Annotated in this window: 55 protein-coding genes and 2 tRNA genes (2 of these 57 cut by a window edge); 50 read left to right on the plus strand and 7 right to left on the minus strand. The window is 41.1% G+C overall.

The window, feature by feature from the left end; all coding sequences use genetic code 11:
* The 4 genes from lldP to dld form a co-directional block, all read left to right on the plus strand.
* Window positions 1–290, plus strand: the final stretch of a protein-coding gene (lldP, locus tag MN869_RS14055) for an L-lactate permease (protein ID WP_243308291.1). Its footprint begins 1378 nt before the window's first position; the window shows 290 of its 1668 coding nt (coding positions 1379–1668); its start codon lies off the left edge, out of view; its stop codon occupies window positions 288–290.
* Window positions 291–309: 19 nt separating this feature from the next.
* The gene (lldR, locus tag MN869_RS14060; protein ID WP_279324152.1) at window positions 310–1062 is read left to right on the plus strand and encodes a transcriptional regulator LldR; all 753 of its coding nucleotides are present in this window, start codon (window positions 310–312) and stop codon (window positions 1060–1062) included.
* On the plus strand, window positions 1059–2210 hold the full coding sequence (gene lldD / locus MN869_RS14065; RefSeq protein ID WP_243308293.1) for an FMN-dependent L-lactate dehydrogenase LldD: 1152 nt from the start codon (window positions 1059–1061) through the stop codon (window positions 2208–2210). Before lldR ends, lldD begins: the two co-directional genes overlap by 4 nt.
* Window positions 2211–2515: 305 nt before the next feature.
* Window positions 2516–4222: a D-lactate dehydrogenase gene (dld, locus tag MN869_RS14070; RefSeq protein ID WP_243308295.1), complete on the plus strand. Its 1707-nt coding sequence runs from the start codon at window positions 2516–2518 to the stop codon at window positions 4220–4222.
* 58 nt (window positions 4223–4280) lie between these two features.
* On the opposite strand, the gene MN869_RS14075 is transcribed toward dld, so the two are convergent.
* Entirely contained in the window at window positions 4281–5495 is a 1215-nt protein-coding gene (locus MN869_RS14075; RefSeq protein WP_243308297.1) for an amino acid aminotransferase, read from the minus strand.
* 453 nt (window positions 5496–5948) lie between these two features.
* On the opposite strand from MN869_RS14075, the gene MN869_RS14080 reads away from it, so the two are divergent.
* The 30 genes from MN869_RS14080 to MN869_RS14225 all read left to right on the plus strand — a co-directional run bounded on the left by MN869_RS14080 (window position 5949) and on the right by MN869_RS14225 (window position 35678).
* Window positions 5949–6659, plus strand: coding sequence for a GntR family transcriptional regulator (locus MN869_RS14080; protein ID WP_005209855.1), 711 nt, complete (start codon window positions 5949–5951; stop codon window positions 6657–6659).
* Window positions 6652–7536: a methylisocitrate lyase gene (gene prpB / locus MN869_RS14085; RefSeq protein ID WP_004801838.1), complete on the plus strand. Its 885-nt coding sequence runs from the start codon at window positions 6652–6654 to the stop codon at window positions 7534–7536. The genes MN869_RS14080 and prpB overlap by 8 nt, the downstream gene beginning before the upstream one ends.
* A 118-nt stretch (window positions 7537–7654) precedes the next feature.
* Entirely contained in the window at window positions 7655–8812 is a 1158-nt protein-coding gene (prpC, locus tag MN869_RS14090) for a 2-methylcitrate synthase (RefSeq protein ID WP_004656677.1), read from the plus strand.
* On the plus strand, window positions 8812–11430 hold the full coding sequence (gene acnD, locus MN869_RS14095; protein WP_243308299.1) for a Fe/S-dependent 2-methylisocitrate dehydratase AcnD: 2619 nt from the start codon (window positions 8812–8814) through the stop codon (window positions 11428–11430). The genes prpC and acnD overlap by 1 nt, the downstream gene beginning before the upstream one ends.
* 230 nt (window positions 11431–11660) lie before the next feature.
* A complete protein-coding gene (vapB, locus tag MN869_RS14100; RefSeq protein ID WP_171552354.1) occupies window positions 11661–11891 on the plus strand; it encodes a type II toxin-antitoxin system VapB family antitoxin in 231 nt (76 codons plus the stop codon).
* On the plus strand, window positions 11891–12310 hold the full coding sequence (locus MN869_RS14105; RefSeq protein WP_243308301.1) for a type II toxin-antitoxin system VapC family toxin: 420 nt from the start codon (window positions 11891–11893) through the stop codon (window positions 12308–12310). The genes vapB and MN869_RS14105 overlap by 1 nt, the downstream gene beginning before the upstream one ends.
* A gap of 130 nt (window positions 12311–12440) precedes the next feature.
* The gene (locus MN869_RS14110; protein WP_004637424.1) at window positions 12441–12584 is read left to right on the plus strand and encodes a zinc ribbon-containing protein; all 144 of its coding nucleotides are present in this window, start codon (window positions 12441–12443) and stop codon (window positions 12582–12584) included.
* Between the two features lie 127 nt (window positions 12585–12711).
* Entirely contained in the window at window positions 12712–13287 is a 576-nt protein-coding gene (locus MN869_RS14115) for a DUF4126 domain-containing protein (protein WP_243308483.1), read from the plus strand.
* Between the two features lie 76 nt (window positions 13288–13363).
* Window positions 13364–13873, plus strand: a complete 510-nt coding sequence (locus tag MN869_RS14120) for a GNAT family N-acetyltransferase (RefSeq protein ID WP_243308302.1) — start codon at window positions 13364–13366, stop codon at window positions 13871–13873.
* 72 nt (window positions 13874–13945) lie between these two features.
* Window positions 13946–14644, plus strand: a complete 699-nt coding sequence (locus MN869_RS14125; protein ID WP_243308305.1) for a hypothetical protein — start codon at window positions 13946–13948, stop codon at window positions 14642–14644.
* Window positions 14645–14767: 123 nt separating this feature from the next.
* Window positions 14768–15469, plus strand: a complete 702-nt coding sequence (locus tag MN869_RS14130) for a hypothetical protein (RefSeq protein WP_243308307.1) — start codon at window positions 14768–14770, stop codon at window positions 15467–15469.
* 72 nt (window positions 15470–15541) lie between these two features.
* Window positions 15542–16429 (plus strand): EamA family transporter, encoded by an 888-nt coding sequence (locus MN869_RS14135; RefSeq protein WP_171552360.1) that lies wholly within the window; start codon window positions 15542–15544, stop codon window positions 16427–16429.
* A 570-nt stretch (window positions 16430–16999) separates the two neighbouring features.
* Window positions 17000–17452: a hypothetical protein gene (locus tag MN869_RS14140; protein WP_171548609.1), complete on the plus strand. Its 453-nt coding sequence runs from the start codon at window positions 17000–17002 to the stop codon at window positions 17450–17452.
* Between the two features lie 96 nt (window positions 17453–17548).
* The gene (locus MN869_RS14145; RefSeq protein WP_243308308.1) at window positions 17549–18214 is read left to right on the plus strand and encodes a pseudouridine synthase; all 666 of its coding nucleotides are present in this window, start codon (window positions 17549–17551) and stop codon (window positions 18212–18214) included.
* 24 nt (window positions 18215–18238) lie between these two features.
* Complete coding sequence (locus tag MN869_RS14150; RefSeq protein ID WP_243308315.1) at window positions 18239–18712, plus strand: GNAT family N-acetyltransferase; 474 nt, start codon at window positions 18239–18241, stop codon at window positions 18710–18712.
* 136 nt (window positions 18713–18848) lie between these two features.
* Complete coding sequence (locus MN869_RS14155; protein ID WP_004801857.1) at window positions 18849–19214, plus strand: ribonuclease E inhibitor RraB; 366 nt, start codon at window positions 18849–18851, stop codon at window positions 19212–19214.
* A 302-nt stretch (window positions 19215–19516) separates the two neighbouring features.
* Window positions 19517–20338 (plus strand): ABC transporter permease, encoded by an 822-nt coding sequence (locus MN869_RS14160; RefSeq protein WP_243308317.1) that lies wholly within the window; start codon window positions 19517–19519, stop codon window positions 20336–20338.
* Complete coding sequence (locus tag MN869_RS14165; RefSeq protein WP_243308319.1) at window positions 20335–21003, plus strand: ABC transporter ATP-binding protein; 669 nt, start codon at window positions 20335–20337, stop codon at window positions 21001–21003. The genes MN869_RS14160 and MN869_RS14165 overlap by 4 nt, the downstream gene beginning before the upstream one ends.
* Window positions 20984–22090 (plus strand): capsule biosynthesis protein, encoded by a 1107-nt coding sequence (locus tag MN869_RS14170; RefSeq protein ID WP_243308321.1) that lies wholly within the window; start codon window positions 20984–20986, stop codon window positions 22088–22090. The genes MN869_RS14165 and MN869_RS14170 overlap by 20 nt, the downstream gene beginning before the upstream one ends.
* A gap of 5 nt (window positions 22091–22095) precedes the next feature.
* Window positions 22096–23772, plus strand: a complete 1677-nt coding sequence (locus MN869_RS14175; protein ID WP_243308325.1) for a polysaccharide biosynthesis/export family protein — start codon at window positions 22096–22098, stop codon at window positions 23770–23772.
* A gap of 163 nt (window positions 23773–23935) precedes the next feature.
* Window positions 23936–27118: a beta-3-deoxy-D-manno-oct-2-ulosonic acid transferase gene (locus MN869_RS14180; protein ID WP_243308327.1), complete on the plus strand. Its 3183-nt coding sequence runs from the start codon at window positions 23936–23938 to the stop codon at window positions 27116–27118.
* Between the two features lie 17 nt (window positions 27119–27135).
* On the plus strand, window positions 27136–28116 hold the full coding sequence (locus MN869_RS14185) for an NAD-dependent 4,6-dehydratase LegB (RefSeq protein WP_005200854.1): 981 nt from the start codon (window positions 27136–27138) through the stop codon (window positions 28114–28116).
* Window positions 28109–29266, plus strand: coding sequence for a LegC family aminotransferase (locus tag MN869_RS14190; RefSeq protein ID WP_243308329.1), 1158 nt, complete (start codon window positions 28109–28111; stop codon window positions 29264–29266). The genes MN869_RS14185 and MN869_RS14190 overlap by 8 nt, the downstream gene beginning before the upstream one ends.
* Before the next feature lie 21 nt (window positions 29267–29287).
* Window positions 29288–29926, plus strand: coding sequence for an acetyltransferase (locus tag MN869_RS14195; RefSeq protein WP_243308344.1), 639 nt, complete (start codon window positions 29288–29290; stop codon window positions 29924–29926).
* Window positions 29913–30926, plus strand: a complete 1014-nt coding sequence (neuB, locus tag MN869_RS14200; RefSeq protein WP_243308346.1) for an N-acetylneuraminate synthase — start codon at window positions 29913–29915, stop codon at window positions 30924–30926. Before MN869_RS14195 ends, neuB begins: the two co-directional genes overlap by 14 nt.
* Window positions 30920–32086, plus strand: coding sequence for a UDP-N-acetylglucosamine 2-epimerase (neuC, locus tag MN869_RS14205; RefSeq protein ID WP_243308347.1), 1167 nt, complete (start codon window positions 30920–30922; stop codon window positions 32084–32086). Before neuB ends, neuC begins: the two co-directional genes overlap by 7 nt.
* A 27-nt stretch (window positions 32087–32113) precedes the next feature.
* A complete protein-coding gene (locus MN869_RS14210; RefSeq protein ID WP_243308348.1) occupies window positions 32114–33157 on the plus strand; it encodes a nucleotidyltransferase family protein in 1044 nt (347 codons plus the stop codon).
* 20 nt (window positions 33158–33177) lie between these two features.
* Window positions 33178–33882: an acylneuraminate cytidylyltransferase family protein gene (locus MN869_RS14215; RefSeq protein ID WP_243308349.1), complete on the plus strand. Its 705-nt coding sequence runs from the start codon at window positions 33178–33180 to the stop codon at window positions 33880–33882.
* A 1-nt stretch (window position 33883) separates the two neighbouring features.
* Window positions 33884–34879 (plus strand): N-acetylneuraminate synthase family protein, encoded by a 996-nt coding sequence (locus tag MN869_RS14220; RefSeq protein WP_243308356.1) that lies wholly within the window; start codon window positions 33884–33886, stop codon window positions 34877–34879.
* A 4-nt stretch (window positions 34880–34883) separates the two neighbouring features.
* On the plus strand, window positions 34884–35678 hold the full coding sequence (locus MN869_RS14225) for a hypothetical protein (RefSeq protein WP_243308362.1): 795 nt from the start codon (window positions 34884–34886) through the stop codon (window positions 35676–35678).
* A gap of 23 nt (window positions 35679–35701) precedes the next feature.
* Here the strand turns inward: MN869_RS14225 and MN869_RS14230 are convergent, their stop codons facing one another.
* Both MN869_RS14230 and MN869_RS14235 read right to left on the minus strand, forming a co-directional pair.
* Window positions 35702–37396: a hypothetical protein gene (locus MN869_RS14230; RefSeq protein ID WP_243308363.1), complete on the minus strand. Its 1695-nt coding sequence runs from the start codon at window positions 37394–37396 to the stop codon at window positions 35702–35704.
* Window positions 37397–37402: 6 nt separating this feature from the next.
* Window positions 37403–38104: a hypothetical protein gene (locus tag MN869_RS14235; protein ID WP_243308368.1), complete on the minus strand. Its 702-nt coding sequence runs from the start codon at window positions 38102–38104 to the stop codon at window positions 37403–37405.
* Between the two features lie 162 nt (window positions 38105–38266).
* On the opposite strand from MN869_RS14235, the gene MN869_RS14240 reads away from it, so the two are divergent.
* Both MN869_RS14240 and MN869_RS14245 read left to right on the plus strand, forming a co-directional pair.
* The gene (locus MN869_RS14240; protein WP_243308370.1) at window positions 38267–40294 is read left to right on the plus strand and encodes a capsular polysaccharide biosynthesis protein; all 2028 of its coding nucleotides are present in this window, start codon (window positions 38267–38269) and stop codon (window positions 40292–40294) included.
* A 9-nt stretch (window positions 40295–40303) separates the two neighbouring features.
* Entirely contained in the window at window positions 40304–41491 is a 1188-nt protein-coding gene (locus MN869_RS14245; RefSeq protein ID WP_243308372.1) for a capsular biosynthesis protein, read from the plus strand.
* Window positions 41492–41537: 46 nt separating this feature from the next.
* On the opposite strand, the gene MN869_RS14250 is transcribed toward MN869_RS14245, so the two are convergent.
* On the minus strand, window positions 41538–42005 hold the full coding sequence (locus tag MN869_RS14250; RefSeq protein ID WP_171552377.1) for an Lrp/AsnC ligand binding domain-containing protein: 468 nt from the start codon (window positions 42003–42005) through the stop codon (window positions 41538–41540).
* 139 nt (window positions 42006–42144) lie between these two features.
* On the opposite strand from MN869_RS14250, the gene MN869_RS14255 reads away from it, so the two are divergent.
* From MN869_RS14255 to MN869_RS14270, 4 genes are read left to right on the plus strand one after another with little or no spacing between them, the layout of a single operon-like run.
* On the plus strand, window positions 42145–43401 hold the full coding sequence (locus tag MN869_RS14255; protein WP_016542536.1) for a D-amino acid dehydrogenase: 1257 nt from the start codon (window positions 42145–42147) through the stop codon (window positions 43399–43401).
* A 24-nt stretch (window positions 43402–43425) separates the two neighbouring features.
* Window positions 43426–44529 (plus strand): alanine racemase, encoded by a 1104-nt coding sequence (gene alr, locus MN869_RS14260; RefSeq protein ID WP_243308373.1) that lies wholly within the window; start codon window positions 43426–43428, stop codon window positions 44527–44529.
* Window positions 44530–44538: 9 nt separating this feature from the next.
* Window positions 44539–44901, plus strand: coding sequence for a RidA family protein (locus MN869_RS14265; protein ID WP_243308375.1), 363 nt, complete (start codon window positions 44539–44541; stop codon window positions 44899–44901).
* Window positions 44902–44958: 57 nt separating this feature from the next.
* Window positions 44959–46395 carry an amino acid permease gene (locus tag MN869_RS14270; RefSeq protein WP_243308381.1) on the plus strand — a complete coding sequence of 479 codons (1437 nt, stop codon included), beginning with the start codon at window positions 44959–44961 and terminating at the stop codon, window positions 46393–46395.
* A 64-nt stretch (window positions 46396–46459) separates the two neighbouring features.
* On the opposite strand, the gene MN869_RS14275 is transcribed toward MN869_RS14270, so the two are convergent.
* The gene (locus MN869_RS14275) at window positions 46460–47341 is read right to left on the minus strand and encodes a LysR family transcriptional regulator (protein ID WP_243308382.1); all 882 of its coding nucleotides are present in this window, start codon (window positions 47339–47341) and stop codon (window positions 46460–46462) included.
* 165 nt (window positions 47342–47506) lie between these two features.
* Here MN869_RS14275 and MN869_RS14280 point away from each other — a divergent pair, with 165 nt between their 5' ends.
* From MN869_RS14280 to MN869_RS14315, 8 genes are all read left to right on the plus strand, one after another.
* Window positions 47507–49024 (plus strand): CoA-acylating methylmalonate-semialdehyde dehydrogenase, encoded by a 1518-nt coding sequence (locus MN869_RS14280; RefSeq protein WP_243308384.1) that lies wholly within the window; start codon window positions 47507–47509, stop codon window positions 49022–49024.
* Window positions 49025–49035: 11 nt separating this feature from the next.
* Window positions 49036–49926, plus strand: a complete 891-nt coding sequence (gene mmsB / locus MN869_RS14285; RefSeq protein ID WP_243308394.1) for a 3-hydroxyisobutyrate dehydrogenase — start codon at window positions 49036–49038, stop codon at window positions 49924–49926.
* Between the two features lie 80 nt (window positions 49927–50006).
* Complete coding sequence (locus tag MN869_RS14290) at window positions 50007–51656, plus strand: AMP-binding protein (protein ID WP_243308396.1); 1650 nt, start codon at window positions 50007–50009, stop codon at window positions 51654–51656.
* A gap of 10 nt (window positions 51657–51666) precedes the next feature.
* The gene (locus MN869_RS14295; RefSeq protein ID WP_243308484.1) at window positions 51667–52794 is read left to right on the plus strand and encodes an acyl-CoA dehydrogenase family protein; all 1128 of its coding nucleotides are present in this window, start codon (window positions 51667–51669) and stop codon (window positions 52792–52794) included.
* A 21-nt stretch (window positions 52795–52815) separates the two neighbouring features.
* A complete protein-coding gene (locus MN869_RS14300; protein ID WP_016542545.1) occupies window positions 52816–53589 on the plus strand; it encodes an enoyl-CoA hydratase in 774 nt (257 codons plus the stop codon).
* A 12-nt stretch (window positions 53590–53601) separates the two neighbouring features.
* Window positions 53602–54627, plus strand: a complete 1026-nt coding sequence (locus tag MN869_RS14305; protein ID WP_243308398.1) for an enoyl-CoA hydratase/isomerase family protein — start codon at window positions 53602–53604, stop codon at window positions 54625–54627.
* Between the two features lie 117 nt (window positions 54628–54744).
* Window positions 54745–56103 (plus strand): MFS transporter, encoded by a 1359-nt coding sequence (locus tag MN869_RS14310; RefSeq protein WP_243308400.1) that lies wholly within the window; start codon window positions 54745–54747, stop codon window positions 56101–56103.
* A gap of 214 nt (window positions 56104–56317) precedes the next feature.
* Complete coding sequence (locus MN869_RS14315) at window positions 56318–56689, plus strand: rhodanese-like domain-containing protein (RefSeq protein WP_243308402.1); 372 nt, start codon at window positions 56318–56320, stop codon at window positions 56687–56689.
* Window positions 56690–56752: 63 nt separating this feature from the next.
* Here the strand turns inward: MN869_RS14315 and MN869_RS14320 are convergent.
* Window positions 56753–56828, minus strand: a tRNA-Gly gene (locus MN869_RS14320).
* A 41-nt stretch (window positions 56829–56869) separates the two neighbouring features.
* Window positions 56870–56942 (minus strand) — tRNA-Gly (locus MN869_RS14325).
* A gap of 190 nt (window positions 56943–57132) precedes the next feature.
* Here MN869_RS14325 and MN869_RS14330 point away from each other — a divergent pair.
* Both MN869_RS14330 and MN869_RS14335 read left to right on the plus strand, forming a co-directional pair.
* Window positions 57133–57441, plus strand: coding sequence for a BolA family protein (locus tag MN869_RS14330; RefSeq protein WP_171552389.1), 309 nt, complete (start codon window positions 57133–57135; stop codon window positions 57439–57441).
* A 9-nt stretch (window positions 57442–57450) separates the two neighbouring features.
* A protein-coding gene (locus tag MN869_RS14335) for a SirB2 family protein (protein WP_243308403.1) crosses the window boundary here: on the plus strand, window positions 57451–57671 show its 5' portion. 169 nt of this gene lie beyond the right edge of the window; 221 of the gene's 390 nt are visible here — the first part of the coding sequence; the start codon lies at window positions 57451–57453; the stop codon falls past the right edge of the window.

The following is a 57671-nucleotide window of genomic DNA, read 5'->3' on the forward strand; positions in this document are numbered from 1 at the left end:
TGACGGGTTCTGATACCTCATCCAATGCACTGTTCTCGGCTTTGCAAGCCACCACAGCGCAGCAAATCGGTATTCCAGAAGTGTTACTGGTGGCTGCCAATACCAGTGGAGGCGTAACGGGCAAGATGATTTCACCGCAATCGATTGCGATTGCCTGTGCCGCGGTGGGTTTGGTTGGAAAAGAATCGGACTTGTTTCGTTTCACGGTAAAACATAGCATCATATTTACTGTCTTTGTCGGCATCATCGTCACGGTTCAGGCCTATCTGGTGCCGTGGATGATTCCATAACGCTAATCAAGGAAATGTGATGAGAATCTCCGATCAAGTGGTCATGAAATTACAGGCACTCATTGAGCAACGCCAGATGAAACAAGGGGATCGCTTACCTGCCGAGCGTCAACTGGCGACCAGCTTAGGCGTATCTCGTCCGTCCTTACGTGAAGCGATCCAGCAGTTGAACAGTCAGGGCGTGCTCAGTAGCCGCCGTGGCGATGGGACTTATATTCAACAGTTGCCTGAGCAATGGCCGCAACAGCTCATCGTCAATCCGATCAGTCATTTGATTGAAGAAGATCCGTTGTACCGTTTTGATGTACAAGAAGCGCGTTTGTTGCTTGAAGGCGGCACGGCATGGTACGCCGCATTGCGTTCAACACCTGAAGATCGGACCAAAATTCATCATTGTTTTGATGAGATCAGTCGTTATCAAAATGCAGGCGATTCAGCTCGGGCGGCAGTGGCCGATGCAGAATTTCATTTAGCGATTGCGGAGGCCTCACACAATATTGTGCTGATCCAAATGATGCGTAGTCTGTTTGATTTGCTGCAATACAACGTCTTGCTCGGGCGTAACAAAGTTTATAACCATCCTGTCAATGGTGACTTGCTCAGTGAGCAGCATTTTCAGGTGATGGATGCGATTGATCGTCAAGATCCTGAAGCTGCACGCCAAGCGGTGTGTGGGCATATTGAATTTGTGATTAATCATGTACGTGCTCTGGGCGAAGATGAAGCTCGCCAGAAACGTGCAACACGTTTAACGAGAGTGGACTCAAAATGATTATTTCTTCTGGCAATGATTATCGTGCTGCAGCACAGCGTCGTTTACCGCCATTTTTATTTCATTACATTGATGGCGGTGCCTATTCGGAACATACCTTAAAACGCAATGTACAGGACCTTTCTGACATCGCTTTGCGTCAACGGGTGCTGAACGATATGTCTGCACTCAGTTTGGAAACCAAACTGTTTAATGAAACCTTGTCGATGCCTGTGGCATTGGCACCCGTGGGTTTAACCGGTATGTACGCACGTCGCGGTGAAGTACAAGCTGCCATGGCAGCCGATCAAAAAGGGATTCCATTTACCTTATCGACGGTCTCAGTCTGTCCAATTGAAGAAGTGGCACCTGCAATTCAGCGTCCAATGTGGTTCCAGCTGTATGTGTTGCGTGATCGTGGCTTTATGCGCAATGCCTTGGAACGTGCCAAAGCGGCAGGTTGTTCGACACTAGTGTTTACCGTGGATATGCCAGTGCCGGGTGCGCGCTATCGCGATGCGCATTCAGGGATGAGTGGGCCAAATGCAGCCATGCGTCGTTATCTACAATCCATGTTGCATCCACATTGGGCATGGAATGTCGGGATGTGTGGTCGTCCACATGATTTGGGCAATATCTCGAAATACTTAGGTAAACCAACAGGGCTTGAGGATTATATCGGCTGGCTGGGCTCCAACTTTGATCCATCCATTTCTTGGAAAGATCTGGAGTGGATCCGAGAGTTTTGGGATGGCCCGATGGTGATTAAGGGCATTCTGGATCCTGAAGATGCCAAAGATGCAGTCCGTTTTGGTGCGGATGGCATCGTGGTATCCAATCATGGTGGGCGTCAGTTGGATGGTGTGCTGTCTTCTGCGCGTGCTTTGCCTGCGATTGCTGACGCGGTGAAGGGTGATCTGGCGATTCTGGCTGATTCAGGTATTCGTAATGGTCTGGATGTGGTGCGGATGTTGGCCTTGGGTGCGGATACGGTGTTATTGGGCCGTGCCTTTGTTTATGCCTTGGCGGCAGCAGGTGGGCAAGGGGTATCGAATTTGCTGGATTTGATTGATAAGGAAATGCGTGTGGCGATGACCTTAACAGGGGCTAAGTCGATTCAGGAGATTAATGCGGATTGTTTGGTACAGGCAAGTAAATTGGGTGTTTAAACGACAGAACAGGTGCAGCATAAGCGAGATAAAGTGGTTGTCGCTTTTTGTCGAATTGTCAGTCATTTAGTACTAGGCACAGCCGCAAAGTCTGGTGACATGCTTATGTCTGAGGTAGAGACATTTGTCACTTTTGAAGGATCAAAAGTAACCAAAAATCCTCTATTCCGATGACGGTACTTCCCTGCTACCGCATCGGAACAGGCGGCATCCTTGCCGCCAACCGCGATAGCAAAATGAGATGTTCTCAATTAGAAAAAGAGCGACCTAAGCTCTTGATAGTAAATTATGCCAAAGGAGCCATCATGCAAACATTTTCTCCCAAAGCGGTGATTGATCGTTTACAGCAGATTGTTGGGCGGCGACATGTGCTGAGTGATGATCAAAGTACCCGCCAGTATCGTCAAGGTCGTCGTTTTGGTGAGGGCAAAGTGTTTGCAGTGGTGATCCCTGGCACCTTGCTTGAACAATGGCAGGTGTTGCAAGCCGCGATTGAAGCGGACTGTATCGTCATCATGCAAGCGGCTAATACGGGACTGACCGGTGGTTCAACACCGTATGGCGATGATTATGACCGTCCTGTGTTGGTGATGAGTACGCGCAGGTTGAAAGGCATTCAAGTCATTCATGAGGGTCAGCAGGTGATTTGTTTACCAGGGGCGACTTTGGACAATCTGGAACAAGTCCTGAAAGGCTATGATCGTGAGCCACATTCGGTGATTGGGTCTTCCTGTATTGGTGCTTCGGTATTGGGCGGGGTGTGTAATAACTCAGGTGGCGCCTTGGTCCGTCGTGGGCCTGCTTATACCGAACTGGCGCTGTATGCACAGGTCAATACCCAAGGTCAGTTGGAATTGGTCAATCATCTAGGTGTGAACTTAGGTTCGAGTCCTGAAGAAATCCTGACCCGTTTAGAGCAGCAGCGCTATCAAGCCACAGATATTTTAGATGATGTTGAAAAGCAGGCATCCGATCAACGTTATGCGCAAGATGTCACACAAATTGATGCCGATAGTCCTGCTCGTTTTAATGCTGATCCATCACGTTTGTTTGAAGCCTCAGGTTCGGCAGGAAAAGTCTGTGTGTTTGCAGTGCGTCTGGATACTTATGAGAAGGTGGAGAGCAGTGTCTTTTATATTGGTACAAATGATGCCGATGATCTGACTGCGATTCGTCGCTATTTACTGAGCTCACTGCCAAGCCTGCCGATTGCAGGGGAATACATTCATCGTGATGCGTATCATATTGGTGAAAAATACGGTAAGGATACCTTTCTGTTTATTGAGAAATTTGGCACCGCTAATGTGCCGAAAGCTTTTGCATTAAAAGACAAGGTCGATGGCTTTTTAGAAAAATTTAAAATCAAAGGACTCACCGATCATATTTTACAAGCGGTCACTTCGTTGTTACCGAGTCATTTACCCAAACGGATGACCGAATATCGTGATCGCTATGAACATCATCTGATGTTACGCGTTGAAAATAATTGCAAAGTTCAGACTGAGCAATTTTTACAAGACTATTTTGCGGTGCATGCCTCAGGCAATTTCTTTGTCTGTGATGCGGATGAAGGGCGTAAAGCCTTTTTGCATCGTTTTGCCGTGGCAGGTGCCGCAATTCGTTATCGTGATACCCATCGAGATGAGGTAGAAGATATTGTGGCGTTGGACATTGCGTTACGTCGCAATGACCGTGAGTGGGTCGAGCAATTGCCTGCGGAGATGGAACAGCAGATCATACATAGGCTCTATTATGGGCACTTTTTCTGTCATGTGTTTCATCAGGATTACATTCTTAAAAAGGGCAATGATCCTTTAGCGATGGAACATCAAATGTGGCATTTGCTGGATGCGCGCCGTGCGGAATATCCTGCCGAGCATAATGTCGGTCATTTGTATATTGCCAAGCCTGCATTGGCCAATTTCTACCAGAAACTTGATCCGAATAATTGTTTTAATGTCGGGATTGGACACACTTCTAAATTGAAGTATTGGGGCAAGGCCAAGTCCTAAATCCAAAAAAACAGGCAATAAAAAAGGCGCTTCAAGCGCCTTTTTTATGCGTGATAACTTAAGCGGTTGCAGCAGATTTTGCTAAAACTTCAGCCACTGCTTTGGCAACTTTGTACACGTTATTCATGTTTAGACCTGCAACACAGATACGACCACTGCGTACCAAGTAGATTGCATATTCTTCACGGAGAATGTCCACTTGCTCAGCCGTTAAACCGGTGTAGCTAAACATCCCTTTTTGATTCACAAGATAGCTAAAGTCACGCTCAGGCAGTGCTTTAGTCAACTCATCTTTCAAGATGCTACGCATTTTGATAATACGCTCACGCATCTCTTTGACTTCGCCTTGCCATTGTTGATTGAGATCAGCGTCATTTAACACTTGATCAACCAACCAAGCACCTGTTGTAGGTGGGCTAGAGTAGATACGACGTACTGTTGCTTTCAACTGACCGAATGTGCATTTTGCTGCTTCAGCATCGTCACATACGAAAGTCAAACCGCCAACACGCTCACCGTAAAGTGAGAAGATTTTAGAGAACGAGTTGCTGACAATAAAGTTTAGACCTGCTTGGTCTAATGCACGAATGGCATAGGCATCTTGTTCCATGTCATCGCCAAAACCTTGGTAGGCGATGTCGAGGAATGGGATCAGGTTACGTTCTTTTAATACCACAATCACTTGATCCCATTGTGCTGGATTCAAGTCTGCGCCTGTTGGGTTATGGCAGCATGGGTGCAATAACACAATGCTTTGTTCTGGCAATGTTTTTAACGTAGACAACATCCCATCAAAATCAACGCCACGTGTTACAGCATCGAAGTATGGGTAGAAGTTACTCTTGATGCCTGCGCCATTGAAGATGGCAACGTGGTTATCCCAAGTTGGCTGGCTCACCCAAACTTCTGAATTTGGGAAATAAGTTTTTAAGAAGTCTGCACCGACTTTTAATGCGCCAGAACCGCCCAATGTTTGAATTGTAGCAACACGACCTTGTTGAATTGCAGGGCTGTTTGCACCAAACAATAAAGCTTGAATCGCATCACGGTAAGGTTTGAAACCTTCCATTGGTAAATAAAGCTTGGTTTGCGTGTTTTTAGGTGCAATACGTTTTTGCGCTTCGATAATGGTATCAAGCTGAGGAACGATACTGTCTTCGTTATAGTACAAACCAATACTGAGGTTTACCTTTTCAGCACGTGGATCAGCATTGAACTGTTCCATCAATGAAAGGATTGGATCGCCTGCATAAGGTGGGATATGTTGAAACATTAACAATGTCCTTTTCTTCAACAAAGTGCATAGATGTCTGGGGAGGTTGACGCTTCAGAAGCGGAACCTTCGATGCCCAATAATGTATCAATAAAGACTGCATGAAGCACGCTGTTATTTACATTTTGGCGCAGTATTTACTTACAAAATTTGTCGTTACAAGCTGATTATAAAGATTGTCTACAATCAAGCTGTCATACCATGGTCGTAGCATGAACAGTCTAAGCCTGCTCAGTCGATCAAAGCTCAGGGTTGAGTGATGAGTGATAATATTATTAAGCTATTGTTTTATCTATTTTTATATAAGATTTTTGACAGTGTGTTGATCAGCCACTGAGTGATCACAATCACGTCGGATTGAAAGCACCAGTCTAATTTATTGTCGACAATCCTATTGCATTTTTTCTTTTATCTGGTTATAAAATCATAAAAATTGTAGAGATTGTCGACAATATGCAAGATACCCTTGTTCCTCAAGCCCTCAGCACCAGTCAGGGAATGACCCTGACGGAACACGTATTTAAGCAAATTCAGTCGGCGATTGTATTGGGACATATTCCTGCGGGCAGCAAGATTTCAGAACCTGAACTGGCACGGATGTATGGCATCAGTCGAGGGCCTTTACGTGAAGCGATTCACCGTCTGGAAGGGCAGAAACTGGTAGAGCGAACTGCGCATGTCGGTGCCCGTGTGGTGTCACTGTCGCTACAGCAGTTTCAAGAGCTGTATCAAATTCGTGCCTCTTTAGAAGGCTTGGCCTGCAAACTGGCTGCCCAGCATATTGATAAAAAACAGATTCTGGCCTTGCGTGATGTATTGCGTATGCATGCCGAGGATGAAAACTTTAAAGCAGGTAAGGGTTACTATTTGCAAGAAGGCCAAGACGATTTCCATTACTGCATTATCAAAAGCAGTGGCAATAAAACCTTAGAAAAAATGTTATGCGATGAGCTGTATCACCTCATCCGTATGTATCGAATCCAGTTTTCAAATACCCCAGATCGCCCAAGTAAAGCTTGGGATGAACATATCCGTATATTAGATGCGATTGCTGAAGGTGACGGTGAACTCGCCGAAATGCTAATGCACCGTCATATCAATGCATCTTACAAAATTGTTGAGCAAACATTGCTACAAAATCAAGGAGAACAACAACATGGCTAAACAGTCTGCTGGTCAGCTATTCCGCGACGCGGTCGCAAATGAAAAACCATTACAAGTGGTCGGTGCGATCAATGCCAACCATGCGTTATTGGCAAAACGTGCAGGCTACAAAGCGATCTACTTGTCTGGTGGTGGTGTGGCTGCTGGTTCTTTGGGCTTACCTGATTTAGGTATCAGTAACCTTGATGATGTATTGACTGATGTACGCCGTATTACTGATGTCTGTGATCTGCCGTTATTGGTCGATGTGGATACAGGTTTTGGTGCTTCCGCGTTTAATATCGCACGTACCACCAAGTCGATGATCAAGTTCGGTGCTGCTGCAATGCATATCGAAGACCAAGTCGGTGCTAAACGTTGTGGTCACCGTCCGAATAAAGCCATCGTAACCCAACAAGAAATGGTCGATCGTATTAAAGCCGCGGTCGATGCACGTACCGATGACAGCTTTGTGATCATGGCACGTACCGATGCGCTCGCGGTTGAAGGTTTACAAGCTGCGATTGACCGTGCAGGGGCGTATATCGAAGCAGGTGCAGACATGCTGTTCCCAGAAGCGATCACTGAATTGGCCATGTATAAGCAATTTGCAGATCTGACCAAAGTACCCGTTTTAGCCAATATCACTGAGTTTGGTTCAACCCCATTATTTACTACGGAAGAATTGGCTTCTGCCGATGTCAGCATTGCGCTCTATCCACTGTCTGCATTCCGTGCCATGAACAAGGCCGCAGAAAATGTTTATGAGACTTTGCGTAAAGAAGGCACGCAAAAGAATGTGGTCGACACCATGCAAACCCGCCAAGAATTGTATGAACGTATTAACTACCACGCGTTTGAACAATATCTTGATGCATCGTTTGAAAAAGCAAAATAAGAAATCCCCCTAAATCCCCCTTTGAAAAAGGGGGACTTCCCTCCCTTTGGAAAGGGAGGGCTAGGGAGGGATTTTAGAACTCATAATTCACATAGAAAGAACAGAAAAGGACAATCTTATGAGCAGTAATGAAACGCCAACAGGCTTCAAACCAAAAAAATCAGTTGCACTCAGCGGACAAGTTGCAGGCAACACCGCACTCTGTACCGTAGGCCGCAGCGGCAACGACTTACACTACCGTGGTTATGACATTCTTGACCTTGCCGTCGGCAGCCAGTTTGAAGAAGTGGCACACCTTCTTGTACACGGCAAACTCCCAAACAAAGCCGAACTCAAAGCCTATAAAGCAAAATTAAAAGCACTCCGTGGTTTACCCGCAGCATTGAAAACCGCACTAGAGCAACTGCCACCATCTGCACACCCAATGGATGTGATGCGTACGGGTGTATCTGTATTGGGTTGCTTAACCCCAGAACACGAAGACCACAACGAAGCCGGCGCAAAAGACATCGCTGATAAATTAATGGCAAGCCTAGGCTCAATGTTGTTGTACTGGTATCACTTCAGCAACAACGGTCGTCGTATCGAAGTTGAAACCAATGATGACTCGATTGCTGCACATTTCTTGCATCTCCTTCATGGCGAAGCGCCATCGGAAGAATGGATTCAAGCCATGCACACCTCTTTGATTCTATATGCAGAGCATGAGTTTAACGCATCTACATTTACCTCTCGTGTAGTCGCAGGGACAGGTTCAGACATGTACTCGGCAATCACAGGCGGTATCGGTGCGCTGCGTGGACCTAAACACGGTGGTGCGAACGAAGTGGCGTTTGTGATTCAGCAACGTTATGACAATGCAGACGAAGCAGAAGCTGACATTCGTAGCCGTGTTGAGAAAAAAGAAGTGGTGATCGGTTTTGGTCACCCAGTTTATACCGTTTCTGATCCACGTAATGAAGTGATCAAGCAAGTGGCGCGTGAACTTGCTGAAGCACAAGAAAATACCAAGATGTATGTGATCGCTGAACGTTTAGAAGCGGTGATGAAAGAAGTGAAGAACATGTTCCCGAATCTCGACTGGTTCAGTGCGGTGAGCTATCACTTGATGGGCGTTCCAACGGCAATGTTTACCCCATTATTTGTGATTGCACGTACTGCGGGTTGGTCTGCACACGTGATTGAGCAACGTCAAGACGGTAAAATCATTCGTCCAAGCGCGAACTATACAGGCCCTGAAAATCTTGAATTCAAACCATTGGCGGAGCGTGGTTAATGAACACAAAATATCGTAAACCGCTGGCAGGTACCCAGCTCGAATATTATGACGTGCGTCAAGCCGTTGAAGATATTCAGCCAGGCGCATACGAAAAGCTGCCATACACCTCGAAAGTGCTCGCTGAACAGCTGGTGCGTAAAGCGGATGCCGAGAATTTAACAGCCTATTTAACCCAGTTGATCGAACGTCGTCAGGATCTTGATTTTCCATGGTATCCAGCGCGTGTGGTCTGTCACGACATTTTAGGCCAAACCGCATTGGTTGATCTTGCAGGTCTGCGTGATGCGATTGCGGATAAAGGCGGTGATCCTTCCAAAGTCAATCCTGTGGTACCAACTCAGTTGATCGTGGATCACTCTTTGGCAGTGGAGTTCGGTGGCTTTGACCCTGACGCGTTTGAGAAAAACCGTGCAATTGAAGATCGTCGTAACGAAGACCGTTTCCACTTTATTGAGTGGACTAAAACTGCTTTTAAAAATGTTGATGTGATCCCTGCGGGTAACGGCATCATGCATCAGATCAACTTGGAGAAAATGTCTCCAGTGATTCAAAACCGTGATGGCTTGGCATTCCCAGATACTTGTGTCGGTACAGATTCACATACCCCACATACTGATGCGCTTGGGGTGATTTCAGTCGGTGTCGGTGGTTTAGAAGCTGAGAACGTCATGCTTGGGCGCGCATCTTGGATGCGTCTGCCAGACATTATCGGGGTTGAGTTTGTCGGTCAGCGTCAAGCTGGCATTACTGCAACCGATATCGTGTTGGCATTGACTGAGTTCTTACGTAAAGAACGTGTTGTCGGTGCATATCTAGAGTTCTTCGGTGAAGGTGCTGACAGCATGTCAGTAGGCGATCGTGCCACCATCTCAAATATGACCCCAGAATATGGCGCAACTGCGGCAATGTTCTATATCGACCAGAACACCATCGACTATTTACGCTTGACGGGCCGTGAAGATGCGCAAGTGGCTTTGGTTGAGCAGTATGCCAAAGAAATCGGTCTTTGGGCATCAGATATGACCCAAGCTGAGTACCCACGTGTACTTCGTTTTGATCTTTCAACAGTGACTCGTAACATTGCAGGGCCATCAAACCCGCATGCACGTGTCTCTACGGCTGATTTGAAAGCAAAAGGCATTGCAGGGAATTTGGATCTTGCCAAGGCACAAGAAGCAGAAGGTTTAATTCCTGATGGTGCCGTGATTATTGCTGCAATTACCTCATGTACCAATACCTCTAACCCACGTAACACGGTTGCCGCAGGTCTATTGGCACGTAAAGCCAATGAACTCGGCTTGGTACGTAAACCTTGGGTGAAATCATCATTTGCACCGGGTTCTAAGGCAGCTGCGCTGTATTTAGAAGAAGCAGGCGTGTTGGGTGATCTTGAGAAACTTGGTTTTGGTATCGTCGCCTATGCATGTACTACGTGTAATGGGATGTCAGGCGCACTTGATCCGGTGATTCAACAAGAAATCATTGAGCGTGACTTATATGCGACTGCGGTACTTTCGGGTAACCGTAACTTCGATGGCCGTATCCATCCATACGCAAAACAAGCGTTCTTGGCATCTCCGCCGTTGGTTGTAGCCTATGCGATTGCAGGAACCATTCGTTTTGACATCGAAACAGATTCGCTTGGAAATGACAAAGACGGTAATCCAATTTACCTGAAAGATATCTGGCCTTCGGATGATGAAATTGATGCGCTCGTCAAAGAAGCAGTGAAGCCTGAGCAGTTCCGTAAAATCTACATTCCGATGTTTGATTTGGGTGTCAATGAAGAAGCTGCAAGCCCATTGTATGATTGGCGTCCAATGAGTACCTATATTCGCCGTCCACCATATTGGGAAGGGGCGTTGGCTGCACCACGTACTTTAGCCAATATGCGTCCGCTTGCGATCTTGGGTGACAACATCACCACCGATCACTTGTCTCCATCAAATGCGATTGTGTTAGACAGTGCTTCTGGTGAATATTTGGCGAAAATGGGTGTGCCTGAGGAAGACTTTAACTCCTATGCAACGCACCGTGGTGATCACTTAACCACACAACGTGCAACCTTTGCGAATCCGAAACTGTTTAATGAAATGGTGGTTCGTTCAGACGGCACCATTAAGCAAGGTTCAAAAGCACGTGTTGAGCCAGAAGGCGAAGTGATGCGGATGTGGGAAGCGATTGAAACCTACATGAACCGTAAGCAACCGTTGATCATTGTGGCGGGTGCGGATTATGGTCAGGGTTCAAGTCGTGACTGGGCAGCCAAAGGTGTTCGTCTTGCAGGTGTTGAAGCGATTGTTGCCGAAGGTTTTGAGCGTATTCACCGTACTAACTTAGTGGGTATGGGTGTTTTACCGCTTGAGTTTAAGCCGGGTGTGAACCGTAAGACCTTAAAACTAGATGGTACTGAGCTGTATAGCGTAATTGGTAATATTGCACCGCGTTCAACTTTAACTTTAGTGATTGAGCGTGCCACAGCGGATGGTAAGGAAGAGATTGTTGAAGTGCCTGTGACTTGCCGCCTAGATACAGAAGAAGAAGTGTCTGTGTATGAAGCGGGTGGGGTATTACAGCGTTTTGCTCAAGACTTTTTAGAAGGTCAAGTGGCTTGATGCCTTAGCTAAAAGCGATCAATAGTGTGATTAAAAGACTCTACTTCGTGTAGGGTCTTTTATTTTTATATATAAAAGAAATCTGGCTTAATCTTTTTTTAATTTTGAAGATGAATGACGTTAAGTATTTAGCTGTATTTGGCTTTATCTATTTTGATAAAATGTTGTTGCTAAAGTGATCAATTAGTATCTATCATAAGGTATGTATCAGAACGGTTGGAGTAGCAACAATGTCTACCGCAAAAGTTTTTATGACCGGCCGCAGTCAAGCGATTCGTTTACCTAAAGAATTTCGATTTGAAGGCGCAGAAGTTGAAATATTTCGCCGTGGTGATGAAGTGATCCTACGTGAAAAGCCAATTACCGCGGAACGCTTATTCAATGTATTGGCACAAATGCCAGATGATTTTTATGCAGAAGAAAGAGTGGATCAACCACCACAAGAACGAGAAGAATTCTAATGCAGACACAATATTTATTGGATACCAATATTTGTATCTATATCAGCAAACATCAGCCTGAAAGTGTCCGTCAGCATTTTGAAAAACATCTTCCCAATCGGAATATTTTAATCTCGGTGATTAGCTTGGGCGAACTACGTTTTGGCGCTGAAAAAAGTCAAAGCAAAGAAAAAGCATTAAAAGTCATTGATGAGTTTACCTCAATGATTCAAGTCGCCGAATTAGATGAAGATGTTGCGGATCATTATGCACAAATACGTCAAGCGCTTTCTTCTAAAGGTCAGATTATTGGATCTAATGATTTATGGCTTGCGGCGCACGCCAGAGCAAATAATTGGGTAATGGTCACCAATAATGAAAAAGAGTTTTTACGTGTTGATGGATTGCGTGTGGAGAATTGGGTATCGAATCCCTTATAACTCGTTTAAATTTTAATTAAGCATCATTCTTCACCTTTCCGACAGCACCACTTGTCGGAAAGGTCAATAAATAATCAAAACTATCACGCTATAGTATATGTACCATTTCTAAAATCTATGGAGAGCAAAGATGGTCACTGCTGGCGAAAAACCTGGAACAGGCTTCTATTTTTGTGTTCAATGCGGACACCGCACCTATTTAGAAATTGGTACTGATCGTTTACCTCCGTGTACCAAATGCCTTGGCAATCAATTCAACAGTAAGAATGCCTAAGCCGCAAAATACCAAACAGTTACCCACTGTTTGAATAAAAGCCCTATCCCTTGATAGGGCTTTTTGTTACCTTAAAAATAAGATGTAAATAACAAGACCTGTCATAGGCATAGAAAGGTAATCCATGATGGAAACAATTTTAGGACTCTGTATTGGCGTTGGGCTCAGCGCAGCCTGTGGTTTTCGTGTCTTTGTGCCGCTATTGGCCATGAGTATTGCGACCTTATTAGGTTGGTATGAACCTGCCAAAGGCTTTGAATGGTTAGCCATCCCATCAGTATGTATGGCACTGGGTTTTGCCACAATTTGTGAAATTGCAGCTTACTATGTTCCATGGGTGGATAACTTATTAGATACCATTGCCACACCTGCGGCTGTGGTGGCAGGAACGGTCACAACGATGGCGGTGAGTAGTGGAGAAATGTCCCAGTTTGCCACTTGGGCAGCGGCACTGATTGTCGGTGGCGGAACTGCAGGTGTGGTGCAAATGAGCACAGTTGCAGCACGTGGAGTTTCGACGGCAACCACAGGTGGGCTAGGGAATTTCGTGATTTCGACAGGTGAGTTGATTGGCTCGATCGTATTATCAATTTTGGCCTTTATCATGCCTGTGGTGATTACGGTCTTGGTGATTATTTTTATTATCATTGCTGCACGATGGATTCGTTCAAAACGCCAAGAGCAAGTCACTCATTCACTATAAGCTTATATTTTCAAATCTATCATTTTTATATTGTGAATACAGATAATAAAAACGCTTCTTTAGGAGTAATGAGTAGATGTCACTTCGTTTGGTAAAACCTCACGCAAGGTTTAAACAGAGTTATAACGACTATATTAATGAACTTGCTGATGAAGAACGTTATCCACTAACACTAGACTTTGATCACACAGATTTTGACAAGTTTTTGCATAAATTAGAACAATATGAAAAAGGGCAGTCTTTACAAGAGGGACATGTTGCCAATATGACCTATTGGTTAGTAGACGATAATGAAGTTATCGGGGTATCTAATTTACGACCTCAGCTCAATGCAGAAATTGAATATTGTGGTGGACATATTGGTTTAGGGATTCGTCCTTCTAGACGCAGACAAAACTTTGGCGCTAAGTTGCTGGAACTTACTATTCAGGAAGCATGGGGACTGGGCTTAACGCAATTGCATATACATTGCTATAAAGCCAATTTGGCTTCTGCAAAAGTGATTCAAGCAAATAGCGGTTATCTGCATTCTGAAATTACTTTAGATCAAGTGATTCAAAGATATGTCTTAAATAAAACAATATAGGAAATCTTAGTTTGATTATTTGGAAGCGGATATTGGATTTCAATATCATTCCATATCAAAAATGGTGGACTTATGAAAGCTCAAGTGATTGCCGCATTATTCGTATTATCTGGCTTATCGATACTGCCACAACTCAGCTTTGCTCAAGAACGACCGACAGCGGAAGAGCTTAAATTAAGCCAAGACCAAGTCACGTATCAAGCCTATATCCCTGCAAAATATCGTTTATTTAAAGCCATTGAAGGTGACTTGAATAAAGATGGCATAAACGATGTCGTGCTGATGGTGAAAGCAACCGATCCCCAAGATTTTGTTGAACATGAGTATCGTGGTAGTATCGATATTAACCGCCGTGGTGTGATTGTATTACTTAATGAAAAAGGCAAATACAAGCCGATTGTCAGTAACTTAAGTTGTTTTTACTCGGAAAATGAAGACGGTGGTGTTTATTTCGCCCCTGATATACGCTTAGAAATTAACAATAATGTGCTGAATGTACACTTTGCCCATGGACGCTATGGCTATTGGCGTTATCTATTTCGTTTGGAAGGCAATGACCTTCGTCTGATTGGTTATGACAATTCAAGCAATCATGGGCCTTATATTGAAAGCCAAACTAGTATTAACTTTTTAACAGCAAAGAAAGTTATTCGTGACAATTTAAGTCAAGACTTTGAAGGTGAGCCAAAATTTAAGGAGAAGTGGAGTAAAATTAATCAAGCCCCAATCTATCTATCGAAAATTAAAGAGTTTGATTATTTAAGTTTTTAAGAACGGGTCACAAGTTTGAAGATTGTTGCCGCAGGTTGAATTCGCGCAAAATGCCAAGAGAAATTCAGTCATTGTTTATAAAAGAAATAGCATCAATAACCACCTGAATGATGAGATAAAAAGATGATAAAGACTCAACTCATTGCCGCCTTATTCGGCTTTTTAAGCCTATCTGCATTGCCGCAAGTCAGCTTTGCCCAAGAACAACCGACAGAGGAAGAAATTAAATTAGGTCAAGATAAAGTCACCTATCAAGCCTATATCCCTGCAAAATACCAACTCTTTAAAGCGATTGAAGGTGATCTGAATAAAGATGGCTTGAAGGATGTGGTGCTGATCGTCAAAGCCACCGATCCCAAAGCCTTGGTTGAACATGAATATTATGGACATTTAGATCGTAACCGTCGCGGTATGATTGTATTGCTGAATGAAAAAGGCAAATACAAAGCTATTGTCAGCAATCTCAATTGTTTTAGCTCTGAAAATGAAGATGGCGGTGTCTATTTCCCGCCCGAGCTATGGATGGAAATTAAAAATAATCTGCTGAGCGTTTATTATTCGCATGGACGTTATGGCTACTGGCGTTATCTATTTCGCCTGGAAGGCAATGATCTGCGCCTGATTGGATATGATAATTCAAGCAATCATGGCCCGCTCATTCAAAGTGAAACCAGTATTAATTTTTTAACAGGCAAAAAGGTTTTTCGTGACAATTTAAGCCAAGACCCAGAACAAGATCCAAAGTTTAAAGAAACATGGAGCAAAATCAATCAGGTGCCAATTTATCTATCCAAAATAAAGGACTTTGATGATTTAAGTTTTTAAGCACTGACGCCTATCGAAAAACCAGTCAGAACAGCGTAAATTAGCGGCACTGACAATATTGCGTTCAAGCTTATGATGCTTACTTGGATTCTGTTCACGCTCATGGCTGCATTTATGCAGGCTTGGCGCAATGCATTTCAAAAACAACTCAGTACGAGCGTGGATGTCTATGGCACCACACTGGCGAGATTTATCTTTTCACCGATCTTTGCATTTAGCTATTTGGCCTTTCTCTATTGGCATCAACCGGTTACAGCATCAGTGCATTTTTCCGATAAATTCTGGCTGTATATTGTGATTGCAGGCATTAGCCAAATCTATGCCACTGCTTTAATGGTGAAACTATTCCAGCAAAAAAACTATGCCATTGGGGTTGGACTGGCTAAAAGTGAAGCGATCTTGGCAGCTCTAGTTGGTGTTTTGTTTTTACAGGAACATCTCAGTACTTGGGGTTGGGTTGGGGTGGTGATTGGAGGGCTTGCGGTATTTTTACTCAGTAAAGGCAAGCAACAGTCCGATCTGTCCTTTAAAACCTTGATGATTGGACTCGGGAGTGGCCTGTGTTTTGCCATAACCTCTTTATTGGTGCGTGAAGCCAGTTTAGAACTGAGCATGTTGCCATTCTTACATCGTGCTGCTTGGGTACTGTGCAGTTTGATCAGTTTTCAATGCATCGTACTGTTGGTCTATCTCGGATTTTTCCGCCGCCCGACCTTGTATAAAATGTGGCAACGTGTTGGCTTAACCTTAAGAGTGAGTATCTGTAGCTTTTTGGCGTCCGTCGGCTGGTTTAGTGCCATGAGTATGCAGACTGTGGCGATTGTGAAAACGCTGGGTCAGGTCGAAATTCTATTTAGTCTATTAATCTCAGTCTTCTTTTTTAAGGAAAAACTCGCTAAAACTGATCATTTAGGCCTGTGGCTAGTGATTGTAGCAGCGATTATGGTGATTTGGGCTTAGATGAGAAGCTTTATTTGAAAAAATACACATGTAAATTTGATTTTATCGGAATATAAATTGTGGTTTTTTGTTAGATATGGGAAATATTTTAACTTTTAGAATGTAGTGTGCAAAATTATTTCATTGATTGCTAAAAATAGCAGTTTTTAGGAAAACAATCCCACCGTGATCTGCTTAAACTATGTCTCAAGGGTGTGAAAGGGATCGAAAAGAGTAGCATGCACCGACGCTTATAAAGCAAGTGTGTACGAACCCAAAAGGTCTCGATTCGGCTTAGGACGCTATAGATCAAAAGTTTATAGGCAAAGGTTATGGCTTACAAAGTCATAGGTGTTGAAGTAAACAACCTCTGTTTTCCCTTGATACCCTAAAAAATTTAATTGAAGAGAACATCAATAATTCGATCAAAATAATAAAAACTAGATCAATAAAACTAAAACTGAGTGTGAAACCAATCCTGTAATCTGAATATTGTGAATATAAGTCGATATTTTTATATTAAAAAACAAAGTGATATAATTATTTTTATATTAATAAATCAAAAAATCACAGCTATAGGTCAGCACTATAATGAATGAGTTCGAGCTTAAAATCCGCTATCCACATCAAATGAATCACAATGACATCGATCATGTCGGTCGCTTTGATTTGGCAACGATTTTAACCAAGTTTGACGAAATGACTTGGCGTCAGCAGTTGGTTCGTCAATTACAACTCAATGGTGCCGATACCAGTTTTATGGTCACTGACCATCGTAGCGAGCATAGCATCGTGATTATTCTGGATGCCTATGCCAAGTCACAGCAGCTTGAATTCAAACTGGACAGTGATATTCCGGTCATCATTCCTAAAAAAGATTTATTTGGCTTAGTCACGCGTAAAAGCAAAGACAGTATTTCGTTTAAACAATTGAGCTTGGCGCGTGTCAAAGATTACCTGATTGCGTTTTTAAATCGGGACATTGCTACATTAGAAGAGATTTATAAACAAGGTTTGGGCAAGGGCTTAAAAACACCATCTTGATCGTAACAGCGATGAGGAAAATCAGCGGTTGCGAAAGCCGTTGGCGCAACTATAATCACTCCCCATCCTGTATCCGATTCAATTTGTTCTGCTGCCATGGCTCTAAACGACAATTTTATTTATACCCCGCCACAAGATCCTTTAGAGATCGTCTATGAAGATGATGATTTACTGGTGATCAATAAGCCTGCTGGGCTATTATCTGTGATGGGGCGTTTACCTGAACATCAGGACAGTGCCTATTTACGGGTTTTAGAAAAATATCCTACTGCCAAAGTCACGCATCGTCTTGATATGGCAACTTCAGGCTTACTCATGTTTGCCAAGCATCGTGATGCAGAAGTAGCCATTAGTAAAATGTTTCAGGCACGTACCGTCAAAAAATATTATGTAGCCTTGGTACAGGGACAAATTCAGCGCGAGGGCAGTGTGGAAGTCCCGCTGATTACCGATTGGGAAAACCGTCCGCGTCAGATGGTGCATTTTGAATTGGGTAAGCCTGCCAAGACCTTATTTCAACTGATGCACTATGATGCAGTAACGGATCAAAGCCGTGTCCGTTTAGAGCCGGTCACAGGCCGTTCGCATCAATTACGCGTGCATATGATGCACATCGGCCATCCGATTATGGGCGATAAACTCTATCATCCTGAACCGGCCAAGTTTTATTTACAACGGATGGCACTGCATGCGGCTTATTTGGCATTTCAACATCCTTTAAAAAGGCATGCAGTTGAACTGCATTCTGAGCTAAAGTTCTAAACACGACCAGAAATAGGCCAGCGCATGTATTCGATTCAACAGGCTGAATGGATAGCACTCTCAGAGATACAGCAACTGCAATTAAAGCCACTTTTATTAGAGGCTGATCCAAGTTGGCAGCAGGTCTTAACCTATTTATTGCAGTCAAACCTGTTTTTCGTGTTGAATGATCAGGCAGAGATTATTGCGCAACTTTGTTTATTAAGAACACATGATCAAGCGGAAATTAAAAATCTAGCCGTAGATTCACGCTATCAAAAACAGGGGCTTGCCAAAGCTTTGATTCAATTTGCCATTGAAAATACCAGAGAACAAAATATCCAAACATTATGGGTCAAAACGGGCAACTCCAGTCTGGATCAACTGGCGCTTTATCAGAAATGTGGATTTCGTCTGTCACATATTGAGCGAGATGTGTTTAGAGACTATGCAGAACCGATCTATGAAAATGGCATAGCTTGCCTTGATCAGATCGTACTGGGCATCGTATTACGTTGAGACACAGGAGTCTCAAGACGTTTACTTTGATCGTTTTTTGACTACAATATTGCTATTAATCCGTCTAAAAAATGACATAAAAATCGGTTAATCTATAGCCAAATATCAAGTCCAAAACACAACAAAGGATATTTATATGACTCGCGACTATGACCAATTCCCAGACAATGATAATGGCAACGTGCTATGGCAGATGGTTGAAGATGGTAATGAACTCAACGAGCCACATGAAGTCGAATTTTCGATTGTTTTTGAAAAACAAGAACAGGTTGAAAAATGTGCCTTACATCTTTTACACCAAGAACAAAAAATTTCACTTTTTCAGGAAGAAGTCCATTCAGATGGTTCTGATCTTTGGGTGCTCAATATCCATGTCAACATGATTTTGGAGTATGAAGATATTGAAGACTTGGAAGAATGGATGACCAAGATCGCCAAAGAGTTCAATGGCGAGTATGATGGTTGGGGTTGTATGAGCTATATTTACGACGAAGACGAGTAACTTAATTATGTGAATTGTTATTGAAATAACAATTCACTACACTATTTTTCCCTACCTTGCACATTGCGGTGGTTGACTTTTGGTTTATAACTTTTTGAAAGATATGTATTTTAGTTGTCTGTGTGATCTACTGATCTCTTCTGCTTTAATTCGTGTCGTAATTTGACATTTTTTTAATAGAAGAACTTTCTCGTATTCATAAATTATGGAACATTTTGAAACTTTAACTTTTCGAAAAAATAATTTAAGCTTCGCTGGAAAATAAGGCTAGTGCAAAGATTAAGCACTGGGGCAGGGGCAGGATGGACGAGCAAAACGTATTGGTGAAATTACCGCGATTTAAACCCCGTAGTGGTTTAGTGGTGATGTATGCCTCAATTCGAGCTCTATTTTTACGTGAGTTGCAAACTAGATTTGGTCACTATCGAATTGGTTACCTGTGGGCTGTAATTGAACCTGCGCTCAATGTAATCTTTATGTTAATTCTTCTAGGTGCTGTTATTCAACGAACATTGCCAGGTATTGAATACCCGATCTTTCTAGTCAATGGTGTTTTACCTTTTTTCATGTTTCGAAAGTCGGCTACGAAGGCATTAGGTGCTGTTTCTGCAAATAAAGGTTTGTTTAGTTATAGAAGTGTAAAACCAGTAGATACCGTCATTGCTAGATCATTAATAGAGTTTTTCCTATATTTTAATTGCTATCTGATTTTAACTTCAGTCTTAATATGGATTGGGTATCAAGTTAGTTTCTCTAATATACCTGCTGTTTTATTTTATTGGCTGATTTTATTTATATTTAGTTGTGGATTTTCATTTGTAATGATGATTGTTGGGGCCTTTAGTGCTGAAATAAATAAAATAATAAGTCCACTTTTTTTAATTTTATACTTTCTATCAGGGGCTTTAATCCCTCTTCATAAAATACCACAGAAATATTTGGAATATTTTCTTTGGAATCCTTTAGCTCATTTGTTTGAGTTGTTAAGACATGCTGTAGCTCCTCAATATACTACTTTACCGGGTGTGAGTTTACAGTATTTTTTAATAAGCACCCTAGTTATATTGTTTTTAGGGCTGCTGTTATATTGTGCTCTTGGTCAGAGGGTGTTGAAAAGTAAATGATTGAGTTGAAAGATATAACAAAGTCATATATCACCCCTAAGGGGAGACATTATGTCTTTAAGAATTTAAATGTTGTCTTGCCAGAAAATAAAAGCGTAGGTTTACTGGGTAAAAATGGTGCTGGCAAAAGTACCTTATTACGTATCATTGGTGGAATAGATTTCCCAGATAAAGGAGAGGTGATAACGAATAAAACTATTTCTTGGCCAGTTGCTTTAGCTGGTGGTTTTCAAGGGAGTTTAACTGCTCGGCAAAACGTAAGGTTTGTGGCGCGTCTTTATGCCCCTGAAGCGGAAGTTTATAAGGTTGTAAGCTTTGTTGAAGAGTTTTCACAATTGGGTAAATACTTTGATATGCCTATTAATAGCTATTCATCTGGTATGCGATCACGTTTAGGTTTTGGCTTAAGCATGGCATTTGACTTTGATTATTATTTATTAGATGAGGTAGGGGCTGTAGGTGATGCTTCATTTAGAAAGCGAAGTCAAAAACTTTTAGATGATTTAAAAGCAAATTCAAATATTATTATGGTATCTCATAATTTAAATGATTTAGTACGTAATTGTGATGTTGGCTTTGTTGTACAAAATGGACAGGCTCTTTATTTTGATAATATAGAAGATGCTGTAGAGGTATATAAAGAAAATGCGCTTGGGCAAAAATAAAAAGTATACGCTTATAGCGTATACTTCAATGGTAATTTTACCATTAATTTTGATCGTTTCTTACTTGTTGGTATTTGCACAAGATCGCTATATCACTAACTCTACAATTGTTGTTAAGCAGGTTGGAGAGGTTAATGCACAGACAAATACCGGGATAGGTGCTTTACTAGGTGTGAGTAATACGAGTACTGAAGACGCGCAGTTTCTAAAAGCCTATATCCAGTCACGAGATTTAGTGGAGAAATTGGATAAAAGCTTAAATTTAACGAAAGCTTTCCGAGGCAATGGAACAGATCCAATATTTGAGCTACCCTCTAATTCCTCTAAAGAAGAATTAGTTAATTACTATAACAAACGTGTAAAAGTAAACTTAGATGAATCCACCATGTTGTTAACTGTTACTACAGAAGGATTTAGCCCAGAGTTCGCCTTGGAATTAAACAAATCAATTCTAAAAGAGAGTGAGTCATTTATTAACGATGTGTCACAACGTGTAGCTAAAGATCAATTGACATTTGCAAAGGAGCAGTTAAACGAAGCTGCAGGAAACTTAAAGCAATCTCGAGAGAATTTAATCGCCTACCAAAACCAAAATCAAATGTTTGATCCACAAGCACAAGCTTTAGCTGTTGCACAGATTATTAATCAGTTAGAAAGTAGTCTTGTTCAATTACGCACAGAAGAAAGAACCTTGCTCAGCTATTTAAATGCAACTGCTCCACAAGTGGTGGCGATTCGTAGCCAAATGGAGTCTGTTCAAAAACAAATTCAAGATGAGAAAATGAAATTAACTTCTCCAGGGCAGAATGAAAAGCTAAATAGAAGTGCTCTAAATTTTGAAGGATTAAAGGCGCAAGTCGAATTTAATACAGATCTATATAAATTGGCTTTGGCTTCACTAGAAAAAGCCCGTTTAGAAGCAATACGTAAATTAAAAAATGTTGTAATTATTACTAGCCCACAACTACCTCAAGATGCATTGTATCCACGTATAGGATATATCGGATTTAGTGCATTTCTATTACTCAATATATTTTTTGGAGTAATTTTGTTGATTCGCTCGATCATTCGTGAGCATAAGGAGTAACCGAAATGAAAAAGATATTATTCACCAGTATGCTTACAATTTCTTCATTTCATAGTTTTGCTGCAGATACGCAAACACTTATGCCGCAAGAGTTGGCCGATAACATTTTACAAAAAACTACAAACACTTCAGACAATACAATTTTGCCAAGTCAATCTGTAGTTGGACTTTCTCCAAGTAGTACACAAAAATATGCAACACCAACAAAAATGTTTGGAGAACAGTTATTTAAAGGTGCTTTTGCGAGTACCGTTGGCTCTACTTTTAATGATAGTTATGTACTGAATCCTGGCGATAATATTAATTTACGTTTATGGGGTGCTTATCAATTTGCAGGGACCTTAACGGTAGATCCGCAAGGCAATATTTTTCTTCCTAACATTGGACCTGTTAAAGTTGCAGGAACAAGTAATGGTCGTTTACAGTCTATGATTGAAGGCTATGTACGTAAAACTTATGTCGCCAATGTGGGAGTTTATGCTGCTCTTGTTCAAGCGCAACCAGTTAAAGTTATGGTTACAGGTTTTGTTAATCAACCTGGCTCTTATGGTGGTGTAGCCAATGACAGTGTTATGGCCTATTTGGATCGAGCCGGTGGGGTCGATGCGCAACGAGGTAGCTATGTCGATATTCGTATCATGCGCAATGGGCAATTAAAGCAATATGTAAATTTATATGATTTCCTGATCGCCGGTAAATTACAGCCGTTTAGTTTTCGTGATGGTGATGTGATTGTTGTTGCACCACGAAGTCATACCTTCTCTGTTTCAGGGGAAGTATTTAATGCCTATGATTTTGAGTTTAATGTACCAGAAGTAACAGTTGCACAAGCGTTATCGGTTGCAAAACTAAAGCCCGGTGCCACCAATGTTAGTATTATGCGGCGTCAAGGTAGTGAATACCGTAGTGAGTATTATCCTCTTTCAGCCGCAAATAATGTCGTGATTGAAGATGGTGATATTTTGACAGTGACTGCGGATCGCTATGCGGGTACGATCCAAGTACGGGTCGAAGGTGCGCACAATGGTGCTCATGCAGTTGTTTTGCCATATGGTTCTAAACTTTCTGAAGTACTGAAGCAAATTCAACCGAATACACTTTCTGAAGTAGAGGCTTTACAGCTTTATAGGCCTTCAGTTGCAACACGACAAAAGGAAATGTTAAATGTTTCTTTAGATAAACTTGAAGAGGCCACATTCTCCGTACGCTCTACAACTCAAGAAGAAGCAAATCTACGTGTCAAAGATGCAGAGCTAGTAAAGCAGTTTATTGCCAAAGCACGGACTGTAGAGCCTAAAGGGCAAGTGGTTTTAAATGCCAAAGACTTTGATGATGTGATCTTAGAAAATGGTGACATTCTTAACATACCAGAGAAGACTTCAGTGATTATGGTACATGGTGAAGTCACTTTCCCGAATGGTGTTGTATGGCAACCTAACATGTCTGCTGGATCGTATATTGATCAGGTCGGTGGGTTTACCCAGAAATCGAATAAGTCAAAACTAGTAGTGATTCATCAGAATGGTGAGTCTGAATTGGTGAGTAAGCGCTATAAGATAAGACAAGGTGATGAGATTTTAGTGCTACCTAAGGCTCAAACCAAAGTAGTGGAGTTGACACGAGGAATTACACAGGTTTTATATCAAATTGCTATAGCTGCAAAAGTTGCTCTCGATTTATGATTTTAAAATTTGAATACTAAACTTTGGACATGGTTTAGATTTTTAAAATGAAGAGACTGATTTTGATTGATTTAAATGAGTCGTAATCATAAGTTGAGGCTTTTTAAAATTAGTAATTTTAATGATTTGGCTTTATATATTTTAAAATTAGTAGGTATTAATAATGAGTTTAGATGAAGTTCAAAAGAAAGTTAATGATATTAGTAGTAGGATAAATGTCAGAATAAAAAAAATAAAAAACGACGGTTTTTTGAAGACAGTTCAAAAAACTACAAAAGAACTAGAAAAAGCAAAGAACTTTTATGATGATGCCCGTTTGTCAGTGAAATACTATACTGGTCATATTGTTCAGCCTTATAAAAAGACAGCAATCGTTTTTAATGTGGCTCAATGGAAACGAAAGTATGTTATAGGATTTTTAAATGAATATAATGTTTTTTTCTTTTCAGAAAGTATGGAAGTAGAGCAGTTGCATATTGCTATGAAAGTAACCCATAATCCTGTTTTTATTATTTGGGGGCGTACTACACCAGCACATCTGAGCTCATATGCAGAAATTTATAATATACCAATTTATTATATTGAAGATGGTTTTATTCGTTCAATTGGTTTGGGTGCTAATCATGTACCACCATTGTCACTTTGTTTAGATAAAACGGGCCTATATTACGATTCAACGCAGCCATCAGATCTAGAAAATATCTTAAATACATATGATTTTGATAAAGATAATAAATTAATAAAAGAAGCTGAAATCTCTTTGGATTTTATAAAAAAATATCATTTATCTAAATATAATGACACGAATGAAGGTTTGGCTGAGTCATTATATGGGCCTAAAACCAATGAACGTATACTAGTCTTAGGACAAGTTGAAGATGATCAATCATTGATTTATGGGTGTAATGTAGTAATCACTAATGTTCAATTGATAAAAAAAGCATTGGCTGAAAACCCAAATGCTCAAATAATTTATAAACCTCATCCAGATGTATTGCTTGGCAAGCGTAAAGAATTATCAGATCTATCAGAAGTAGAAGATAAAGTTGAAATCTTTAAAACTCCAATGTCTTTAGCTGATGCCCTATACGAGGTGGATAGAGTTTATACTTTGACATCATTAGGTGGTTTTGAAGCTTTGATATATGGTATTCCTGTAACCACATTTGGTGCACCTTTCTATTCTGGTTGGGGGCTAACAGATGATCGTCAAATCATAAGTCGAAGAAATAGAAAGTTAACTTTAGAGAAGGTATTTGCTGCCGCATATATTTTGTATCCAAGATATAGAAGTTCAAATGGTTTAGAAAAATCTGATCTTTATGAAACTTTGACTTTCCTCCAAGATAGATTAACTGATATACATTTATCATCTTCCCTTTCAATAGAGCGAGGCATGTCGTTCTATAATGCAGCTACTACTCATCCGCTCGGTTTACAGTATTTTGCAAAATCAACAGATTCAAAAACAGTTATTTTAACTGATAAAAAAGAAAGTTTGATGTTGGCGGAAAAGTTATCTCAATATAATAAAGTTGTTGATTTAATTACGATCCGAGATAATTTGGCCAACAATGAAGATATGTTTATTAAGAATGAGTTTGCAGACAAGATTAAACTTACTTCTATCCATAAATTATATTCAAAACCTATGTCAGAAGCTGAGACACAAGCAGCTAGATATGCTCGAATTTTTAGTACTGAGTTATTGAGAATACTAAGAATAGTAACTAACAACCTTGTAAATGAAAAGATACTCTCTCAAATGAGTGAAGGGATTGAAGATTATCTTTACATGGAGGTATTAAGATTTAATGGCTATGCTGATATGCTTGATAAGTATGATCATTTGTTAGCATATTTTGATAGTTATGAAGCGAATAAAGATGCGATTGACTCTCTGATATATCATGGAGAAAAAAAGGGATGCTTCTCAAAAATTAATTTAGCCTTTAAAAATCCAAACGATACAAAGAAGATTATTAAAGAAGGCATATCAAATAGTTTAGATGCAGAAATAAAATTAATTTCAGATTACAAAGAACAATTCGCAACCTTCTGGTGGGGGATTGATCATCAGAGTTTTAAGAACTTAAAGAGTGATGAAAATAAAGTGATTATCTGTGGGAATATTACAGATGAAAACTATGCATATTCACCATCAGCATTTAGATTGTTGGATGTTGCTATCAAACAAAAGAAAATTAAAGCATTATATTTGAATGGTGCTGTGTTGGGTGATAATTTACAGGATAAAATTAAAGCTACATTGCTGAAATATAATTATGCAGAAAGCTGTGAGGTATATAGTGGTAATGCTGTTAATTTTAGAAAAAAATATTCTGATATTTATACTGGGGCAGAATCCTTTTTTTCCCAAGATTTAGTAGCACTTTATGTCCACGAACTTAAAAAACAGTTGCCTTCTGAATTTATTTCAATTGTTTATCCAAGAATTAAAGCATATCTGAATACATTACTACCTTTATTTGTTTTAGTTGCTGAATTTAGAAATTTGATGAAAGGCACGACAGCATTCTTAACTTCAATGGAGCGAAGCCATGTTTCAAGGGCTATTGTAGAAGTCGCACGAGAATTTAATGTAAAAACTGTTGGTATTCAACCACAAGTAGTTTCTGAGTCTGCTAGATATAGAGGTTCTATTGTAGATCTAATGGGGGTAATTGATACCAATCAATTAAAAGTGTATCAAGCCTTAGGTTCTAACGTTGAAAACTTAAATATTGTTGGTTCTGCAAATATCATTGACCGCATGTTACGAATGGAAGAAGCTCACCAAGCGGTGAAGGCTGAAGATGAATCAGCAATTTTCTTTGCAATGCAACATTCTTTACCAGAAGAGATGATGTTAATTGGGCATGCATTAAATAATATTTCGAAGAGATGTAATATTAAGTTAATTGTCAAGCCACATCCAACGCAAGAATTACCGGTCTTAAATAGAGTTAAAAGTATTTTTGACGGTAGCAAAAATGTTACTTTCCTATCTAGAGATAGTGATACATATCTAGCTATTGCAAAATGCCAAATAGTTGTTGGTTTATTTAGTAGTGTCTTATTAGAGGCTGCAATTTACGGCAAAGAAGTTATTGTCGCTGATTTTAAAGATCTACACGAATCTGTTGATTATTCTAAGTTAGGAGTTGCTGTTAAAGCACAGCAAGAGAGTGAGCTAGAGTATTTCATTAAAGATTTAATGAAAAAAGGAGCTGAGTATCAAAAACTGAAAAAAACTCGAGATCATTATTTGAGTAAAAACCCACAGTTTATGGCTCCTTATAATAATCGTTATTTAGATAAATTTATTATTGATAGTTTAAATTAGTTAATAGAGGTTAAAACATGTCTAAGATACTTGTAACTGGCGCAGATGGATTCATTGGTTCTCACTTGGTAGAAATGCTAGTAAGCCAAGGTCATGAAGTACGTGCTTTATCTCAATATAATTCATTCAATTATTGGGGGTGGTTAGAAGACATCAATTGTTTAGATAAAGTTGAAGTTGTAAATGGCGATGTGCGTGATGCACATTATTGCAAACACATTATGCAAGATATTGATGTTGTCTACCATCTTGCTGCACTTATCGCGATTCCATATTCATATGTGGCTCCTACAAGTTATGTTGATACCAATGTAATTGGTACGCTTAATATTTGTCAGGCAGCTCAAGAATTGGGTACTAAACGTGTGATTCATACTTCAACAAGTGAAGTATACGGGACAGCACAATACGTTCCAATTGATGAAAAACATCCTTTACAACCACAATCACCATACAGTGCTTCAAAAATTGGGGCAGATGCAATGGCAATGAGTTTTTATAACGCATTTGAGCTCCCATTAACTATCGCGAGACCATTTAATACATATGGCCCTCGCCAAAGTGCTCGTGCTGTTATTCCAACGATTATTGCGCAAATTGCTGCTGGGCATAAAGAAATTAAGTTAGGTGACTTGAGTCCTACACGTGATTTCAATTATGTGAGTGATACTTGCCGTGGTTTTATTGCTTTAGCAAATTGTGATGAAGCGATTGGTAAAACTGTAAATATTGGTTCTAACTATGAAATTTCAGTAAGAGACACGCTTAACCTCATTCGAGATCTAATGAATAGTGATGCTCAATTTATTGAAGATATTGATCGTTTACGTCCACAAAACTCAGAAGTTTTCCGACTTTGGTGTGATAACACTTTAATTCATAGTTTAACTGGCTTTAAACCAGAATATTCAATTGAAGAAGGTTTGAAGAACACAATTGAGTGGTTCTTAAATCCTAAGAATTTAGAGAAGTATAAAGCAGGTATTTATAATGTCTAATCTGCCTGAAAAGTATGAAAATCTTTTAGGTTCCATTAGAGAAGTGTTTGGTGAGGGATTTATTCCCTTACATGCACCAGTATTTAATGGTAATGAAAAACAGTATTTAGCTGAATGTATAGATACAACATTTGTATCCTCTGTTGGTGCTTTTGTTGACCGTTTTGAACAGATGATGGCGGAAATAGCAGGCACTAAGTACGCGATTGCTACAATGAACGGAACAGCGGCTTTACACCTAGCATTAATTTTAGCTGATGTTGGTGAGAATGATGAGGTTATTACTCAGCCACTAACTTTTGTAGCAACGTGTAATGCAATTTCTTATCAAAAGGCTCATTCAGTTTTTGTCGATGTTGATAAAGAAACATTAGGATTAAGCCCCAAAGCACTGAAAGATTTTTTGGAAAAGAATGCTTTTATTAAAGATAATCAATGTATTAATAAAAGTACAGGCCGGATTATTAAAGCAGTTGTGCCTATGCATACCTTTGGTATTTCTGCAGCGATTGATGAAATTAAAGCAATTTGTACTGATTGGAATTTAGTTTTAATTGAAGATGCAGCTGAAGCATTAGGTTCACGCTATAAAGAGAAAGCATTAGGTTCTTATGGCGATCTCGCTGCTTTTAGTTTTAATGGTAATAAAATTGTGACCAGTGGCGGTGGTGGGTGTGTTGTAACCAATGATGAAAAAATTGCAAAAAGAGCAAAACATTTAAGTACTACAGCTAAATTACCTCATGCATGGCAATTTTTTCATGATGAAGTTGGCTATAACTATCGCTTACCAAATGTGAATGCTGCTCTCGCATGTGCTCAATTAGAGCAGTTGCCTATTTTCTTGGAAAAGAAAAAGCAACTTGCAAGCTTCTATGCGGACATATGTGAAAAAAATGATATTCCATTTATCTCGAATACTGAAGGCGGCGAATCAAACTTTTGGTTGAATGCTATTTTGGTTGAAGATTTCTCTGTACGAGAAACACTTCTTGCAGAAGCTAATAAGCGTGGAATCATGATGAGGCCTGTTTGGGAGCTTATGAGCGATTTGCCAGCCTTTTCAGAATGTCAGAATGATGGATGTGAAACTGCTAAATGGTTACAAGAGCGCTTGGTGAATATCCCTAGTAGTGTTATTTCCCTTTAAGTTAGAGTTGAGCATACACCAGTGAAGAAATTTGTTTTTGTCGGTGGTGGTGGACACTGCCAATCATGTATTAACTCTGCGGAGTTAGCAGGTTTTAACGTGGTTGGTATTGTAGACAATCAGGTTGGTACCAAAGTACTTTCTTATGCGGTAATCGGTAATGATAGTGACCTACCTGATTTAGCTAAAGCGGATGATATTAACTTTATCGTTACTGTTGGTATGGTTACCTCTAATTCTTTAAGAGCAAAAATTTATAAAAAACTGATTGATATTAATGCCAATAAAGCATCGTTAATTGCAAAAACAGCTGTTATTTCAAAGCATGCAGTAATTGGTAAGGCGAGTGTAATTCTCGAGCAGGCTGTAATTAATGCAAAAGCTATCGTGGGTGAAAACGTTATTATCAACACTGCAGCAATCATTGAACATGGTGCAAAGATTGGAAATCACACTCATATTTCCACTCGTGCTGTGGTGAATGGCGATGTTTCTATTGGTCAGAATTGTATGATTGGTTCAGGTTCGGTAATTCTTCAAGGAATCACAATAGCTGATAATGTAACAATTGGTGCAGGTGCTATTGTAATTAAAGATATATTGGAAGCTGGGACTTGGGTTGGTTCACCTGCGAGGAAATTAAACAATGATTTGGGCTAATAAAACTTTCTTAATTGCTGAAGCTGGAGTAAATCATAACGGTGATTTGGAAAAAGCTTATCAATTAATTGATGCTGCTGCAGAAGCAAAAGTAGATGCGATTAAATTTCAGTCATTTAAGGCAGATAACCTTGTTTCTAAATCAGCAAAAATGGCTGAATATCAGAAGCAGAATCTTGGTTATGAAGATAGCCAATATGCAATGTTAAAAAAATTAGAAATACCTGTACCAGCTTTAAGCCAGTTAAAAAATTATGCTGAATCTAAAGGACTCATTTGGTTCTCTACAGCATTTGATTTTGAAAGTATTGATACCTTGATTGAATTAGATATTCCTGTATGGAAAATTCCATCAGGAGAGATCACAAACTATCCGTATCTAAAGAAAATCGCAGCGTTGAATAAGCCAGTTATCTTGTCTACAGGTATGTGTAATCTGGCTGATATTGAGGCAGCTTTAAAAGTTTTTTTAGATTGTGGACGAAAGAGAGAAGAGATTTGCATATTACACTGTAATACGGAATATCCAACTCCTTGGACGGACGTGAACTTAAAAGCGATGGTCAGTATGGGGCAAATATTTGGAACAGCTTATGGATATTCTGACCATACCACAGGAATTACTGTACCAACTGCAGCTGTAGCTTTAGGTGCCAAGGTCATAGAAAAACATTTTACTTTAGATAAAAACTTACCTGGGCCAGATCACAAAGCTTCTTTAGAACCTCATGAATTAAAAGCGATGGTTGACTCGATTAGAGTCGTAGAACAAGTTTTAGGTAGTTCAATCAAGTTTGTTTCTGACTCTGAACGTAAAAATATTCATGTCGCTAGAAAAAGTATAGTTGCGGCCACAGATATTCAAAAAGGGGAGCTCATGTCAGAGGATGTACTGACAACGATGCGTCCAGGAGATGGAATTTCTCCTATGTTCTGGAATGAGGTAGTGGGGCAACCTGCGGTAAGAGACTATAAAGCAGGGGATAAAATCGAATGGTGAAAAAAGCTTGTGTAGTTACAGCAACTCGAGCTGAGTATGGATTACTCAAACCATTGATTCAAGCTCTGAATGAATCTACAAACTATGAATTACAGTTGATTGTGTCTGGAACTCATCTCTCATCTGAATTTGGTATGACATGGCATGCGATTGAGCAAGATGGCTTTTCGATAGATGCTAAGGTTGACATGCTATTGAGTAATGACTCCTCAACTGCTGTGGTTAAGAGTTTAGGGTTGCTATGTATCGGGATTGCGGATGCTTTTGAGAGGCTGAAGCCAGATTTTGTTGTTATTCTCGGTGATCGTTATGAAATGATAGGCGTGGCAACAGCTGCGAATCTTTTTAAAATACCTGTCGTGCATTTGCATGGAGGGGAGATTACGGAAGGGGCATCAGATGATAACTTTAGACATGCTTTAACAAAGTTAAGTCATATACATTTTACATCTACAGATGAATATCGAGAGCGTGTTATACAGTTAGGTGAACAAGCCAAGTATGTTTGTAATAGTGGGGCGATAGGAATTGATAATATCAATATACTTCCTTTACTTACAAAAGAGGAATTGGCGAAATCATTAAAACTTGATTTATCTATTCCGTTTTTCTTGATGACGTACCATCCTGTTACTGTAAGCGAGCAAGACATTATTAAAGAAATAGACGACATCATGTCTGCATTACTGAGTGATGGTTTCAAGCAAATCATTGTGACATTATCAAATGCAGATGTCGGTGGGCGTACAATTAATGAATGCATGCGTAAATGGAGTGAGAAGCATCCAGATAGGATCCATTGTTTCGCTTCATTGGGGCAATTACGTTATTTATCTGCAGTGAAGCATTGTGAAGCTGTTGTTGGTAATTCATCAAGTGGAATACTTGAAGCGCCGTCTTTATTTGTGCCTACTATTAATATAGGTAATAGACAAGCGGGTCGGTTGCAGGCCGATTCGATTATCAATTGTGAACCAACTTTGGATGGGGTTTCTGATGCACTTGAGAAAATATCAGACTCCAATTTTAAAAAGTCTTTAGGCTCAATCAAAAATCCATATGGAAATGGCAATACGGTTAAACAAATTATGAGCTTTATTGAAAATATAGAGTGGTCAACATTATTGAGTAAAAAATTTTTTAATATCAAAACGTATTAAAAAATAACTGAAGATAGAGGGAATGTTATGTGGACAAAGGCTGTAATTGCACCCAATATAACGGTAAAAGAAGCACTTCAAGTAATTAATGATAATGCCTATCGTGCTGCTTTTGTATTAGAAGGTGACAAGCTAGTTGGTATGGTAACAGATGGTGATATACGACGAGGTCTATTAAAAAATATTGGTTTGGACGATGAAGTTTCAAAAATCATGAATCCATCGCCAGTTCATTGTTATCAAGAAGATGTAAGTCCGGAAAAGATTAAAGAAATTTTAATTACACATAGATTTTTACACGTACCAATTGTTGATAAAAACCATCATTTAGTCAATGTTTTAACTTATGATAGTTTTTTAGAAACTAAAAAACTAGATAACCCTGTTTTTATTATGGCAGGAGGATTTGGGACAAGGCTCAGACCATTGACCGATAATTGCCCAAAACCAATGCTAAAAATTGGTGATAAACCAATATTAGAGCGAATAATGCTACATTTAAAAAAATGTGGCTTTCATAATTTTTATTTTTCGACTCATTACCTAGCAGACCAAATTACAGACTATTTTGGAAATGGAGAACACTGGGGTGTTTCGATCAAATATGTTCATGAAGATGAACCTTTAGGGACAGGTGGGGCATTATCTCTTTTACCTGATCAGTCGAATTTACCATTAATTGTGACAAATGGAGATGTCATGACTAAAGTAGATTTTGCACAACTATTAAGTTTCCATAATGAACATGAAAGTTGTGCCACGGTAGCAGTAAGAGAATATTATCACCAAGTACCTTTTGGTGTAATTGAGATAGATGGGCATTATATCAAAGGAATGGTAGAGAAGCCGAGGAATCACTCTTTTGTGAATGCGGGAATCTATGTATTACAACCAGAAGTAATTCAGAGTGTGAGATTGAATGAGAAAATAGATATGCCAACACTTCTACTTAATCATATGTCAAAAGAGCAGAAAGTGAGTTGCTTCCCAATACATGAATATTGGTTAGATGTTGGTCGAATGGATGATTTCGAGCTAGCTAAACGTGATGTTGAAGCTGGAATTTTTTAACACAGAATGAGACAAAGTATATGAACGGTAAAACAGTTGCAATTATTCCAGCGCGTGGTGGAAGTAAGCGCATCCTGCATAAGAATAAGAAAATTTTCAATGGTAAACCACTGATTGAGTGGACAATAGATGCTGCGTGTCAAAGTGAATTGGTAGACTATATTGTCGTGAGTTCTGATGATGAGCAAATTTTAGAGATCGCTGCAAAATTTAATAAGGTGATCTGCGTAAAACGCCCAGTTGAATTGGCAACTGATACTGCTTCGATTAATGATGCGGTTCGCCATGCGATTGATGAATTATCATCACTAAATGTTGAAGTTGAACACTTAGTTCTTTTACAACCACCATGTCCATTAAAAACCACAGAAGATGTAAATAATGCAATAGCCTTATACCATCAAGGTAAATATGGCAGCGTTGTATCAGTAACAGAGGTGGAACATCCGATAGATTATTCAATGACATTAGATAATAAAGAAATATTGGATGATTTTTATGTACATTTAAAAAATATACCAGCTAGATCACAAGATTTTGGGAAAGAATATCGCTTGAATGGTGTTATTTATATTACATCAATTGCAAGTTTTATGGAGAATAATACAGTATTTAATGCCCCTGGGCGTGCTTTTATTATGCCTGGAAGTCGTTCGGTAGATATTGATTTACCAATAGATTTTGCAATTGCAGAAGCATTGGCTCAATATAAAGAGGAAGAGTAAAATGAAGTTGATAGCTGAAACAGCTTGGCATCATGATGGTGACTTTTCTTTCTTCTCAAATTTAATTAATGAAATTATTAAGTCATCGACTGACATTGTTAAAGTACATGTTTTGTTAGATTTAGAAAAATACATGGATAAAACACATCCTGCATTTGATTTTCTACAAGAACGTGTTTTTTCTAGTAGTCAATGGTCTGAAATACTATCAAAAATTCAAAGTTCGAATAAAGAATTGATGACTTTAATTAATGATGTAGATGCATTAAAGTTAGCTGCACACTATCAGCCAAGTCTGGTTGAAGTGCATTCTGTAGCATTGAATAATTATGCATTGTTAAGAGAAATTGATCAGACATTTAGTGATGACACTAAAATTGTATTAGGTGTGGGTGGCTCTACAATATATGAAATAGAGAATGCTGCAAGTCAATTTAAAAATAAGAAAATTGTATTAATGTTTGGTTTTCAGAATTATCCAACTAATTATGAAGATGTTAACTTTAATAAAATTAGACGTATTATGAAGGCTTTTCCTGAGTATGAGTTTGGTTATGCTGATCATACTGCATGGGATATTAAGGAAAATACTTTAATCACCTTGATGGGAGCTGCTTTAGGTATGGACTATATCGAAAAGCATGTTACCACTCAATATGGGGAGCAGCGTACAGATTGGTCCGCAGCCATTAATTTTGAAATGTTTGAAGAAATCAAACGTGGCATGAATATCTTAGATAAATGTAATGGAGACGGTTTGTTAAGACTTAATGCTGGTGAACAAAAATATTGTGAAGCAGGCATGATGAAACAAATTGCAATTGCAAATAAAGCTATAGATATTGGTGAGATATTTGAACTAAGTAGTGTTGATTTCCTTCGTTCGGGCTTACCAAATGGAATGCAACAAATCGATGTATGGGCAAAAAATGGTCTTGAATTAAAAAAGCCTATTGCCAAAGGTGAAGTTGTTACAATGCAGCATTTTAGTGAGTAGTACTATGAAAACCGGTTTATTAATTACCGCTCGCCTAAAGTCTACTCGGCTTCCGCTAAAGCTTCTTTTACAGTTACAAGGTAGAGAAGTCCTGAGGCATGTGATTGACCGCGCTAAAGCAGTTCATGGTATAGATCAAATTGTTTTGTGCACTTCAACAGACCCACAAGACCGTCCGCTTGTAGAAATTGCTCAACAAGAAGGTATTCACTATTACATGGGTGATGGTGTTGATGTATTAAAAAGATTAAGAGAAGCCGCAAATTTTTTTGGTATTGATAGCTTTGTGAGTATTACCGCAGATAACCCGTTATTCTGTGTTTATCATGCAAATAGGGTATCTGACTTATTACGTAAAAATCCTACTATAGATTATGTATATTTAGAAGGTCTACCTATTGGTACAGCAGTTTATGGACTAAGAACAAAGGCTTTAGATGTAGTCTGTGACTTTAAAAAGGATGCTGATACAGAAATTTGGGGGGTGTGGGTCAATCATCCAGAAGTACTGAATGTCGCCTCATTGAAGGCAGATGAGTTTTGGAAATTTGATGCACGTTTAACTCTTGATAACCCAGAAGACTTAATGTTTATTCAAGCGCTTTTACGATCTGCGGATAAACCAGCGGCACAGTTGAATACTGATGATATACGTGATCTAATCCAAAAGTACCCTGAATTGCAAAATATTAATAATCATATTATCCAAAAAGGTGTGGATGTAGATTATGTCGAACGTATTAGAGAGTTATATAAAGCAAATAGCGCTGAATTAAGAGTAAAACTGGGACACTCGTAATTTTAGTAGTAATCTAATAGCAATTATGCTATTAGATTACTCTTAGCAGTCTTTAACTGTTGAATATATTTTGTTGCCTCAGCTAAGCATCCACTCCAATCATTTGGAATCTCTTGCCTAATAAGTTTCATACTTTTGTAAAATGGGGTTTTGTCTCCAGCAATACCCCATTGAAATCTTGGTTTTTGAGGTAATAAGACTAATGTCGGTATACCCAAAGCCCCTGTCAAATGAGCAGTGCTATTTCCAATGGTTACAATAATATCCATGTCGGCTGCTAAATTTAATAACCCATCTATGTCTTTTCTAGCATCAATTAAATATTGAAGCCGACGGTTATTAACCTGGAATTCTGGACAGTCATCAAGGCTGTGTTGTAAAGCATAAAATTCTACATCATCTAGAGAGTCTATCCAGTTGGATAAGATATGAGCTGGGATCGAGCGCTGTATTTGGCTACGCTTATTTGGTGTAAACCAAGATATACCACAGCGTATTTTCCTTGTACTTAGAAGGGGGGCAATGACGTTGACATCTGCACGAGTATTGGTGCTAAGTATAGGCTGTGCTTGATATGAAGGTGTAAGAAAAAACTGAGTTAGGGAGATTAAATCTATTTCCGCATCATAATTATTTGCTGTACCTAAAGTTAACATTGAATATGGATAGCATTTAATTTGTGGAAATTTTTGTATTAAAATGGAATGTAATCGCGTATCACAAATAATTCCCACTTTTTTTGCTTTTATTAGAATATTCGGTAGAAAAATTAAGCGCATGATTTCACCACCAATGCCAGCACCTTCTGGCCACCAAATTAGTAGATTTTCTACAGGACTGTGTCCATCCCAAGTTTTTAAATTCTGAATTAAGGCGGGGAGCTTTCCCATTTTTCGGCGAACTGAAAACAATCGCCAACCATCTAGATCCCCTAAAGCTATTTTACAAATTCCTTCATGGTAATCTAGTAAATTGCTGTTTTTAAAAATATTTTTTGACCATCTTATTAAGGATAAATACTCTTGATACTGTCCCATTTCATGATAGTAAGAACCTAGGGTCGCAATTTTATTTAATAAAATATCTTCTCTTAATGAAGTCGATTGTTTAGATAAGACTCTTTCCCCTGCTTGTTTAATTAATTCTTCTAATAAGTCATATCTTTTTATCAAAATGCTTTTTTGGCTGATAGTTGGGAAAACTTGATTTCCCCAGCTCTTATTACTTAAAAGTTGTCCTATAAATATAGCTGTTTTTTCAACATCTTGTTCTTGATCAAAAAAAGCGATGATATTTGAGGCTATTTCTGTATTAGGAGAATCCCTTTCGTCTTCACCTAACATTTTTTGCTTTTGATAGTTTTCTAGCCGCCTTTGATGACCACTTAAATTCAGTCCAGTTTTCTGAAACTCAAGATTTAATAACAAGATTAAATCATTTTCCCAAGCTTGGAAGTCATGACGATCCTGCATTTTGCGGCTATGTGTAATTAATAATCGAGCACAACGATAGAGACCGGTTTGTTCGCCAATATAGAAATCATTTAATAAAGATAGCGTTTGAGCAATTGCATTTAATAAATCATTATTGAGAGGGGTATAAATTGCTAATCTGTCAGTGAGCTGTTTGAATATTGCTATAGATAACGTATTAGAACTATTATTTTCCAACAAAACTTGAGCAAGTTGTTCATCTGTTTTTATTGCTATGTTATCCATAAGTCATTACTCAATAAATGAATTAACTTGTTTTTGATAATGGTGCCAATAACTTGAAAACTGGCAGTTTTTATATTTTGAAAAACAGGGTGTTCCTAAAGTATAGTGATAAATATATTGTTTAGAGGGGCTTATTTCTTGATTTTCTTCATCAGCTAACACATTCCAACCTTTTTCCAGTTCGCCTATTTGTTGGTTATTCAGCCAACTAAAACGATGTAAGAACGCTCCTGTTGTTTGGTCGATATAGTCAGGAGTCAGAGTCCTATTGGATGGATGACTACAATTCCAAAGGATCACGCTAGACCAATTTTTTCTAGGGTAATCAAGATTAGTTGCACCTTTAAATTTTTCTGAACTGGATGTTTTGTAATCATGTTTTACGACTTTGACAGCCCAGTCATCTGTAGATTGAAACTTGGAAAATAAGTCTACAATGTCATTATTGATTACCATATCGCCATCTAGAAATAATGCTATACCTGAATATTCCATTAAATAAGGGACTAAAAATCTAGAAAAAATAAATTGGTTGGATGGTGGGTAATTAGAAGGAAATTGTACTGAGGCTAGTGTAGGCAATGCTTTGGAATAAAGTGGATGTATTGCCAATGGCTTGGAGCTATGCCGAATTAAGCTTTCACAACAGACATGATAAGCAATCGTTTCATTTATATCGTAGCCAATAAATACATGAATTGTACCCAAAATAAAGCCCCTATATTTATTTTTATAACCTAAATGTATGTAATTAAAAGATATTGAAATTCAACATTTAGTAGAGGTATGTTAATAGAATTACTTAATTTCTGTCTACCTCTACGGTTTATAATATGATGAACAGGTTAAGGTGTGATAAATAGGGTTTACATGATTCTATGTTCCAAAAAAATAAGAAAAATTCCAGCGATTGAGCAATTTGTTGGAGAAGAAGTGAGTTCATTGATGAGTCGTTTCTGGAAAGAATCTCAAAATTTTGGAGGATGGGGTAGAAAACCAAGTTCTTTCCGTGCTGAAAAACATGCACAAAAATATGAAACAGAATCTGTTTGTTTAGAGGATGGATTTATCCGCTCCTTGGGGCTAGGTAAACAAGGATCTCCACCACTTTCGATAGTTTTGGATCGGTCTGGTATTTATTTTGATGCATCACAAATATCAGATTTAGAAAAACTAATTGTCGAAAACAACTTTTCTAAGCAACAATTGGAGAGATCTCAAGCTTTAATTAAGCGTATGGTTGTCCAAGGTATTACTAAATACAATCTACAGTATGAGCCGCTTGATTCATCAATCTTTCATAATAAGAAAAATATTCTAGTTGTTGATCAAACATTTGGTGATCAATCCATTCATTATGCAATGGCATCAACGGATCGTTTTCATACTATGTTACATCGTGCTATTGCGGATCATCCTGATGCAACGATTTGGGTAAAGATCCACCCGGATGTAATTGCAGGAAAAGCAACAGGGCATTTTTCATTTAACGATCTTACTTCTCCAAATATAGAATTATTAAAAGAGAATTATAATCCAATCGAACTGTGTAAACAGATGTCAGAAGTTTATGTGGTGAGTTCACAATTGGGTTTTGAAGCATTGCTGTGTGGCAAACCAGTACATTGTTTTGGCTGGCCTTGGTATGCGGGCTGGGGACTAACACAGGATTGCCAAGATTTACCAGATTCTCTTAAAACGAGAAGAAATATATCCCGATCTCTTGAGCAATTGTTTGTAGCCGCATATCTAAATTATGCAAAATATGTCTCACCTGTTTCACAGCGGCGCTGTGAATTAGAGGAGGTTATAGACGTTTTGATCCCAAATATTGAATTTCAAAAGCAATTAACAGCCTCATCTGTGGTGGCCTATGGTTTCAGCCGATGGAAAAAAAGTTTTATCAAAGATTTTTTAGCTTTTCCTCATATCACACTACGTTTTAGGCAATGGTTGAAGCCCAAGAAGGATCAACCGATTGTTGCTTGGGGGAAAAAAGCTGCCTTATTAAAACAGCAAGGATTTCAACAAGTTTGGACAGTTGAAGATGGCTTTTTGAGATCATTGGGGCTAGGTGCTAAATTAATTCGCCCATATTCGTTGGTTTTTGATGATATTGGGATTTATTATGATGCATGTCACCCATCTCGTTTAGAGAATTTGTTAAATCAAGTTCAATTAAATGAAGATCAACTGTATCGAATTCAAAGCTTAATTCAAAAAATTATTCAAAATAAATTAACGAAATATAATGTTGGCCAGGCATTGCCTGAAGCATCTCAAATTATTGATCCTGATAAAAAGGTAATTTTAGTTGTTGGACAGGTTGAAGATGATTTATCGATACAGTTAGGTGGTTACGACATCAAAACCAATTTAGATTTGATCAAGGAAGTTCGTAGCAATAACCCTAACGCTCATATTATTTATAAGCCTCACCCAGATGTAGAAAGCGGATTAAGAAAAGGAAAAATCATATGGGATGAGATTAAGGATCTTGTAGAGCATATCGAAGTCAATCAATCTATCATCACGCTCTTTGAACATATCGATGAACTGCATACCATCACTTCTTTATCTGGGTTTGAAGCACTTTTAAGAAATATTACAGTATACTGCTATGGCATGCCTTTTTATGCAGGTTGGGGTTTGACGTGTGATCGCCATTCTTGTGAAAGACGGCAACGAAAATTAACAGTTGAAGAGCTAGCTTTTTGTGCATTAGTGGAATATCCCATCTATAATCTGCCGCAGACAAACCCGATGCAGATTCCATTGGTTACGCCTGAGCTTGTCATAGAGCATCTATGTAAATTACAGCAAAGGGCAGGGAAATCTCCATCAAGTGTTTGGTCATGGATGTTTACACGTTTACGTGCATTGAAAATAAAATTTTAGGGTTAGATATTGTCTATATATTTAGATGAACTATTGGCTGCCAAGAAAGTTGTGTTGTTGCAAGGGCCAATAGGAGCATTTTTTACTGATTTATCAGATTGGCTTGCAACTAAAAATATTGAATGTTTTAAAGTCAATTTTAATGCGGGGGATTGGCGTTACTATAATCGCCGTCCCAATATCTGGCATTATCAAAAAAAAGCAGAATTTTTTGAGGTTTGGCTTGCTCAAAAAGTTGAAGAGCATGGGATTGATGCGTTAATTTGTTTTGGGGATTGTCGTTTCTATCATCAACAAGCGAATAAAATTGCAAAACGTTTAAATATCAAATTTTATGTGTTTGAAGAGGGTTATATTCGCCCAGACTACCTGACCTTTGAAGAGGGTGGGGTCAATAATTTTTCTAATTTCCAGCAACATTTCTTCGAAGATAAGAATAGTAGCTCTAAAGAAACTCATTGTGAAGCAAGTGAAAACCATTACCATCGAATGATTTGGAATGGTTTTCAATATTACCTGTGTTGGGCTTTGTTGTTTTGGCTTTACCCATTTTATCAACACCACCGGGGTTATAACCCTCTACAAGAGTTTAGTTATTGGTTTATAGCGATGTTACGTCGCTTTAAAAATCATTTAGTAGAACCTAAGCGTTTTCAATCATTTATTCAAGAAAATGATAAAAAGTACTTTATCTTTACTTTACAAGTGCATAATGATTCTCAAGTCCGTATTCACAGTCATTATAAAGATGTAAGAGATTGCATTGATGAAGTGATAACATCTTTTGCCCAACATGCCGAGCAAGAAAAACACTTGGTGTTAAAGCATCATCCCATGGACCGTGGCTATCGTCATTATGGCCAGTTAATTAAAGAGATATCAAAAAAATTAGGGGTTGAGGATCGTGTTCACTATTTTTGTGATATCCATTTACCCACTTTATTGAAACATGGATTGGGCCTCGTTACGATTAATAGTACTACAGGGATTCAAGCTCTCTACCATCATCTTCCAGTAAAAACTTTAGGCCATTCACTTTATGATTTACCTGGTCTAACAGCTCAGATGGACCTCGACCAATTTTGGCAGAACCCTCAAGCACCGAATGGAGCAGTGTTCCGTGTATTCAGAGAAAAACTGATTGAGATTACCCAATTGAATGGGGCTTATTATGGTAAAAACTTCTGGATGAAATAATAAAAGTCCTGACTCTAGGGCCTTTTTATTGCATCTCAATTAGGTGCTACACCCCCATATCCAAATATAAAGACTCTTTGACCTCTTCCATCACAATATAGCTATGTGAAGAGGCAGAGGCCGGTAGTTTTTTTAATAAATCACCCAAGAGGCGGCGATAGGCACTCATTTCCTTTAAGCGTGCTTTGACCAGATAATCAAACTCACCTGAAATCAGATGACATTCCAGTACTTCTGGAATATCAACTAAATCCCGTGCCACCTGATCAAATACATCGCCGGATTTGGCTGATAGTTTGATTTCCAGAAACACCAACAGGCTACGATCGACATAAGCGGGGTTGAGTCGAGCATAGTAGCCGACAATAATGCCTTCGCGCTCCAAACGTTTCACTCGTTCTGAGCAGGGCGTGGTGGACAGGTTGACCCGTGAGGCCAACTCACTGATGGCAATTCGGCCTTCACGTTGCAAAATATCTAAAATCTGGCGATCAATCCGGTCTAATTTACGCATAGAAAATTCCCTTTTATTTTCATTTTTTCGCGACGAAAATATTAAATTACCTAGATTATAGTCATAAAATCAGTGAAAAAAACTATTGATCCAAAAATATACTAGTTAAATAACCTAGTGTGTGCTTGAGGGATCTATTATGCGCGTAATCGTTTTAGGAAGTGGCGTCATTGGTGTGGCAAGTGCTTATTATCTTGCACAACAAGGTGCGCAAGTGACGGTACTTGACCGTCAATCAGGACCTGCCAAAGAAACCAGTTTTGGTAATGCAGGTCAAATCTCCCCAGGATACTCAACCCCATGGGCAGCACCGGGTATCCCTTTTAAAGCAGTCAAGTGGATGTTCCAGCATCACGCACCATTAGCGATCAATATTGATGGCAGTATGTGGCAGTTGCAGTGGATGGCACAGATGCTGAAAAACTGTAATCCACAAAGCTATGCGGTGAACAAAGAACGCATGATGCGTGTGGCAGAATACAGCCGTGACTGCTTACGTGATTTAAGAGCAGAAACTGGCATCAACTACGAAAACCGCTCGAAAGGTACCTTACAAGTGTTTCGTAGCGACGCGCAACTTGAAGCGGTACAACGTGATATTCAAGTATTGCAAGAATGTGGTGTCGACTTCGCGTTATTGAATGCCCAAGAATTGGCGAGTGTAGAGCCGGCTTTAGCCCATACCGATAAACTGGTCGGTGGCTTACATTTACCGAATGACGAAACCGGCGATTGCTATTTATTTACCAATGCCTTGGCAAAGCTTGCACAAGATTTGGGTGTGGAATTCAAATTCGATCAAAATGTCGAAAACCTGATTGTTGAAGGTGATGAAATCAAAGGCGTCAAGGTCAATGGTGAGGTTCTCACTGCGGATCGTTATGTCTTGGCCTTTGGTAGCTACTCTCGTGACTTCCTGAAACCATTGGAACTGAATTTACCTGTTTACCCAGTCAAAGGTTATTCACTGACGATTCCGATTGTAGAGCCAAAATTTGCACCACAATCAACGGTCTTGGATGAAACCTACAAAGTTGCGATTACTCGTTTTGATCAACGAATTCGTGTTGGTGGTATGGCAGAATTGAGTGGCTTCAACCTTGGATTGAATCAAGATCGCCGTGCCACCTTGGAAATGGTGACTCAGGACTTGTTCCCAGGCGGTGATCTCGCTCAGGCTTCATTCTGGACAGGCCTACGTCCAATGACCCCAGACAGCACGCCGATTATTGGTGCAACTCAGTACAAGAACCTGTTCCTGAATACAGGGCACGGCACTTTAGGTTGGACCATGGCCTGTGGTTCAGGCAAACTGATCAGTGATCTGGTTATGAACCATCGCCCTGACATCAGTACCGATGGTTTATCGATTCAACGTTATTCACACGCCGCTTAATTGCACAGACTGGGAAGTTAGAATATGCCTCGTCCAATTACTGCGGTGATCCATGCCCAAGCCTTACGCCAAAATCTTGCGGTGGTGAGGCAAGCAATGCCAAAAAGCAAAGTGTTTGCGGTGGTTAAAGCCAATGCTTATGGGCATGGCATTGAACGTGTTTACGAATCTTTTAAAAGTGCCGATGGTTTTGCCTTGCTCGATCTGGACGAAGCAAAACGTCTGCGGGCTTTAGGCTGGACAGGACCGATTTTATTGTTGGAAGGGATTTTCTCTGCCCAAGACTTGTTTGATTGTGCCCAATACCAACTCAGTTTTACCGTACATAATACGCAACAGGTGGCGTGGATACAGCAGCATGCTTATCCAGCCCAGTTCGATATTTTCCTGAAAATGAACAGTGGCATGAACCGTTTAGGGTTTAAACCACAACAATATCGTGACATTTGGCAGCAGCTGAGCCAGTTGGACAACATTGCCAGCATCACTCATATGATGCATTTCTCCGATGCCGATGGTGAGCGTTTTGGTGAAACGGGTATTGACTATCAATTGCAGCAGTTCGACGCCGCGATTGCAGGCTTGCCTGGGGAACGATCGGTCAGTAACAGTGCTGCAATCTTAAGATATCAAACTCAATTACAGTCGGACTATGTGCGTGGCGGCATCATGCTGTACGGCAGTTCTCCCGATTATCCCAAGCATACGATTCAGGACTGGGGCCTTGCTCCGAGCATGAGCTTGCGCAGTGAGATTATTGCTGTGCAAGAACTCAATGCCAATGAAAGTGTGGGCTATGGTTCCAGCTATGTGGCCGAGCAACCGATCCGAATCGGGATTGTGGCCTGTGGCTATGCCGATGGTTATCAACGTATTTCAGCAACAGGAACCCCTGTTCTAGTCAATGGGATTCGTACCCAAATCATTGGACGGGTCAGCATGGATATGTTGGCTGTAGACCTCAGCCCGATCAGCGATGCCGATGTCGGCAGTGAAGTGGTGCTTTGGGGCCAGTCTAGTTCAGGCACAGTTTTAGCCATTGATGAGGTGGCAGCAGGTTCAGGCACTATCGGTTATGAACTGATGTGTGGCGTGACTGCACGTGTTTCATTTATTACTAAGGAATAAGGATTTCTTATGTCTCATTCAGATATTCAAAAGCTCAATACCAATGAAATGATGAGTGCTGTAACGGTATTCAATCAAGTGGTGTATTTATCAGGACAAGTACCTAAAAATGCCGAACTAGATATTGAAGGTCAAACCCGTGAAGTGTTGGCAACCATTGAACAACTTTTGGCTTCCGCAGGAACTGATAAATCACGTTTATTGTCTGCACAATTATTTTTAAAAGATCTTTCAGATTTCCCTGTGGTCAATACCATCTGGATTGACTGGTTAAAAGGTCATGTTGCACCTTCGCGTGCCACCATTCAGGCAGACTTGGTCAATCCGAAGTGGTTAATCGAAATGAGTCAGCCGTCTTTAAAAGACAGCTAGGGTATGGCGTATAAATCAAGGCTGACTCATTTAGGAAAAAAGTAAAAGGAACTTTATATGACGGTTACATCTCATCAGTCAGAAGGCGAACAGTCGCCCCAAGACTTACAACGTAAACTCTCCAATCGCCATTTGCAGTTGATCGCCATCGGCGGTGCCATTGGTACAGGGCTCTTTATGGGCTCAGGCAAAACCATCTCTTTGGCAGGCCCATCAATTCTGTTTATTTACATGATCATTGGTGGCATGTTCTTCTTTTTGATGCGTGCACTGGGTGAGTTATTACTTGCCAACTTGCATTACAAATCCTTTGTCGATATGGCGCATGATCTGATTGGACCATGGGCAGGTTATTACATGGGCTGGACCTATTGGTTGGGTTGGGTGCTGGTCGGGATTGCCGATCTGGCCGCCGTAATCAATTATCTCACCTTTTGGTTACCCGAAGGCACCATGTTTACTCCAATTGGACAGGCCGCCATTAGCGCAGGCTGTGTCCTGTTTGTACTGTTCTTAAACCTGCTCACCGTGCGCCTATTTGGTGAAATTGAATTCTGGTTTGCCCTGATCAAGATTTTAGCGATTATCGGTTTGATTGGTGTTGGTGGCTATATGATCTTTAGCCATTTCCATGCACCGCATGGTGCTGTCGCTTCGCTCAGTAATGTTTGGTCGCATGGTGGTATGTTTCCAAAAGGTTTGGATGGCTTCTTGGCTGGTTTTCAGATCGCCGTGTTTGCCTTTGTTGGCGTGGAACTGATTGGAACTACTGCTGCTGAAACCAAAGATCCACATAAGAACTTACCCAAGGCCATTAATGCGATTCCGATTCGGATTATCTTGTTCTATGTGTTGGCCTTGTTGGTGGTGATGTCCGTGACACCTTGGAACATTATCCGTGCCGATAAGAGTCCATTTGTGGAATTGTTCTTGAATGCAGGGATTGTGACATCGGCCATCATCATGAATTTGGTGGTACTGTCTTCAGTGATGTCTTCCATGAATAGTGGCGTGTTCTCGACCAGTCGGATGCTGTTTGGTTTATCTAAAGATGGTCAGGCACCCAATGCCTTTGGTCGTTTATCCAAAAGTGCCGTGCCTGCCAATGGTCTGATTTTCTCGTGTGTGTTCATCATGGGTGGTGCAGTACTACAATACTTTGTGCCGAATACCCTTGAGGCTTTCACGCTGGCAAGTTCACTGTGTGTGATTCTATTCATTAGTGTCTGGAGTCTGATCATGGTGTGTTATCTGCGCTACCGTAAATTACGTCCAGAACTGCATGCACAATCAAAGTTTAAAATGCCGGGTGGTGTATTCATGTCTTATATCGTGATTGCCTTCTTGTTATTTGCATTGGTGATTTTGGCACTTGAGCCAGATACCTTAAAAGCCCTATATGTTAGCCCATTGTGGCTGATCATTTTGGCTGTGACCTATCAGCTAATGTATAAACCCCGCATGAAAAAATTGGGTCGTGAATTAGTACAATAATTCATGTCTATTGAGTAAAAAACCGATCTAGATTGATCGGTTTTTTATGGTCTAGCGATTGTGTTTAATCCACCAATAAGTGCTGATATTGATCGGCCTGTTTACGTAGATAATCCCAGACCAGTTTAATACGGGGTTCATGCTGTAAATCGACAAAGGTCAGCATCCAAAAGGTATGGGTATAGCGCACCTGTTGTTCTAATACAGCTTCAAGCTCGGGTTTATCATCGGCCAAAAACTTGGGCAAAATGGCCAATCCTGCACCTGCACTTACTGCAATTTGTTGGGCTAAAATACTACTGCTGCGGAAGTTGGCATTCAGTTTCAAAGGTAAACGTTCCAGACAATATAGCTCAGGGCTATAGACCAGATCATCAATATAATTGACAAAACGATGTGGGGTTAAATCCTGCAAATGCCGAATTGGTGGATGCTGAGTCAGATAGCTTTTGCTGCCATAAATTTTTAAACAATAGTCGGACAAGCGCGTAATGATATAGGGACCTGAGGTGGGCCGTTCAATGGAGACCACAATATCGGCTTCACGATGCGACAGCTTGATCATTTTCGGTACTGGAATCAGGTCAATGGTGAGCGAGGGATATTGTATGGAAAACTCCGCTAACAAGCGTGCCAGAAAGGCGGTGCCAAAGCCCTCAGGTGTGCCAATTCGCACACGCCCTTGCAAAGGTTGATCAGGCTTTTCAATTTGCAGGAAAGCATATTCCATTTGCTCAACCCGTGGCACCAATGCCATTCCTTCCATCGTCAGCTCATAGCCAGAGGCTTCACGCTTAAATAAAGTCACCCCTAAAGCTTGCTCCAACGCCTGAATCCGTCGAGCCACAGTACTGTGTTCTACGCCAATGATCCGTGCCGCATTGGTCAAGGTTTTGGTCCGTGCCAACACTAAAAAAAACTGTAGATGATCCCAATCCACTTTCATTGTTATGGTCTTCCTTGTGCATATTTGCACAACGATCGTGCATTAATTTGCGTTGGTGGTCAAAGCTTTCTTTGCTAGTCTCGAATAAAAGCTGAATAAAGAAAATACGACGATCGATATTTTCTAAACACTGAACACAATAAAAATACGGCCTATGGAGAGGTTATGAACACAATCCAAAATATTCAATTGGAAACAGCCAAGTTACTCATTAATGGCAGTTTTATCGAATCTGAAACCCAACAATGGCAAGACATTATTAATCCTGCAACGCAGGAAGTGATTGGTCGTGTGCCATTTGCGACGGTGCAGGAAGTCGATGCGGCAATTCAATCTGCACAAGCAGCATTTGCATCTTGGCGCCAAACGCCGATTCAGGCACGTATGCGTATCATGCTGAAACTGCAAGATCTGATTCGCGCCAATATGAAGGAGATTGCACAGGTACTGACTGCGGAGCAAGGCAAGACTTTGGCGGATGCGGAAGGCGACATTCAACGCGGTTTGGAAGTAGTTGAGCATGCCTGTTCAGTCGGTACTTTGCAGATGGGTGAATACGTTGAAGGCGTGGCGCGTGGTGTGGATACTTATACCGTACAGCAGCCTTTGGGCGTATGCGCGGGGATTACCCCATTTAATTTCCCTGCCATGATCCCGTTGTGGATGTTCCCAATGGCAATTGTCTGTGGCAATACCTTTGTGTTGAAGCCTTCTGAACAAGATCCGCTTTCGACCATGATGTTGGTGGAACTGGCGATTCAGGCCGGTATTCCAGCAGGGGTACTGAATGTGGTGCATGGCGGTAAAGAAGTGGTTGATCGCCTGTGTACCCATCCAGAGATTAAAGCGATTTCCTTTGTCGGTTCGACCGCAGTGGGCACCCATGTGTATAACCTTGCAGGACAACATGGCAAACGTGTGCAATCGATGATGGGCGCGAAAAACCATGTCGCAGTGATGCCAGATGCCAATAAAGAACAAACGCTGAATGCTTTAGTTGGTGCGGCATTTGGTGCAGCAGGGCAACGCTGTATGGCGTTATCGGTCGCCGTGATGGTTGGTGAAAGTAAACACTGGATTCCCGAGTTGGTTGAAAAAGCTAAAACCTTAACTGTTAATGCAGGGCATGAACCGAATACTGATATTGGCCCTGTGATTTCAAAACGTGCCAAAGCCCGAGTACTGGATTTGATCAATAGCGGGGTCGAGCAGGGTGCAGAACTATTGCTAGATGGTCGTGATGTTCAGGTGTTGGGTTATGAGGACGGTAATTTTGTCGGTGCGACCATCTTTAGTGGTGTAAGCACGGATATGCGGATTTATAAAGAAGAAATCTTTGGACCTGTACTGGCGATTATTTCTGTCGATACGCTTGAAGAAGCAATTGCGCTGATCAATGCCAATCCATTTGGTAATGGTGTGGGATTATTCACGCAAAGTGGCGCAACAGCACGGACTTTCCAGAACCTGATTGATATCGGCCAAGTTGGTATCAATATTCCAATTCCTGTCCCTGTACCGTTCTTTAGCTTTACCGGTTCACGTGGTTCTAAACTGGGTGATTTGGGCCCTTATGGTAAACAGGCGGTGCAGTTCTATACCCAAACTAAAACCATTACCAGTCGCTGGTTTGAAGACAGTCACGAAGTGGGCAGTGTCAACACCACCATCAATTTACGTTAAGGGGATCATGGATGAATATCGCCTTTATCGGTCTAGGCAATATGGGCGGCAGAATGGCCCAAAACCTACTCAAAGCTGGACTTACAGTCTATGGTTATGACCTCAGCGAAGTGGCCATTCAGCACTTTGCCGAGGCGGGTGGTGTGGTGTGTGACAGCCCGCAAGCGGCTGCCAAACAAGCCGATGTGCTGATCAGCATGTTACCTGCGGCCAAACATGTCAAAGAAGTCTATCTCGGTGAAAATGGCGTACTTGAAGTACTGAAAGCAGGCAGCTTATGTATTGACAGCAGTACCATTGACCCGCAAACCATCAAGGACATTGCAGCGGTTGCCCAAAGTAAAAATATCCATATTTGCGATGCGCCTGTTTCAGGCGGCACCATTGGCGCACAAGCGGGGACATTGACCTTTATGGTCGGTGCCAATGATCAGACTTTTGATGAAGTCAAACCTGTACTCAGTCTCATGGGCAAAAACGTGGTGCATTGTGGTGAAGTGGGTGCAGGTCAAATTGCCAAAATCTGCAATAACCTGATTCTTGGGATCTCTATGGCTGCGGTGGCCGAAGGCATGGCGCTGGGGGCGAAACTGGGTATTGATCCAAAAGCCTTGGCAGGGGTGATTAACACCTCAAGTGGTCGTTGCTGGAGTTCTGAAGTCTGTAATCCATGGCCACAGATTAATGAAAATGCACCTGCTTCGCGTGGCTATCAAGATGGTTTTGCGACTCAGTTGATGTTGAAAGACTTGGGTCTTGCGGTAGAAGCGGCAGGACAGGTCAAACAACCGATTGTGTTGGGTGGGATGGTGCAGCAGCTGTATCAGCAAATGTGTATGCGGGGCAATGCGCATCTCGATTTTTCCAGTATTATCCAGCAATACCTGCCGCCAGAGGCATAAAACTTACAGCCAAAGGATGGCTTTATCAATAAATTAAACCCTGTCATGAATAACAATCAAACCAGACTGAGGGAACACAGATGTTGAATTATAAAGAGACGGTACAGGCTTTTGATCTGCAAAGTACAGCAACACAGATGTTGTCAGGTTCAGTCGATGCATTGAATGCCTGTTATGAATGTTGTGATCGCCATGCGCATGACGACAAGATCGCCTTGTATTGGCAAGGAAAAGATGGTCGAAAAGAACAATACACCTTTCGCCAGTTACAGCAATGGTCGAGTCAATTTGCCAATTTCTTAAAATCTCAGGGTGTAAAAGCAGGTGATCGTATTTCAGGATTATTGCCGAGAACACCCGAGCTGTTGGTGACGATTTTTGCGGCATGGCGTATTGGTGCGGTATATCAACCTTTATTTACTGCATTTGGCCCCAAGGCGATCGAGCATCGTTTACAACTGGCACAAAGTAAGTTGGTGGTGACAGATATGGGTAACCGCAGCAAACTGGATGAAGTTGAGCGTTGTCCAGCAATTGTCACGGTTGCCGATCGGCAAGCCACACCGTTAAATCCAAAAGACTTTAATTTCTGGGATGAAGTACAGCAGCAACCTGAGCACTGTGATTTGGTGATGCGAACCCTGCAAGATCCATTTTTATTGATGTTTACCTCGGGGACCACAGGCCCTGCAAAACCTTTAGAAGTGCCGTTAAAAGCCTTATTGGCCTTTGCGCGTTATATGCAAGATGCGGTTGGTTTAAGGGAAGAGGATTCATTCTGGAATATTGCCGATCCGGGCTGGGCATATGGCTTGTACTTTGGTATTACTGGGCCGTTATTTTTGGGTCATGCCATCTTGTTCTATGACGGTGGTTTTAGTACTGACAGCCTGTGTCAAATTGTGAAGGATTATCAGATTACCAATCTGGCGGGTGCACCTACGGCTTACCGCATGATGATGGCAGCGGACCCTGCCCAGATGGCAGCACTGAAAGGCCAGTTCCGTGTAGTTAGCAGTGCCGGCGAGCCGCTAAATCCAGAAGTGATTCGCTGGTTTAAACAGGAGCTAGATGCACCGATTTATGACCATTATGGACAGACGGAGGTGGGCATGGTGGTGTGCAATCACCATGGTTTAAGCCATGAGGTTCGTGCGGGTTCAGCAGGTTTTGCCAGCGCAGGTTATCGTGTTGCCGTGGTCAATGAACAGGGCGAAGAATTGCCCGCAGATACGCCGGGAATTTTAGCCGTGGATATCAGCCAATCGCCGATGATGTGGTTTGGTGGCTATCATGAAACCCGTAAATCACCTTTTATTGGTCAGTACTATTTGACGGGTGATACTGCCGAGTTGCATGCCGATGGCAGCATGAGTTTTGTCGGACGCAGTGATGATGTGATCACCACGTCGGGCTATCGGATTGGTCCCTTTGATGTGGAAAGTGCCTTGCTGGAACACGATGCGGTGGTTGAAGCAGCGGTGATTGGAGTGCCTGATCCAGAGCGGACCGAGGTGGTGAAAGCCTTTGTGATTTTATCGGCAGGGATTCAGCCCTTGGAACAACTGGCGGAAGAACTGAGCCAGTTTGTGAAAAAACGTCTGTCTGCGCATGCTTACCCACGCTTGGTCGAGTTCGTTACCGAACTACCAAAAACCCCAAGCGGTAAAATTCAGCGCTTTTTATTGCGCAATCAGGAAATTGCCAAACAGCAAGCGAAAGCAGTTTAAGGATGTCATGATGCAATTGACTGAAGAACAAGGTCTCATTCGAGATATGGCGAAAAGCTTCGCCCAAGAACAGATTAAACCGAATGCCAGTGACTGGGATCGACAGGGCACTTTCCCAAAAGCAGCACTGGCACAGATGGGACAGCTTGGCTTTATGGGCATGCTGATTCCTGAACAATGGGGTGGTTCCGATACAGGCAATCTTGCTTATGTACTGGCGCTTGAGGAAGTGGCCGCAGCCGATGGTGCCACTTCAACCATCATGAGCGTGCATAACTCGGTGGGCTGTGTGCCGATTTTAAAATTTGGTACCGATGAACAGAAAGAACGCTTTTTAAAACCCTTGGCACAAGGTGAAATGATCGGTGCTTTTGCCCTGACTGAACCGCATACGGGTTCAGATGCGGCAGCGATTAAAACCCGTGCCGTCAAAGATGGCGATGACTATATTCTCAATGGTGCCAAGCAGTTTATTACCTCGGGTGATAATGCAGGCGTGATTATCGTATTTGCCGTGACTGATCCCAATGCGGGCAAGAAGGGTATCAGTGCCTTCCTCGTGCCACGCGAGACACCGGGTTATGAGGTGATTCGAGTCGAAGAAAAACTGGGTTTACATGCCTCGGATACCTGTCAGATTGCCCTCACCGATGTGCGTATTCATAAAAGTCTGATGTTGGGTGCGGAAGGTGAGGGGCTGAAAATCGCCCTTGCCAATCTGGAAGGTGGGCGTATCGGCATTGCGGCACAGGCGGTGGGTTTGGCACGTGCAGCATTGGAAGAAGCCACGCATTATGCCAAAGAGCGTCTGACCTTTGGCAAACCAATTTTTGAGCATCAAGCACTGGCTTTCCGCCTTGCCAGTATGGCGACCGAGATCGAAGCGGCTCGACAACTGGTGCACTACGCTGCACGTCTTAAAGAAGCAGGGCAACCCTGTCTCAATGAAGCTTCTATGGCCAAGCTATTTGCTTCAGAAATGACTGAACGCGTCTGTTCAGCCGCGCTACAGGTGTTTGGAGGCTATGGCTATCTGAAAGATTTCCCGATTGAACGGATCTATCGTGATGCGCGGATTTGTCAGATTTATGAAGGCACCAGCGATATTCAACGTTTAGTGATCGCACGTAGCTTATAACCACATAACAAGGAATTTATGATGCAGTGGCAAACCATTTTATTAAAAAAACACAATGGCGTAGGACTGATTACCCTGAATCGTCCACAAGCCCTCAATGCCTTAAATACTGAGTTGATTAGTGAAATCAATCAGGCGTTAGATGAGTTAGAGAAAGATCGCGAGATTGGCTGTATGGTGTTGGCAGGCTCAGAAAAGGCCTTTGCCGCAGGTGCTGATATTAAGGAAATGGCGGATCTGAACTTTCCTGACATTTATTTTGATGACTTTTTCCATCTGGCCGATCGTATTGCGCAACGCCGTAAACCGTTGATTGCTGCGGTCAGTGGTTATGCGCTTGGCGGTGGTTGTGAGTTGGCATTGATGTGCGACTTTATCTATTGTGCGGACAATGCCAAGTTCGGTTTGCCTGAAATTACCTTGGGGGTGATTCCTGGGATTGGCGGCACACAACGTTTAACTCATGCGATTGGCAAAGCCAAAGCTATGGAAATGTGCTTTACCGCACGGCAAATGGGTGCAGTTGAAGCTGAACAAAGTGGGTTGGTGGCACGGGTATTTAGTAAAGAACAATTACTTGAACAGACTCTGCAAGCCGCAGAAAGCATTGCTGCACGCTCTTTAACGGCCAATATGATGCTGAAAGAAAGTATTAATCGTGCCTTTGAAGTGAATCTGACCGAAGGCTTGCGTTTTGAAAGACGGATGTTCCACTCTATTTTTGCCACATCGGATCAGAAAGAAGGCATGCAGGCTTTTGTGGAAAAACGACAAGCCAAATTTAATCATCGATAAGAGATCAATAAAATGAATATCGAACATCAGTTAATGATTGAGCAAAAAGGTGGTCTTGGCCTGATGAGCTTAGATCGGGTCAAACATTTAAATGCCTTGTCACTGGAGATGATTGAAGGCATCTGTAGCCAACTGGAACTGTGGCGCGATGATGCGTCGATTCAAGCGGTCTTGATCAAATCGAATAGTCCCAAAGCCTTCTGTGCCGGTGGGGATATTCGCTATCTATATGACAGTTATAAAAATGATACCGCTGATTATAAAGGTTATTTTAGTGCCGAATATAAGATGCTGAATCTGCTGCGTGAATATGAAAAGCCTGTGGTAGTGGTGCTTGATGGTTATGTGCTCGGTGGTGGTTTTGGGCTAGCACAAGCATGTCATATTGTGGTGAGCAGTGAAAAATCTCGATTTGCCATGCCTGAAACAGCGATTGGCTTTTTCCCAGATGTTGGTGCGACCCATTTTCTGTCGCGACTAGATGACATCGGCGTCTATTTAGCGATTACAGGTGAGCAGATCAGCAGCAGTGACGCGCTTTATTTGGACTTGATTGACTACCATGTGCCGAGTGACAAGTTAGATGCTTTGCAACAGGTATTGATCAATGAGCCGAATTTAAGCAAACAGAATATTGAGCATATTGTCGCTTGCTTTATTACCCGACCTGCTGAAAGTGAACTGAAGCAGTTGGCAGATGGTATTCGCAAACATTTCGGTTTTCAGCATTTGGACGAAATCGAGCACAGCCTTGCGACTGAGCAGGATGAGCAATTGCAGCCTTGGGCAGAAAAAATGCTCAGCATCTTGCAGCAGCGGTCATTTATTGCCAAACAAACCAGTTTAAAGCTGCAACATTTAGGCCGTGGTCTGTCTTTAGCACAATGTATGCAACTGGAGCGTGACCTACAAGATATCTGGTTTGAACACGGTGACTTTATTGAAGGGGTACGCGCCTTAATTGTCGATAAAGATAAACAGCCGCAATGGCAACAGCGTAACCCAGAATTGGAACAGATTCTGGAAAAACTGAGCTAAATCCAATCATTCATATTGACTCATCTAAGGAGTAGTAAAACGTCTGAAATGCGGATGATCAGGACTGATCATCTGCAAAAAACCTAAAACAAGAAGATCCAAGAAAGGAACATAATGATGCAAACAATACATGGAAACGGTTCATCTGCTAAAAAGTCCTCTCATCGCTTGGCGGGTATCTCAAGTATGGTAGGCACCACCATTGAGTGGTATGACTTTTTTATCTACGGTGCTGCAGCAGCTTTAATCTTTAATAAATTATTTTTCCCTAATCTTGATCCGCTGACGGGTGTGCTTGCCGCATTCGCCACCTATGCCGTCGGATTTATCGGTCGGCCGTTGGGTGGTCTAGTGTTTGGGCATTTTGGTGACAAGATCGGGCGTAAATCGATGTTATTGCTCACCTTGATGTTAATGGGAATTCCAACCGTCCTGATTGGTCTGTTACCGACGTATGAATCAATTGGCTATTGGGCTGCCATCTGTTTGGTGATCTTGCGTTTTGTGCAAGGTATGGCCATGGGGGGCGAGTGGGGCGGTGCCGTACTGATGGCGGTGGAACATGCGCCAGAAGGCAAAAAAGGCTTTTGGGGCAGCCTGCCTCAAGCCAGTACTGGCGGTGGCTTAATGCTGGCCTCGATTGCATTGGGATTGGTGTCTTTATTGCCCGAACAGGCCCTGTTTAGTTGGGGGTGGCGGATTCCGTTTCTTGCCAGCATCGTGTTACTGGCAGTCGGTTGGTACATTCGAGTCAAAGTGCCAGAGTCTCCTGATTTTGAAAAAGTGAAGCAGCAGGCGGAAGAAGTTAAAGTCCCTGCTTTACAGGTCTTTAAAAATCATCCGAAGCAACTGATCACCATTATTGTGGCGCGTGCAGCTGAAAATGCATGGTTTTATATTGCCTCGACCTTTACTTTGGCCTACACCACCACACAGTTGGGGATTGCTAGACAAGAGATCCTATTTGCCACCATTTGTGGCGCCATTGTGATTATGTTTATGACCCCATTATGTGGGCATTTGTCCGATAAAGTCGGTCAGCGTAATATGTTTATGTTTGGCCTATGTGTACTGGCGCTGTATAGCTATCCGTTCTTTAGCATGCTCAATACCAAAGATCCCGTGTTGGTCTGGACTGCAATCGTGTTGGCGATTGGCGTAGTGTTCCCAATTATGTATGCACCGCAAGCGCAGCTGTTTGCGCGGCAGTTTCCGGCAGAAATCCGTTATAGCGGGATCTCGATTTCAGTGCAGTTGGCGGGGGTATTGGGTGGTGGACTAGCGCCGTTGATTGCGACGAAGCTACTCAGTGTTGGGGGCGGCAGTCCTCATCTGATTATGATGTATATTGGTAGTATGGCGGTGATTGCGATTATCTCGACCACCTTTATGCCACGGGATGGACTGCTGGCTGGGATGCAAACTGAGCGCAAAAAAGCAGTCAATGTGCAAGCCAAAGTCACAGAACCGTCTTAAGGATAATAAATCAATCTGAAAAAGTGTTTCCAAGTAGTTGGAAGCACCTTTTTCTTTGAGGAATTTAAAAGGTTCCACGTGGAGCATCAAATTTTTAGATATGAAGGGTTGGTTAATTTTTAAGCTTTGTTGCAAAGTGTATTTATCCAGACTTATTTAAATTGAAATACGCTAGTATTTTGAGTGAGTCCATAATCAAGGAAGGATGATTAGAATGAACACAGTTGCTGAATGGGTTAAACAGGCAAAAGCCGAGATTGAAAATTTGACCCCAGATCAAGTTGAACAAGAATTAGCTTCAGGACAGGCCATACTGATTGATGTGCGAGATGCAGAAGAGCGGGTTGCTGGAACAATTGCAGGCGCATTGCATATCTCCCGTGGCACTTTAGAGTTTGCTTCTGATCCGAGTAGCCCACTGTATAAGTCTGAATTGCAACCGAATAGCAGAACCATTCTACATTGTGCGGGTGGTGGACGTTCGGCACTGGCAGTAAAGACCTTGCAGGCATTGGGCTATCGTAATGTGGCACACCTTGATGGCGGCTTTAAAGCATGGGTAGAGGCGAATAAACCGGTGATTTAAAAAATAGATTAAACTAAAGCACAAAAAAAAGCCCTAATCTTTCGACTAGGGCTTTTTTGAATCTGGAGCGGGAAAGGAGACTCGAACTCCCGACCCCAACCTTGGCAAGGTTATGCTCTACCAACTGAGCTATTCCCGCTAATTGAGCAGTTTTTACGAAAACTTACACTAAAAAATTTGAGCGGGAAAGGAGACTCGAACTCCCGACCCCAACCTTGGCAAGGTTATGCTCTACCAACTGAGCTATTCCCGCATGCCGTGTATAATACATTATGCAAAAATAGGGTCAATAATTTTATGCAAAGAAATTGATTATTTGCATAAAATTAAAGCACTTTCATGCAAAAAAAGCAGGATAAAGCAAATTTTTGTACAAAAGTTTCCCTCAGATTGCGCTCATGTATACTAATGAGCTATCTCAATCTGACCTTACAGAGTGACTGATGAACTTAGAACAACAGTTGATTGAACATTTAAACACGCTCGCACCGACCCATCTTGAAGTGATTAATGAGTCGGCAGGGCATGGCGGATATTTCCCAGGTAAAGAATCACACTTTAAAGTCATCGTGGTAAGTGATGAATTTCAAGGACTACGTTTAGTACAACGTCACCAAAAAATTTATGCCGTTGCAGCGGAGTTGATGAGTCCTGGTCGAATCCATGCACTTGCGATTCATGCTTATATACCTAGCGAATGGCAAGGCCAAGCACCTGCCAGCCCTGAATGTGCACACGCACCAAAAAGCTAAGGATTAATCATGGACCTCTTCCTCACTAAAATTGTACACATGTCTGCAGTGAGCTTATTGATCATTGTGTTTGTGTTGCGTGCTTCAACACTCTTTGTTGGTGTACAAGATCAACAACCCAATCCAAAAGCACGTAAAGGCTTGGTGGGGTTACAACATTTATCTTTGACCTTAATTATTGTGACGGGTGCGGTTTTACTGTTCATGAATAACTTTGAGGTGCAGCCTTG

This window comes from Acinetobacter sp. NIPH1876 (genome assembly GCF_022808535.1).
GTDB classification, from domain to species: domain Bacteria; phylum Pseudomonadota; class Gammaproteobacteria; order Pseudomonadales; family Moraxellaceae; genus Acinetobacter; species Acinetobacter higginsii.

Bases quoted from the DNA above. Each gene is read 5' to 3' on its own strand.
- lldR (WP_279324152.1), top strand. From the start codon at position 310: ATGAGAATCTCCGATCAAGTGGTCATGAAATTACAGGCACTCATTGAG.
- lldD (WP_243308293.1), top strand. From the start codon at position 1,059: ATGATTATTTCTTCTGGCAATGATTATCGTGCTGCAGCACAGCGTCGT.
- dld (WP_243308295.1), top strand. From the start codon at position 2,516: ATGCAAACATTTTCTCCCAAAGCGGTGATTGATCGTTTACAGCAGATT.
- MN869_RS14075 (WP_243308297.1), bottom strand. From the start codon at position 5,495: ATGTTTCAACATATCCCACCTTATGCAGGCGATCCAATCCTTTCATTG.
- MN869_RS14080 (WP_005209855.1), top strand. From the start codon at position 5,949: ATGCAAGATACCCTTGTTCCTCAAGCCCTCAGCACCAGTCAGGGAATG.
- prpB (WP_004801838.1), top strand. From the start codon at position 6,652: ATGGCTAAACAGTCTGCTGGTCAGCTATTCCGCGACGCGGTCGCAAAT.
- prpC (WP_004656677.1), top strand. From the start codon at position 7,655: ATGAGCAGTAATGAAACGCCAACAGGCTTCAAACCAAAAAAATCAGTT.
- acnD (WP_243308299.1), top strand. From the start codon at position 8,812: ATGAACACAAAATATCGTAAACCGCTGGCAGGTACCCAGCTCGAATAT.
- vapB (WP_171552354.1), top strand. From the start codon at position 11,661: ATGTCTACCGCAAAAGTTTTTATGACCGGCCGCAGTCAAGCGATTCGT.
- MN869_RS14105 (WP_243308301.1), top strand. From the start codon at position 11,891: ATGCAGACACAATATTTATTGGATACCAATATTTGTATCTATATCAGC.
- MN869_RS14110 (WP_004637424.1), top strand. From the start codon at position 12,441: ATGGTCACTGCTGGCGAAAAACCTGGAACAGGCTTCTATTTTTGTGTT.
- MN869_RS14115 (WP_243308483.1), top strand. From the start codon at position 12,712: ATGGAAACAATTTTAGGACTCTGTATTGGCGTTGGGCTCAGCGCAGCC.
- MN869_RS14120 (WP_243308302.1), top strand. From the start codon at position 13,364: ATGTCACTTCGTTTGGTAAAACCTCACGCAAGGTTTAAACAGAGTTAT.
- MN869_RS14125 (WP_243308305.1), top strand. From the start codon at position 13,946: ATGAAAGCTCAAGTGATTGCCGCATTATTCGTATTATCTGGCTTATCG.
- MN869_RS14130 (WP_243308307.1), top strand. From the start codon at position 14,768: ATGATAAAGACTCAACTCATTGCCGCCTTATTCGGCTTTTTAAGCCTA.
- MN869_RS14135 (WP_171552360.1), top strand. From the start codon at position 15,542: ATGATGCTTACTTGGATTCTGTTCACGCTCATGGCTGCATTTATGCAG.
- MN869_RS14140 (WP_171548609.1), top strand. From the start codon at position 17,000: ATGAATGAGTTCGAGCTTAAAATCCGCTATCCACATCAAATGAATCAC.
- MN869_RS14145 (WP_243308308.1), top strand. From the start codon at position 17,549: ATGGCTCTAAACGACAATTTTATTTATACCCCGCCACAAGATCCTTTA.
- MN869_RS14150 (WP_243308315.1), top strand. From the start codon at position 18,239: ATGTATTCGATTCAACAGGCTGAATGGATAGCACTCTCAGAGATACAG.
- MN869_RS14155 (WP_004801857.1), top strand. From the start codon at position 18,849: ATGACTCGCGACTATGACCAATTCCCAGACAATGATAATGGCAACGTG.
- MN869_RS14160 (WP_243308317.1), top strand. From the start codon at position 19,517: ATGGACGAGCAAAACGTATTGGTGAAATTACCGCGATTTAAACCCCGT.
- MN869_RS14165 (WP_243308319.1), top strand. From the start codon at position 20,335: ATGATTGAGTTGAAAGATATAACAAAGTCATATATCACCCCTAAGGGG.
- MN869_RS14170 (WP_243308321.1), top strand. From the start codon at position 20,984: ATGCGCTTGGGCAAAAATAAAAAGTATACGCTTATAGCGTATACTTCA.
- MN869_RS14175 (WP_243308325.1), top strand. From the start codon at position 22,096: ATGAAAAAGATATTATTCACCAGTATGCTTACAATTTCTTCATTTCAT.
- MN869_RS14180 (WP_243308327.1), top strand. From the start codon at position 23,936: ATGAGTTTAGATGAAGTTCAAAAGAAAGTTAATGATATTAGTAGTAGG.
- MN869_RS14185 (WP_005200854.1), top strand. From the start codon at position 27,136: ATGTCTAAGATACTTGTAACTGGCGCAGATGGATTCATTGGTTCTCAC.
- MN869_RS14190 (WP_243308329.1), top strand. From the start codon at position 28,109: ATGTCTAATCTGCCTGAAAAGTATGAAAATCTTTTAGGTTCCATTAGA.
- neuB (WP_243308346.1), top strand. From the start codon at position 29,913: ATGATTTGGGCTAATAAAACTTTCTTAATTGCTGAAGCTGGAGTAAAT.
- neuC (WP_243308347.1), top strand. From the start codon at position 30,920: ATGGTGAAAAAAGCTTGTGTAGTTACAGCAACTCGAGCTGAGTATGGA.
- MN869_RS14210 (WP_243308348.1), top strand. From the start codon at position 32,114: ATGTGGACAAAGGCTGTAATTGCACCCAATATAACGGTAAAAGAAGCA.
- MN869_RS14215 (WP_243308349.1), top strand. From the start codon at position 33,178: ATGAACGGTAAAACAGTTGCAATTATTCCAGCGCGTGGTGGAAGTAAG.
- MN869_RS14220 (WP_243308356.1), top strand. From the start codon at position 33,884: ATGAAGTTGATAGCTGAAACAGCTTGGCATCATGATGGTGACTTTTCT.
- MN869_RS14225 (WP_243308362.1), top strand. From the start codon at position 34,884: ATGAAAACCGGTTTATTAATTACCGCTCGCCTAAAGTCTACTCGGCTT.
- MN869_RS14230 (WP_243308363.1), bottom strand. From the start codon at position 37,396: ATGGATAACATAGCAATAAAAACAGATGAACAACTTGCTCAAGTTTTG.
- MN869_RS14240 (WP_243308370.1), top strand. From the start codon at position 38,267: ATGATTCTATGTTCCAAAAAAATAAGAAAAATTCCAGCGATTGAGCAA.
- MN869_RS14250 (WP_171552377.1), bottom strand. From the start codon at position 42,005: ATGCGTAAATTAGACCGGATTGATCGCCAGATTTTAGATATTTTGCAA.
- MN869_RS14255 (WP_016542536.1), top strand. From the start codon at position 42,145: ATGCGCGTAATCGTTTTAGGAAGTGGCGTCATTGGTGTGGCAAGTGCT.
- alr (WP_243308373.1), top strand. From the start codon at position 43,426: ATGCCTCGTCCAATTACTGCGGTGATCCATGCCCAAGCCTTACGCCAA.
- MN869_RS14265 (WP_243308375.1), top strand. From the start codon at position 44,539: ATGTCTCATTCAGATATTCAAAAGCTCAATACCAATGAAATGATGAGT.
- MN869_RS14270 (WP_243308381.1), top strand. From the start codon at position 44,959: ATGACGGTTACATCTCATCAGTCAGAAGGCGAACAGTCGCCCCAAGAC.
- MN869_RS14275 (WP_243308382.1), bottom strand. From the start codon at position 47,341: ATGAAAGTGGATTGGGATCATCTACAGTTTTTTTTAGTGTTGGCACGG.
- MN869_RS14280 (WP_243308384.1), top strand. From the start codon at position 47,507: ATGAACACAATCCAAAATATTCAATTGGAAACAGCCAAGTTACTCATT.
- mmsB (WP_243308394.1), top strand. From the start codon at position 49,036: ATGAATATCGCCTTTATCGGTCTAGGCAATATGGGCGGCAGAATGGCC.
- MN869_RS14290 (WP_243308396.1), top strand. From the start codon at position 50,007: ATGTTGAATTATAAAGAGACGGTACAGGCTTTTGATCTGCAAAGTACA.
- MN869_RS14295 (WP_243308484.1), top strand. From the start codon at position 51,667: ATGCAATTGACTGAAGAACAAGGTCTCATTCGAGATATGGCGAAAAGC.
- MN869_RS14300 (WP_016542545.1), top strand. From the start codon at position 52,816: ATGCAGTGGCAAACCATTTTATTAAAAAAACACAATGGCGTAGGACTG.
- MN869_RS14305 (WP_243308398.1), top strand. From the start codon at position 53,602: ATGAATATCGAACATCAGTTAATGATTGAGCAAAAAGGTGGTCTTGGC.
- MN869_RS14310 (WP_243308400.1), top strand. From the start codon at position 54,745: ATGCAAACAATACATGGAAACGGTTCATCTGCTAAAAAGTCCTCTCAT.
- MN869_RS14315 (WP_243308402.1), top strand. From the start codon at position 56,318: ATGAACACAGTTGCTGAATGGGTTAAACAGGCAAAAGCCGAGATTGAA.
- MN869_RS14330 (WP_171552389.1), top strand. From the start codon at position 57,133: ATGAACTTAGAACAACAGTTGATTGAACATTTAAACACGCTCGCACCG.